This window comes from Amycolatopsis sp. NPDC051045 (assembly GCF_040682955.1).
Taxonomy (GTDB): domain Bacteria; phylum Actinomycetota; class Actinomycetes; order Mycobacteriales; family Pseudonocardiaceae; genus Amycolatopsis.
This window is the reverse complement of record NZ_JBFBCC010000008.1, coordinates 155,506-211,532: the sequence shown is the minus strand read 5'-3', so window position 1 is coordinate 211,532 and position 56,027 is coordinate 155,506. Positions and strand designations below refer to the sequence as shown.

General features: G+C 71.8%; 55 protein-coding genes (2 of these 55 only partly in view). 20 read left to right on the top strand and 35 right to left on the bottom strand.

The window, feature by feature from the left end:
• The 11 genes in view from AB0M80_RS21055 to AB0M80_RS21005 are tightly spaced (at most 15 nt apart) and all read right to left on the bottom strand, a layout consistent with a single transcriptional unit that may run on beyond the window.
• Positions 1-1,519, bottom strand: the 5' portion of a protein-coding gene (locus tag AB0M80_RS21055) for a putative baseplate assembly protein (RefSeq protein ID WP_364567193.1). 443 nt of this gene lie to the left of the window's left edge; only the first 1,519 of its 1,962 coding nucleotides appear in the window; its start codon is at positions 1,517-1,519; its stop codon lies beyond the left edge, outside the window.
• Complete coding sequence (locus tag AB0M80_RS21050; protein WP_364567190.1) at positions 1,519-1,944, bottom strand: GPW/gp25 family protein; 426 nt, start codon at positions 1,942-1,944, stop codon at positions 1,519-1,521. The genes AB0M80_RS21055 and AB0M80_RS21050 overlap by 1 nt, the downstream gene beginning before the upstream one ends.
• A gap of 1 nt (position 1,945) precedes the next feature.
• Positions 1,946-2,227, bottom strand: coding sequence for a PAAR domain-containing protein (locus AB0M80_RS21045; protein WP_364567187.1), 282 nt, complete (start codon positions 2,225-2,227; stop codon positions 1,946-1,948).
• A 12-nt stretch (positions 2,228-2,239) separates the two neighbouring features.
• Entirely contained in the window at positions 2,240-4,063 is a 1,824-nt protein-coding gene (locus tag AB0M80_RS21040) for a VgrG-related protein (protein WP_364567185.1), read from the bottom strand.
• Complete coding sequence (locus AB0M80_RS21035; protein WP_364567182.1) at positions 4,056-4,823, bottom strand: LysM peptidoglycan-binding domain-containing protein; 768 nt, start codon at positions 4,821-4,823, stop codon at positions 4,056-4,058. Before AB0M80_RS21035 ends, AB0M80_RS21040 begins: the two co-directional genes overlap by 8 nt.
• Before the next feature lie 2 nt (positions 4,824-4,825).
• Positions 4,826-5,272, bottom strand: a complete 447-nt coding sequence (locus AB0M80_RS21030; protein WP_364567179.1) for a phage tail protein — start codon at positions 5,270-5,272, stop codon at positions 4,826-4,828.
• Between the two features lie 11 nt (positions 5,273-5,283).
• Positions 5,284-7,740 (bottom strand): hypothetical protein, encoded by a 2,457-nt coding sequence (locus AB0M80_RS21025; RefSeq protein WP_364567176.1) that lies wholly within the window; start codon positions 7,738-7,740, stop codon positions 5,284-5,286.
• A 7-nt stretch (positions 7,741-7,747) separates the two neighbouring features.
• Positions 7,748-7,906 carry a DUF6760 family protein gene (locus AB0M80_RS21020; protein ID WP_003098516.1) on the bottom strand — a complete coding sequence of 53 codons (159 nt, stop codon included), beginning with the start codon at positions 7,904-7,906 and terminating at the stop codon, positions 7,748-7,750.
• Complete coding sequence (locus AB0M80_RS21015) at positions 7,903-8,355, bottom strand: hypothetical protein (protein ID WP_364567173.1); 453 nt, start codon at positions 8,353-8,355, stop codon at positions 7,903-7,905. The genes AB0M80_RS21020 and AB0M80_RS21015 overlap by 4 nt, the downstream gene beginning before the upstream one ends.
• A 4-nt stretch (positions 8,356-8,359) precedes the next feature.
• Positions 8,360-8,803 carry a phage tail protein gene (locus AB0M80_RS21010; protein WP_364567170.1) on the bottom strand — a complete coding sequence of 148 codons (444 nt, stop codon included), beginning with the start codon at positions 8,801-8,803 and terminating at the stop codon, positions 8,360-8,362.
• A gap of 15 nt (positions 8,804-8,818) precedes the next feature.
• Positions 8,819-10,363 (bottom strand): phage tail sheath subtilisin-like domain-containing protein, encoded by a 1,545-nt coding sequence (locus tag AB0M80_RS21005; protein ID WP_364567167.1) that lies wholly within the window; start codon positions 10,361-10,363, stop codon positions 8,819-8,821.
• A 283-nt stretch (positions 10,364-10,646) separates the two neighbouring features.
• Here AB0M80_RS21005 and AB0M80_RS21000 point away from each other — a divergent pair, with 283 nt between their 5' ends.
• Both AB0M80_RS21000 and AB0M80_RS20995 read left to right on the top strand, forming a co-directional pair.
• The gene (locus tag AB0M80_RS21000; RefSeq protein WP_364567164.1) at positions 10,647-14,117 is read left to right on the top strand and encodes a hypothetical protein; all 3,471 of its coding nucleotides are present in this window, start codon (positions 10,647-10,649) and stop codon (positions 14,115-14,117) included.
• A gap of 5 nt (positions 14,118-14,122) precedes the next feature.
• The gene (locus AB0M80_RS20995; RefSeq protein ID WP_364567161.1) at positions 14,123-14,404 is read left to right on the top strand and encodes a hypothetical protein; all 282 of its coding nucleotides are present in this window, start codon (positions 14,123-14,125) and stop codon (positions 14,402-14,404) included.
• 28 nt (positions 14,405-14,432) lie between these two features.
• Here the strand turns inward: AB0M80_RS20995 and AB0M80_RS20990 are convergent, their stop codons facing one another.
• From AB0M80_RS20990 to AB0M80_RS20960, 7 genes are all read right to left on the bottom strand, one after another.
• A complete protein-coding gene (locus tag AB0M80_RS20990; RefSeq protein ID WP_364567158.1) occupies positions 14,433-15,179 on the bottom strand; it encodes a DUF4157 domain-containing protein in 747 nt (248 codons plus the stop codon).
• A 103-nt stretch (positions 15,180-15,282) separates the two neighbouring features.
• On the bottom strand, positions 15,283-17,259 hold the full coding sequence (locus AB0M80_RS20985) for an ATP-binding protein (protein WP_364567155.1): 1,977 nt from the start codon (positions 17,257-17,259) through the stop codon (positions 15,283-15,285).
• Positions 17,256-17,915 (bottom strand): DUF4255 domain-containing protein, encoded by a 660-nt coding sequence (locus AB0M80_RS20980; RefSeq protein WP_364567152.1) that lies wholly within the window; start codon positions 17,913-17,915, stop codon positions 17,256-17,258. Before AB0M80_RS20980 ends, AB0M80_RS20985 begins: the two co-directional genes overlap by 4 nt.
• 111 nt (positions 17,916-18,026) lie before the next feature.
• Complete coding sequence (locus AB0M80_RS20975; protein WP_364567149.1) at positions 18,027-20,348, bottom strand: hypothetical protein; 2,322 nt, start codon at positions 20,346-20,348, stop codon at positions 18,027-18,029.
• A 102-nt stretch (positions 20,349-20,450) separates the two neighbouring features.
• Positions 20,451-21,575 (bottom strand): hypothetical protein, encoded by a 1,125-nt coding sequence (locus AB0M80_RS20970; RefSeq protein WP_364567146.1) that lies wholly within the window; start codon positions 21,573-21,575, stop codon positions 20,451-20,453.
• Positions 21,572-22,171, bottom strand: a complete 600-nt coding sequence (locus AB0M80_RS20965) for a hypothetical protein (protein WP_364567143.1) — start codon at positions 22,169-22,171, stop codon at positions 21,572-21,574. Before AB0M80_RS20965 ends, AB0M80_RS20970 begins: the two co-directional genes overlap by 4 nt.
• Before the next feature lie 137 nt (positions 22,172-22,308).
• A complete protein-coding gene (locus AB0M80_RS20960) occupies positions 22,309-23,799 on the bottom strand; it encodes a right-handed parallel beta-helix repeat-containing protein (RefSeq protein ID WP_364567140.1) in 1,491 nt (496 codons plus the stop codon).
• A 626-nt stretch (positions 23,800-24,425) separates the two neighbouring features.
• On the opposite strand from AB0M80_RS20960, the gene AB0M80_RS20955 reads away from it, so the two are divergent.
• Complete coding sequence (locus AB0M80_RS20955) at positions 24,426-25,226, top strand: hypothetical protein (RefSeq protein WP_364567137.1); 801 nt, start codon at positions 24,426-24,428, stop codon at positions 25,224-25,226.
• Between the two features lie 60 nt (positions 25,227-25,286).
• Here the strand turns inward: AB0M80_RS20955 and AB0M80_RS20950 are convergent, their stop codons facing one another.
• Together AB0M80_RS20950 and AB0M80_RS20945 are read right to left on the bottom strand one after the other, a co-directional pair.
• Positions 25,287-25,790, bottom strand: coding sequence for a hypothetical protein (locus tag AB0M80_RS20950; RefSeq protein WP_364567135.1), 504 nt, complete (start codon positions 25,788-25,790; stop codon positions 25,287-25,289).
• A 14-nt stretch (positions 25,791-25,804) separates the two neighbouring features.
• Complete coding sequence (locus AB0M80_RS20945) at positions 25,805-27,238, bottom strand: amidohydrolase family protein (protein WP_364567132.1); 1,434 nt, start codon at positions 27,236-27,238, stop codon at positions 25,805-25,807.
• 133 nt (positions 27,239-27,371) lie between these two features.
• Here AB0M80_RS20945 and AB0M80_RS20940 point away from each other — a divergent pair, with 133 nt between their 5' ends.
• The 5 genes from AB0M80_RS20940 to AB0M80_RS20920 all read left to right on the top strand — a co-directional run bounded on the left by AB0M80_RS20940 (position 27,372) and on the right by AB0M80_RS20920 (position 32,010).
• Positions 27,372-28,172, top strand: a complete 801-nt coding sequence (locus AB0M80_RS20940; protein WP_364567129.1) for an IclR family transcriptional regulator C-terminal domain-containing protein — start codon at positions 27,372-27,374, stop codon at positions 28,170-28,172.
• Between the two features lie 78 nt (positions 28,173-28,250).
• On the top strand, positions 28,251-29,408 hold the full coding sequence (locus tag AB0M80_RS20935; protein WP_364567126.1) for a CaiB/BaiF CoA-transferase family protein: 1,158 nt from the start codon (positions 28,251-28,253) through the stop codon (positions 29,406-29,408).
• Complete coding sequence (locus AB0M80_RS20930) at positions 29,401-30,195, top strand: citryl-CoA lyase (protein ID WP_364567123.1); 795 nt, start codon at positions 29,401-29,403, stop codon at positions 30,193-30,195. Before AB0M80_RS20935 ends, AB0M80_RS20930 begins: the two co-directional genes overlap by 8 nt.
• A gap of 12 nt (positions 30,196-30,207) precedes the next feature.
• Positions 30,208-31,068 (top strand): dioxygenase, encoded by an 861-nt coding sequence (locus AB0M80_RS20925; protein WP_364567122.1) that lies wholly within the window; start codon positions 30,208-30,210, stop codon positions 31,066-31,068.
• A gap of 6 nt (positions 31,069-31,074) precedes the next feature.
• Entirely contained in the window at positions 31,075-32,010 is a 936-nt protein-coding gene (locus AB0M80_RS20920) for a zinc-binding dehydrogenase (RefSeq protein WP_364567119.1), read from the top strand.
• Positions 32,011-32,029: 19 nt separating this feature from the next.
• Here the strand turns inward: AB0M80_RS20920 and AB0M80_RS20915 are convergent, their stop codons facing one another.
• Positions 32,030-32,197: a hypothetical protein gene (locus AB0M80_RS20915; RefSeq protein WP_364567118.1), complete on the bottom strand. Its 168-nt coding sequence runs from the start codon at positions 32,195-32,197 to the stop codon at positions 32,030-32,032.
• A gap of 172 nt (positions 32,198-32,369) precedes the next feature.
• On the opposite strand from AB0M80_RS20915, the gene AB0M80_RS20910 reads away from it, so the two are divergent.
• Genes AB0M80_RS20910 through AB0M80_RS20900 form a run of 3 tightly spaced genes read left to right on the top strand, consistent with a single transcriptional unit; the run spans position 32,370 to position 35,651 of the window.
• Positions 32,370-33,515 (top strand): hypothetical protein, encoded by a 1,146-nt coding sequence (locus tag AB0M80_RS20910; protein WP_364567115.1) that lies wholly within the window; start codon positions 32,370-32,372, stop codon positions 33,513-33,515.
• On the top strand, positions 33,512-34,942 hold the full coding sequence (locus AB0M80_RS20905; RefSeq protein ID WP_364567112.1) for a substrate-binding domain-containing protein: 1,431 nt from the start codon (positions 33,512-33,514) through the stop codon (positions 34,940-34,942). Before AB0M80_RS20910 ends, AB0M80_RS20905 begins: the two co-directional genes overlap by 4 nt.
• A 16-nt stretch (positions 34,943-34,958) precedes the next feature.
• Positions 34,959-35,651, top strand: coding sequence for a hypothetical protein (locus tag AB0M80_RS20900; protein ID WP_364567109.1), 693 nt, complete (start codon positions 34,959-34,961; stop codon positions 35,649-35,651).
• 9 nt (positions 35,652-35,660) lie between these two features.
• Here AB0M80_RS20900 and AB0M80_RS20895 read toward each other — a convergent pair whose 3' ends face one another.
• The gene (locus AB0M80_RS20895) at positions 35,661-36,194 is read right to left on the bottom strand and encodes a carboxymuconolactone decarboxylase family protein (protein ID WP_364567106.1); all 534 of its coding nucleotides are present in this window, start codon (positions 36,192-36,194) and stop codon (positions 35,661-35,663) included.
• A gap of 104 nt (positions 36,195-36,298) precedes the next feature.
• Entirely contained in the window at positions 36,299-38,014 is a 1,716-nt protein-coding gene (locus tag AB0M80_RS20890) for a glycosyl hydrolase family 18 protein (protein WP_364567103.1), read from the bottom strand.
• 286 nt (positions 38,015-38,300) lie between these two features.
• Here AB0M80_RS20890 and AB0M80_RS20885 point away from each other — a divergent pair, with 286 nt between their 5' ends.
• From AB0M80_RS20885 to AB0M80_RS20870, 4 genes are all read left to right on the top strand, one after another.
• Positions 38,301-40,883: an ABC transporter permease gene (locus AB0M80_RS20885; protein ID WP_364567100.1), complete on the top strand. Its 2,583-nt coding sequence runs from the start codon at positions 38,301-38,303 to the stop codon at positions 40,881-40,883.
• The gene (locus tag AB0M80_RS20880; protein ID WP_364567097.1) at positions 40,876-41,568 is read left to right on the top strand and encodes an ABC transporter ATP-binding protein; all 693 of its coding nucleotides are present in this window, start codon (positions 40,876-40,878) and stop codon (positions 41,566-41,568) included. Before AB0M80_RS20885 ends, AB0M80_RS20880 begins: the two co-directional genes overlap by 8 nt.
• On the top strand, positions 41,565-42,239 hold the full coding sequence (locus tag AB0M80_RS20875; protein WP_364567094.1) for an ATP-binding cassette domain-containing protein: 675 nt from the start codon (positions 41,565-41,567) through the stop codon (positions 42,237-42,239). The genes AB0M80_RS20880 and AB0M80_RS20875 overlap by 4 nt, the downstream gene beginning before the upstream one ends.
• Before the next feature lie 86 nt (positions 42,240-42,325).
• Positions 42,326-42,679 carry a VOC family protein gene (locus tag AB0M80_RS20870; RefSeq protein ID WP_364567091.1) on the top strand — a complete coding sequence of 118 codons (354 nt, stop codon included), beginning with the start codon at positions 42,326-42,328 and terminating at the stop codon, positions 42,677-42,679.
• A gap of 69 nt (positions 42,680-42,748) precedes the next feature.
• Here the strand turns inward: AB0M80_RS20870 and AB0M80_RS20865 are convergent, their stop codons facing one another.
• Positions 42,749-43,588, bottom strand: coding sequence for an oxidoreductase (locus tag AB0M80_RS20865; protein WP_364567088.1), 840 nt, complete (start codon positions 43,586-43,588; stop codon positions 42,749-42,751).
• Positions 43,589-43,685: 97 nt separating this feature from the next.
• Here AB0M80_RS20865 and AB0M80_RS20860 point away from each other — a divergent pair, with 97 nt between their 5' ends.
• Entirely contained in the window at positions 43,686-44,588 is a 903-nt protein-coding gene (locus AB0M80_RS20860) for a LysR family transcriptional regulator (protein WP_364567085.1), read from the top strand.
• On the opposite strand, the gene AB0M80_RS20855 is transcribed toward AB0M80_RS20860, so the two are convergent.
• Both AB0M80_RS20855 and AB0M80_RS20850 read right to left on the bottom strand, forming a co-directional pair.
• A complete protein-coding gene (locus AB0M80_RS20855) occupies positions 44,576-44,911 on the bottom strand; it encodes a rhodanese-like domain-containing protein (protein ID WP_364567082.1) in 336 nt (111 codons plus the stop codon). The two genes, AB0M80_RS20860 and AB0M80_RS20855, sit on opposite strands and share 13 nt — an antisense overlap.
• A 16-nt stretch (positions 44,912-44,927) precedes the next feature.
• On the bottom strand, positions 44,928-45,557 hold the full coding sequence (locus AB0M80_RS20850; protein ID WP_364567079.1) for an NAD(P)H-dependent oxidoreductase: 630 nt from the start codon (positions 45,555-45,557) through the stop codon (positions 44,928-44,930).
• A gap of 61 nt (positions 45,558-45,618) precedes the next feature.
• On the opposite strand from AB0M80_RS20850, the gene AB0M80_RS20845 reads away from it, so the two are divergent.
• Positions 45,619-46,254, top strand: coding sequence for a helix-turn-helix domain-containing protein (locus AB0M80_RS20845; protein ID WP_364567076.1), 636 nt, complete (start codon positions 45,619-45,621; stop codon positions 46,252-46,254).
• 60 nt (positions 46,255-46,314) lie between these two features.
• Positions 46,315-47,394: a GDSL-type esterase/lipase family protein gene (locus AB0M80_RS20840; RefSeq protein ID WP_364567073.1), complete on the top strand. Its 1,080-nt coding sequence runs from the start codon at positions 46,315-46,317 to the stop codon at positions 47,392-47,394.
• Between the two features lie 24 nt (positions 47,395-47,418).
• Here AB0M80_RS20840 and AB0M80_RS20835 read toward each other — a convergent pair whose 3' ends face one another.
• Complete coding sequence (locus AB0M80_RS20835; RefSeq protein ID WP_364567070.1) at positions 47,419-47,886, bottom strand: helix-turn-helix domain-containing protein; 468 nt, start codon at positions 47,884-47,886, stop codon at positions 47,419-47,421.
• A 47-nt stretch (positions 47,887-47,933) separates the two neighbouring features.
• Between AB0M80_RS20835 and AB0M80_RS20830 the strand changes: the two genes are divergently transcribed.
• Positions 47,934-49,172 carry an MFS transporter gene (locus tag AB0M80_RS20830; RefSeq protein WP_364567067.1) on the top strand — a complete coding sequence of 413 codons (1,239 nt, stop codon included), beginning with the start codon at positions 47,934-47,936 and terminating at the stop codon, positions 49,170-49,172.
• Here AB0M80_RS20830 and AB0M80_RS20825 read toward each other — a convergent pair.
• Genes AB0M80_RS20825 through AB0M80_RS20810 form a run of 4 tightly spaced genes read right to left on the bottom strand, consistent with a single transcriptional unit; the run spans position 49,063 to position 51,218 of the window.
• Positions 49,063-49,362, bottom strand: coding sequence for a hypothetical protein (locus tag AB0M80_RS20825; RefSeq protein ID WP_364567064.1), 300 nt, complete (start codon positions 49,360-49,362; stop codon positions 49,063-49,065). The genes AB0M80_RS20830 and AB0M80_RS20825 overlap by 110 nt on opposite strands.
• A complete protein-coding gene (locus AB0M80_RS20820) occupies positions 49,349-49,573 on the bottom strand; it encodes a hypothetical protein (RefSeq protein ID WP_013226702.1) in 225 nt (74 codons plus the stop codon). Before AB0M80_RS20820 ends, AB0M80_RS20825 begins: the two co-directional genes overlap by 14 nt.
• A 50-nt stretch (positions 49,574-49,623) precedes the next feature.
• Positions 49,624-50,079, bottom strand: a complete 456-nt coding sequence (locus AB0M80_RS20815; protein WP_364567061.1) for an Lrp/AsnC family transcriptional regulator — start codon at positions 50,077-50,079, stop codon at positions 49,624-49,626.
• Complete coding sequence (locus AB0M80_RS20810) at positions 50,076-51,218, bottom strand: Xaa-Pro peptidase family protein (protein WP_364567058.1); 1,143 nt, start codon at positions 51,216-51,218, stop codon at positions 50,076-50,078. The genes AB0M80_RS20815 and AB0M80_RS20810 overlap by 4 nt, the downstream gene beginning before the upstream one ends.
• A gap of 202 nt (positions 51,219-51,420) precedes the next feature.
• Here AB0M80_RS20810 and AB0M80_RS20805 point away from each other — a divergent pair, with 202 nt between their 5' ends.
• On the top strand, positions 51,421-52,365 hold the full coding sequence (locus AB0M80_RS20805; RefSeq protein WP_364567055.1) for a 5'-3' exonuclease H3TH domain-containing protein: 945 nt from the start codon (positions 51,421-51,423) through the stop codon (positions 52,363-52,365).
• On the opposite strand, the gene AB0M80_RS20800 is transcribed toward AB0M80_RS20805, so the two are convergent.
• From AB0M80_RS20800 to AB0M80_RS20785, 4 genes are all read right to left on the bottom strand, one after another.
• A complete protein-coding gene (locus AB0M80_RS20800; protein ID WP_364567052.1) occupies positions 52,362-53,579 on the bottom strand; it encodes a GNAT family N-acetyltransferase in 1,218 nt (405 codons plus the stop codon). The two genes, AB0M80_RS20805 and AB0M80_RS20800, sit on opposite strands and share 4 nt — an antisense overlap.
• A 53-nt stretch (positions 53,580-53,632) precedes the next feature.
• On the bottom strand, positions 53,633-54,835 hold the full coding sequence (locus AB0M80_RS20795) for a GNAT family N-acetyltransferase (RefSeq protein WP_364567049.1): 1,203 nt from the start codon (positions 54,833-54,835) through the stop codon (positions 53,633-53,635).
• A gap of 69 nt (positions 54,836-54,904) precedes the next feature.
• On the bottom strand, positions 54,905-55,681 hold the full coding sequence (locus AB0M80_RS20790) for a DUF4333 domain-containing protein (RefSeq protein WP_364567046.1): 777 nt from the start codon (positions 55,679-55,681) through the stop codon (positions 54,905-54,907).
• 157 nt (positions 55,682-55,838) lie between these two features.
• A protein-coding gene (locus tag AB0M80_RS20785; protein WP_364567044.1) for a DEAD/DEAH box helicase crosses the window boundary here: on the bottom strand, positions 55,839-56,027 show its 3' portion. 2,589 nt of this gene lie beyond the right edge of the window; the window shows 189 of its 2,778 coding nt (coding positions 2,590-2,778); the start codon falls outside the window, past its right edge — the gene reads right to left on this strand; the stop codon is at positions 55,839-55,841.

Sequence of the window (56,027 nt, the reverse complement as noted above, 5' to 3'; positions counted from 1 at the left end):
AGGCGAGCTCGCCGGTGTCGGGCACCGCGGGCACGACGAGCACCCGGATCGCGCCGGTCTCGCGGCCGTCGGCGCCGTGCGCCGGGATGCACCGCACGCGGGCCGCTTCGGGTGCCGCTTCGCGCGCGAGCTGCTCGTAGTCCTCGGCCGTGACCGCGCGGTCGCGGGTGCGCAGCAGCAGCGGACCACGGACCGCCGCGTCCCCCACCGACTCGCCGTCCACCCCGCCGATCGCGGGACGGCGGTTCACCACGCTGCTCACGAACGGGATCGGGTCCCGCTGCACCTCGAGGACCTCGCGGGCGACGTTGCCACGCCGGCCGCCCCCGGACCGGTATTCGGGCACGCGGATCGCGGCGGACTTGGCCGGGAACGCCCCGTAGTACCGGAGACCACCCTCGGGCTGGCGCACCGCGGGACCGAACGCGACCTGCCCGCCGACCCGGTCGAGCAGGACGTGCCGGTCGTCCGGGCCGGAGTCGGCGAACGACCGCACTTCCGTCCACTGCTGCCAGCCGTCCGGACCCGAGACCTCGACGACCAGTTCACCGTCCCCGGCGACCACCGGGACACGGCCGAGCGGGAACCGCTGGCCCGGCGTGCCGTCCGAGGTCCCGACGATCTCGTTGCGGACGATCTCGGCGTGCACGGCGCCGGCCGTGCCGCCGATGGTCGAGGCCTCGACCGCGTGCAGCCGCGGCGAGCGCTGGTAGAACGGCTGGTTCTGCTTGGCCTCGACCAGGCGGCACCGCAGCCAGCCGGCCCGGCGGCGCGCGAGCACCGACATCGTGTGCCCGTGCGGGACGTGCACGACGATGTCCCCCGCCCGGTTGAACGCGCCGGTGCTGTCCCGGTCGACCTCGCACGCCACCCAGCCGGTGCCGTCCCAGGCCTCCCACAGCCACGGCGGGTCGCGCGGGTCGACGCCCTGGCCCTCGACCTCGCAGTTCATCCGCAGCAGCACCGCGCAACCGGGGACGGCGTCCGACAGCCCGAAGCAGACCGCATCGCCGGGGGCCGGGGTCTCGGCGAACGCCGCGGGACCGCCGCCGACGAGCAGTTCGTCGGTGCGGTCGACCGGTGGCAAGCCGGTGTCGGACGTGGTGGTCGCCAGGTGCTCGAGCGAGCACGGCACGATGGTCAGCGTGCGCTCCACGGTGAACACGACGGGGTCCTCGACCTCGTTGCGCACGCTCGCGACCTGCTTGCCGGCCGCGACGACCACCGGGACGTCCCGGGCGGCCGAAAGCCAGAACGTCACGTCGGTCCGCGCCGCGGCGGGCGGGAACAGGCGGACCCCGATCAGGTCGAGGAAGCGCAGGTAGTGCAGGCCCGGCACCCGGTTGAGCCGGTAGAGCAGCTGGTCGACCATCTGCGCGAACGTCTCGATCAGCGTGACGCCGGGGTCGGAGACGTTGTGGTCGGTCCACTCCGGGCAGTTGCGCTGGACGTAGATCTTGGCTTCGTCGACCAGGTCCTGGAACCCCCGGTCGTCGAGGTTCGGCATGGGCAGCGTCATCACGCACCGTCCTCGACGGACTCGTGCGGCGGGATCACGTAGAAGGGGAAGACCAGGTTGCGCGGGTCGTTGGTGCCGCGCAGGCGGTAGCGGATGTCGATCAGCAGGGTCCCCCGGTCGGCCTCGGCGAAGCCGACGACGACGTCGTCGAGGGTGATCCGCGGTTCCCAGCGTTCCAGCGCGGTCCGGACCTCGTAGGCGATCTGCCCGGCGGTCGCCGCGTCGGCGGGCGCGAACACGAGGTCGTGCACCGCGCAGCCGAATTCGGGGCGCATCGGACGCTCGCCCGGCGAGGTCGCCAGGATCAGCCGGATGCTCTCGACGACCTCGCGCTCGCCGCCGACCAGCGCGATCGAGCCGGTCGCGTCGGTGTGCAGCGGGAACGCCAGTCCCCGGCCGAGGAAGTCTTTCCCGGTCGCAGTCACGTCAGCCTCCGATCAAGACGGTCGGGCAGCCCATGACGATCGGCGCGCCGCAGGTGGCCAGGTCGCCCATCCGGGCCGCCGGCAGGCCGCCGATCAGCACCGTCGGGCAACCCGGCGGCGCGATCGGCGTCGGCGGGTGCACCGCGGGCGGCGGGAACGAGCACGTGTGCAGGGTGCCGACGTTCGCGGCGGGCATCCCGCCGATCAGCACGGTCGGCACACCCGGCCCGGCGATGACGCCCGGGTGCCCGGTCGGGTCGCCGACCCTCGCGGCTGGTGGCATGGACACTCCCCGTCAGTTGATCTTGACCACGCTGCCGCGCACGGTGACGACACCGCTCGCGGTCAGCTCCGTCTGGCCCTGGCCGGCGACCGAAACGCTGGCGCCCTCGACCTTCACGCCCGAGGTGCCGTTCAGCTTCAGCTGGGTGGCCGCCTCGATGGTGGCGTCGGTCTGGGACTTCACCGACACCTTCTGGCCCTTGAGCTCCAGTGGCCCGCTCCCGGCGTCGATGCTCACGCCGTTGCGCGCCTTGACCGTGACGCTCTTGCCGCTGGTCACCTCGATGACCTGGTTCTTCTGGTCGATCTTGACCACGAACTTCGCGTCCCCGGAGGACAGGATGATCCCGTCGTCCTCGGCGAACTCCAGCTTGTGCCCCTTCCGCGAGACGAATCCGCGGAGGGCGGCTTCGCCGCTGTTGCCGTCGACGATCGCCTTGGTGAACTTCGACGGCACCGCGTCCTTGGCGTTGTACAGCCCGCCGAGCACGTAGGGCGCTTCGAAGTCGCCGTGTTCGAAGCCCACCAGAACCTCGTCGCCCACCTCGGGCAGCACCATCGCGCCCCGGTCCTTGCCCGCGCCGGCCTGGACGGTGCGCGCCCAGGTGCTGGAGAAGTCCTTGTCCAGCCAGGGAAACGTGAGCTTGACGCGACCGAGCTTGGCCGGGTCCTTGAGGTCGGTCACCTGCGCGGGCACGACACCCGGCCACGACGAGTGCTTCGCCCCGCCGGCGACCAGGCCGTAGAGCGAGCGTTCCTGGCGCCCGGACACGGTGAACTCGGTGGTGTAGCCGACTTCGGCGTTGAACGAGTGCCGCGTGCTGGTCAGCGTGTACTTGCCCGAGAAGGGTGCGCCGACACCGGTGAGCGTGACGGGGGTGCCCGCGCGCAGCTTCGGGTTGCCCTTCGCGACGCCGTCGAGTTCGGTACAGGCGCTGCCGAACCTGTCGGCCAGTGCCTTCGCGGTCGCGTCCGCCTCGCCCTGGGCGCGCCGGGGTGAGGCGGCGTCGAGGAAGGGCGGGCTCGCGAACTTCCCGGCCAGTGCCACCGGGTCCACCCCCGGCACGTCCGTGCCCGCGTTCTTCGGGGTCGCGGTGGCGGTGATCGCCTGCTTGTTCTCGTAGTCCCAGCCGTTGACCCGCACCTCGGGGACCTGCTCGGCCGCGGTGACACTGGCGCGCAGGCTGACCAGCGTCCCGTGGGCCTCGAGGACGAGCGGATCGGCGGTCGCCTTCGTGGTGGTCGAGGGCGCGCCGGAGGGCTTCTCCGGGAGTTCGAAGTTCAGCTTCCCGTCGCGGACGGCGATCTGCGCGCCCACCACGTCGGCCAGCCGCGACAGGAATTCCCAGTCGCTGACGTTGTCCTGGCTGAGCTGGGTGTGCGGGCGGCCGCCGAAGCCCTTGACGTTGTCGATCTTCCCGGCCGGGATGTTCGCGCGCTGGGCGATCTTGCGCACGACGTCCGCGATCGTCATGTCCGGGTACGCCGCGACCCGGCGGCCGCGGAACAGCCGGTGCGCGTGGTCGTACCCGCGGACCTCGGTGAAGGTGCCGTGCGAGTCCAGGTCGATCGCGACCGCGGTGACCTCGCCCGACAGCAGGTCCTGCGGGCCTTCGGGGTCGGACGTCTGGACCTTCAGCTTGATCTTCGCCCCGACCTCGAACTTGCCCTTGTCCAGCACGACGTACCCGGCGTCGCGGAAGCGCAGCACGAAGGTGTCCGGCAGGTTCCGGCTGTCGTCGACGTAGGCGTAGCTGAGCATCACTTTGACGTCGTCGGGCAGCGGAGTGCCTTCGACCTCGACGACGAGGGTGTTCGTGAAGGTCTCGTTAGCCATTGAGCTCCTCCAGCGCGGGCACGAAGAGCCGGGTGCCGGGCCGCAGCCGCATCGGGTCGTCGATGTCGTTGGCGGCGGCGATCTCGCGCCACTTGCCGGCATCGCCGTAGGCGCGGAACGCCACCGACGCCAGCGAATCCCCGGCGACGAACAAGTGCGTGTCCCGCGCGGCGAGCGCCCCGGACGTCGGGTTCTGGCCGCCCAGCTCCCCCGAGATCTCCTCCAGGTTCACCGTGCAGACCGCGCGCACCGGCGTGCCCGACGGCGTGAAGAGGGTGTACTTGGCGGTGACGCTGGCGACGTAGGCGGGGAAGCCGGTCATCCCGCCCCACTTGAAGATCACCCACGGCGGCGAGGGTTTGCGGTGCTGGCGGCTGTCCTCGGTGGCCACGCAGCAAGTGAACAGCTGCTCGACCTTCTTGACGACGGCGTCGTCCATCTTGTCGGTGGCGTCGAGGAACATCTCCAGCGCGAGCTTGGCCGGGTCGGAGCCCTTGAACTGCGGCGGCGCGCTCTTCTTGGCGTTGGGCTGGGCGTCGCGGCCCCACTTCGCGTTCTTGCTGAGCGAGAGTTCCTTGGGGTTGAACTGGAACTTGATGTCGAACAGCTTCTCGCCGGGCGGCTGGCCGGTCCCGCCGGACTGCGGCGGCTTCCGGACTTCCAGCAGCGCGCGCTGCAGGTTGTTCGGCGCCGGTTCCCCGGAGCCGTAGGCGGCCGGTGGCTGGGAGCCGGCCGAGGTGAAGGTGACGGGAGAGGACACGGCTAACCCCGCTTCGCCGGGCTGAGGAAGCCGTGGTGGGCCAGTTCGAGGGTCTCGGTGGCGACCTTGGGCGAGTCGGGCGAGAGCTGCGGTCCGCTCCAGCGCACCGGGACGACGCCTTCCAGGGCCCAGCTGGCGATCACGGTGCCTTCGAGGGTGCGGGCCTCGATCGTGGCGGTCTTGCGCTCGACCCCGCCGGCCAGGCTGGCGAACCACTTCGTGATCTGCGAGCTGGCCGCGGTGACCGGGCGGGAGAGCTTGATGTTCGAGTACTTGATCCGGGTCGGCAGCTGCCAGACCATGCCGTTGTTGCCGCCCTCTTCCCGCTGTTCCATCACGAACTCGCAGCCGAGCCCGTCGCAGCTGGAGAACGCGCCGAGGTTCCCGAGGTTCTTGTCGTCGAGCTTGACGACGTAGCACACGGCGACGGCCTCTTCGGTGTCCGGCATCGGCATCTCCTTCAGTGCGGGCGGTCGGTGAGCGCGCCCCGGCGCTCACGGTCGAGACGGAGTTCGGTCTTCAGCCGCCGCAGCAGCGGATCGAACAGTTTCTTGACGAGCTCCTCGGTTTCCGTCGGCGCCGCGGCGGCCGGCGGAGCGGCAGCGGGCGTGGGCGCGGGTTCGGGCGCCGCCTCCGGCTCGCGCTGGATGATCGGGGGGACGCTCGGCGCGGGGGTGCCGCCGTGGGGGAAGTCCGTTGTGGATGGCCGGCTGTGTTCGGCGATCCTCGCGACCGGCAATGGCAGCGGGGCTTCTGGCGCCTCCACCGTCCGGAACAACGCCAGGGTCGGTGGCGCGTTTTCGCCGGAGCGCACCGGGCTTTCCGGCCATGGGACCGGGGTATCGAGGGTTCGCGCCACCGGAAGCGGCATCTCGGCGGCGCGCGCGACCGGGGCCACTGCGCCTTCGACGGTCCGAGCCACCGGAGGTGCCGGGGTTTCGGTCGCTCGTGCTGCCGACAGCGGTGAGGGTCTCAAGCCTTCCACGGCTCGTGCCACGGGGAGTGCTGAGGTTTCGATCGCCCGCGTCACCGGAAGGGGTGGCGTCGCCGGGCCGGTCAAGCCTTCGATCGCTCGTGCGACCGGGAGTGGAGCACCCTGCGCCGCCGCTCCTGCCGCCGGGGCAGGCGAATCCTCGACCGCCCGGGCGACCGGCAGCAGCGAACCTTCGCCCGCCCGCACGACCGGAGCCGCCGAGTCGATGGTCCGTGTCACCGGGAGCGGTGGCTTGTCCAACGCTCGGAATACCGGAAGCGCCGCAGCCTCGGCCGATCGCGTCACGGCGAGCGTGGGGAGTTCGGTCGCCCGAGCCATCGGGAGAGCCGGGGTCTCGGCCGCCCGCAGCACCGGGAGCCGTGGCTCCTGCGCCACTCCCGTCACGGGGAGAGCCGGGGTATCGGCCGCCCGGATCACCGGAAGGGGCGGTTCCTGGGCTGCTCCCGCTACCGGAGGCGGTGTGTCCTCGATCACCCGGGCCACCAGTAGCGCCGGTGTCTCGACCGCTCGTAGCACCGGAAGCAGCGGCTCCGACGCTGCCGTCACCGGAAGTGCCGGAGCGTCGGCCCCCTGAGTCACCGGAAGCGGTCGTTCCGCGGCCGCCGGGGTCACCGGGAGTGCCGGATTTTCGACCGCCCGTAGCACCGGAAGTGGCGGCGCTTGCACGGCTGCCGGAGTCTCGATCGGTCGCGTCGCCGGAAGCGGTGTTGCCTGCGCTGCTGCTCGCGTCCCCGGACCGGCCGGAGTCTCGATCGCCCGTGCCACCGGGAGAAGAGCACCCTCTCCCGATCCCGCCACCGAGGCAGGCGAGTCCGCGACCGCCCGCACGACCGGAGCCGTCGAGTCCCCGATGGCCGGTGCCAGCGGAGGTGCCGGCGTCTCGACGGCTCGTGCCACCGGCAAGGAGGGTGCCGGTGGCGGGGAAACGCTCGTCGAGCCGCCCGGTGTCCCGGGCGGCTCCGTGGTCCCGGACCGGATCTCCGGGGTGTCGAGCGGGCGGAAGGTGTTGACCGGCGACGACCGGCCCGGCGGAGCATCGAGAGTCCGCGAAACCGGCAACCCGGGGACCGGCGGCCGGGGTGGCGCCGCTGTGTCGCCAAGACGTTCCACCGAAGGGCTCGACAGCGGCGCGGATGGCGCCGGCACGCCGTCCGCGAGGCGCGACACCGGGAGTGGCGGTTCGGCAGCCCCCTCGGCCGGGAGCACCGGGGTCTCGATGTGCCCGGTTTTCAACGCCGCGGCCGGCGGCGGAACCGTCCCGGAGTCCGGCAGGAGCGGCGCTCCGAGTCCCAGCCGTCGTGGTGCCGCCTGCTCGGTCCGCTGGACGACCGGCAGCACGGGCCGCGCCGGTTCCGGCACCACCGGATCGGGCGCGGCGACCTCGGCCGCAGCATCCACAGAGGACGGTTCCGCGATCGCCTGGACGGTCCGCACCGGCGGGACGCCCGCGGCATCGGCGAACGTCAGCGGCCGCACGACCTCGGGCGACTCGACGACCGGCAGCACCAGCGGCGGGCCCGCCGGCTCCGCGGCCGGAACCGGTGCCTCCGGAACAGCGATCTCCGGCGAGATCTCGCGCTGCACCGGGGCTGCCCACAGCCGTGACAGCCCGCTTCGGTTGCGGGTCGCCCGCTGCACCACGGGCATCGCCGGCGCGGGCGTCTCGACGGTCCGGGGCTCGGCGAGGTCGCCGATGACGCCGGCGGGTTCCTCGGGCCCGACCCGGTGGCCGAGCGGCTCGAGGTAGCCCGGGCTCTGCCAGGACGTCAGCGAAGAGCCGAACCGCTGCACCGGGTTGACCAGCGGGTGCTCGGCGACGACACGCTGGATCGGCGGCACGCTCCGCCACTCCGCGCGCGTCACCGGCAGCGCGGCCGGTGCCGGCGCGGGCGGCGGGCCCGTCTCCTTCCTGCTCCACCACATTCCAGCGTCACCGTCCCTGGCTCATCCGGGTGTTGATCCGGGCGATCTCGGCGACGTAGGTCAACCGGTCGGGGTGTTCGAGGTCGAGGATGTCGTCGAGGGACCAGTGCAGGTGGTAGGCGACGTACGCGACTTCCTCGTGCAGCCGGTCGGCCGCGTACGTCACGATTCCCCCAGGCGGCCACCGGCGACGTCGACGACGAAGCCGTGGCCGCACTCGGGGCAGGAGACGCCCGCCCTCGTGTGGCCCTCGCTGTTGACCCGGCGGTACATGTCCTGCAGGAACGCCAGGTCGGAGGCGAACAGGTTCTCGATGACGCCGGCGTGCACGTCGGTGATGTCGCCGATCCGGGTGATCACCCGGGCCAGCAGCACCACCGTGAGGAACGCCGAGTTCTCGCGCACCCGGTCGTCCCGCAGCGGGATCAGCTCGTCCCGCGCGGTGGCCAGGCGCATCACCCCGGAGTGGTGCACCTGGCCCTCGTCGTCGACGTACCCGCGCGGGAGCTCGAACGCGAACTCCGTCCGCAGCTTCGGCCGTTCCGCCCGCGGCTCTCCCGCCACCACGGAGGCGGGGGTCTCCTCGACCGGCGCCGACGCCATCACCCTGCGCATCGGTTCACTCGACTTCCATCTGCTCGTAGGTGATCACGAGCTTCTCGGTGAGCACGCTCGTGTCGCCGGCCTTGAGCGAACCGATCTCCAGGCTCTTCGGCCAGGCGTTGGTGAGCTTGTAGCGCTTGAGCGCGGTGCCCTCGTAGTCGAAGACGATGATGGCGCCACCCTTGCGCGCCGTCGCCATCTTGCCGAAGTGCGCGTCCTTGACCCATTTCTCGAAGCTGTTGTCCTCGGTCAGGCCGCGGGTCAGCGTGACCTCGCCCGCTTTGGGCCGGCCGGGCAGCTTTTTGATGACGTACTTGCCGTCGGCGGTGTTCTGCTTGAGCTCGATGACGTCCTGCTCCATCTTGAGGCCGGAGACCTCGGAGATCTGCTTGATCTGGACGCCGTCGATCTCGAGCCCGAAGGAGTGGCCTACCGCCTTGTCAAGATCGGGAAGTGCCATTGCGAAGCCCTTTCATCACTCGTTGACGAGGCTGGTGCCGCCGGACATTTGGGCCAGCCGGAAGATCACGAACTCCGCCGGTTTCACCGGGGCGATGCCGACTTCGCAGATGACCTGACCGAGGTCGATCCCTTCGGCCGGGTTGGTCTCCCGGTCGCACTTGACGAAGAAGGCCTCGTCGGGGGTGAGTCCGAACAACGCGCCCTTGCGCCACTCCATCACCAGGAACGCGCTGATCGTGCGCCGGATCCGCGCCCACAGCGCGTCGTCGTTCGGCTCGAACACGACCCACTGCGTGCCGCCGAGGATCGACTCCTCGAGGTAGTTGAACAGCCGCCGGACGTTCAGGTAGCGCCACGCCGGGTCGCTCGAGAGCGTCCGCGCACCCCAGACCCGGATGCCCTTCCCGGAGAACGACCGGACGCAGTTGACGCCGATGGGGTTGAGCAGCTCCTGCTCCGCCTTGGTCAGGTGCGTCTCGAGCGCGAGCGCGCCGCGGACGACCTCGTTGGCCGGCGCCTTGTGGACGCCGCGGGTGGCGTCGGTGCGGGCCCACACGCCGGCCATGTAGCCGCTGGGCGGGAGGTACACGTTGGTTCCCGTGGCGGGGTCGAGCACCTGGACCCAGGGGTAGTAGAGCGCGGCGTACTTCGAGTCGTACCCGGCCGCGTCCATCCGCCAGCTGCGGACTTCCTGTGGGTTGAGCGCCGGTGGCGGGTCGATGATCGCCATCCGGTCGCCCATCAGCTCGCAGTGCGCGATCATCGCGAGTTGCACGGCCTTGACCGTGTCGAGGTCGACGAGGTCGCGCTGGTAGGCGGCCATCAGGTCCGGCGCCGCGACCATGGTGATCTCGTCGATCGCCTCCAGGCCGCCGAACCCGGTGCGGTCGGCGACGTCGCCGACGTAGTCGTCGGCCGCGACCCGGCGCGGGACCGGCGGTGCCTGCGGCGGCTCGGTGAGCACGGCGGCGCCCTTGTCCGGCTTGGTGACCGCGCCGCCGGTGGCGAGCTCTTCGATGGTGATGAAGCTGGACTTCTCCCGCACCGCCGTGACGACGTTCTCCTTGGTGCGCTTGGTGGTCACGTTGTGCGTCTCGACGACCTTGCCGTCCTGCTTGACGAGCAGGGTGAACCGGTCTTCGGCGGGGTTGTCGCCGCTCGGTTCGGCCACCTCGATGGTGATCTCCCCGGCCTGCTTGCCCTCCGGCAGCTCTTTCGCGACGAAGCGGTAGCCGCCGAGCACGGCCTGGCGGGCGGTGATCTGCTTCGGCGCGGCGCCGTTGTCCTGGGCGCGCGACCCGCCGATGCGGACGATGTAGCAGTTGCTGCCGCCGTTGAGGAAGAAGCCGTAGACCGACTGGGCCAGGTAGCAGTCCTCGAGGAAGTCGCCGAAGGTCTGGGTGAACTGGCCCCAGTTCGACACCAGCGTCGGGGTGTTGAAGGGACCGTCCGCGGCGAAGCCGACGAAGGCGGCGACGGCGGTACCCACGCCCTCGATCGGCCGTGCGCCCGCCTCGATCTCCTCGACGTACACCCCCGGCGTGAGATAGGTGGGCATGCGTGCCTCCCTTGTCGACGCACAAGTCTTGTCCCCGGCGATGCTGCTGCCGGCGGGTTCTGCGCGGAACGGCCGTGCGGCTAGGCCCGCGGGAACCGATCTCTGCCCTTAAAGGCAACTGCCCGTTCGGGCAGTCGTGCCCGCCCGTCCGGTCGTTGGCAACCGGCCCGGCGCGGCCCAAAGTGAAGCCATGCCAACGGGGCGGGACAAAGCGCCACGGGAACCGTCCGCGCAACCCGCGCGGCCGGCGCGACCCGCGCGCCGGCCGGCTCCGCCTGCGCTGTTGGGCCTGCAGGCCTCGGCGGGCAATGCGGCGGTGTCGGGACTGGTCGCGCTGCAGCGGCAGGGCTGTCCCGCTCCCCCGGTCGCGCCGCCCGGCGTGACTCCGGCGACCGACCCGAAGTTCCGGTCGCTGAAGCAGGACGTCGGCGCGCAGGCGAGGTCGGCGAAGGCGCATCCACCCGCCGGTGCGGAGGTCAAGAAGGCCCAGGACGCCGCGGTGGCGCCCGCCGACGACAAGGACGCCCAGGCCAAGGCCGCCCAGGCGGACAAGATGGCGGCGGCGAAACCGGCGGGCTTCGACAAGGCGGCCTTCATCGCCGCGGTGAACGCCGCGATCGCCAAGCAGGCTCCGAAGAACCTCGACGAGGCCGACAAGTTCGCCGGCTCGGGAAAAGCCGACCAGGTCAAGACCGAGGTGCTGGGCAAGGTCACCAGCGGCAAGGACGCCTCGGCCAAGGACGTCACCGACCGGACGAAGGAGCCACCGGACCCCAGCCGGGCGGTGGAGAAGCCGGTCACGCCGCTGCCGGAAGCCCCGGCCCCGCCCGCACTGGCTCCGCCGGACGCGCGCAAGGCCACGCCGGACAAGGCGCCGCCCGAGCAGACCGATCTGCGCGCCGACCAGTGCGAGACCCAGGGGGCGATGGCCGCGGCCGGCGTCACCGACCAGCAGCTGGCCGGGTCCAACGAGCCGGAGTTCACCGGCGCGCTGGCCGCGAAGCAGGAAGGCGAGCAGCACACGGCTTCGGCACCGGCTGCGGTCCGCGAGTCCGAAGCGGGGCAGCTGGCCGCCGTCACCGGCGCGGCGCAGGCGTCCGGGCAGGCCGCGATGGCGGGCATGACGGGGGCGCGTTCGTCCTCGGGTCGGAAGGGCCAGGCGGCGAAGTCGGCCACGAAGACCAAGGACGAGCAGGACCGCGCGCGGATCACCGGCGAGATCAAGGCGATCTTCGACGAAACCAAGACGAAGGTCGAGGGCGTGCTGGGCGCGCTCGACGACCAGGTGGCCAAGAAGTTCGAGGCCGGCGAGGCTGCGGCGAAGGCGGCGTTCACCGCCGATCACCAGGCCCGGATGAAGCGCTACAAGGACGAGCGCTACGACGGGATCACCGGCGCGGCGCGCTGGGCGTACGACCTCTTCGCCGACTTGCCCGCCGAAGCGAACAACCTCTTCCTCGAGGCCAAGAAGGTCTACGAGGCGAAGATGCAGGGCGTCATCGGCGACATCGCGGATTTCGTCGGCCAGAAGCTGGGTGAGGCGAAGCAGCTGATCACCGACGGCCGCGCCCGGGTCAAGCAGAAGGTCGATTCGCAGTCGCCGGCCCTGCGCAAGATCGCGGGCGAGGCGGCGAAGGAGTTCGGCAGCCAGTTCGACGACCTCGAGAAGTCCGTCGACGAGAAGCAGGATGCGCTGGTCGAGGACCTGGCCCAGAAGTACAGCGAGGCCCGCAACGCCGTCGACGAGGAGATCAAGGCCCTGCAGGCGGAGAACAAGGGCCTGTGGAGCAAGGCGAAGGAAGCCGTCGGCGGCGCGATCGAGACGATCCTGAAGCTGAAGGACATGCTGCTCGGCGTGCTTTCGCGGGCCGCGAACGCGGTCGGGTTGATCATCGCTAAGCCGATCGAGTTCCTCGGCAACCTGGTCAACGCCGTCAAGACCGGCGTGATGAACTTCGGCGCCAACATCGTCGAGCACCTCAAGAACGGCCTGAAGGGGTGGCTGCTGGGCAACCTGGCCAGCGCGGGCATCGAGATCCCGGAGTCGCTGGATGCGAAGGGCATCTTGAAGATGGTCATGTCGCTGCTGGGCCTGACCTGGGCGAGCGTGCGCGCGCGGATCCTGCGGTTCATCCCTGAGCCGGTGCTGGCCAAGCTGGAGCAGACCCTTGACGTGGTCAAGGTCCTGATCACCGAGGGCGTGCCGGGACTCTGGCGCTGGGTGGTCTCGAAATTGGGTGATCTGAAGGAGATGGTGCTCGGCCGGATCAAGGAATTCGTGATCGAGAAGATCGTCAAGGCGGGCATCACCTGGATCATTTCGATGCTCAACCCGGCGGCGGCGTTCATCAAGGCCTGCAAGGCGATCTACGACATCGTGATGTTCTTCGTGGACAAAGCAGCGCAGATCAAGGAGTTCGTGGACTCGGTTTTGGATTCGGTGGAGTCCATTGCCCGTGGTGGGGCCGGGGCGGTGGCCGGGTTGATCGAGCGGACGCTGGCAAAGGCGTTGCCGATGGTGTTGGGCTTCTTGGCGAGCTTGCTGGGGCTGGGTGGGATCTCGGAGAAGATCAAGTCGGTTTTGGAGAAGGTCCAGGCACCGGTGGGCAAGGTGATCGACTCGGTTGTGGGGACGATCGTCAAGGCGGGGAAGAAGATCTGGTCGAAGCTCAAGGGCGGCAAGAAGGACAAGGCCAAGGACGTCGACCCGAGTGACAAGGCCGGAGTCGCGCGGGCGGCGGCGCAGGATGCGCACAGCCGTCTCACTGCGGGCAACGTCGCTCCTTCCGCGGCGAAGGGTGTCCTCGGCTCGGTGCTCAACGTGTGGCGGCCGAAGGGGCTCCAGGAGCTCAAGCTGGTCCCGGACGGCGACCACCAGTTCAAGGTGCAGAGCAAGGTCAACCCGACCGACGAGCAGGGGCCGGTCGTCTTCCGGCCACCGCCGATCTCGGAGGTCTACCCCGGCGGCCCCACCGACGACCGGATGCTCACCGCCGACCAGGCGGCCGCGAAGCCTCCGCCCGAGGCTGACTACGGCCAGACCGTCGCGCGGGGCAGCTTCCTCTACGGCGGTCGTGGACACGTGGTCGGACCAGCGACCAGCGGCGCCGAACGCGGCACCCAGAAAGCCGCCGGTGTCAAGACCGGCGCGCACGCCGAGGAGATCGTCGTCGCGATGTTCAAGCAGATCTGGGTGGATGCCCTCAAGCGCCCCCGTGGTCTCGAAATCAAGATGGAAATCGACGTCAACCGCAGCAGCTGCCCGAATTGCGCCGCCTACATCGCGGGGTTCATCAAGGAGCTTCGGGACGCCGAATGCAAGGTCGAGGCGAAGATCTTCTTCTCCCGGATGTACAAGAGCACCAAGCCGCAGCGGATCCCGGCGACGACGGCGCTCACCCACGCCGACGTCATCGGCAAGTTCCTCAGTGCCGGCAAGCTCGTCAAGACCAAGGATGGCGGCCGCCACTGGGGCAGCAGCGTGCTCACCTCCGATCCCCGCAGGCGCGCCAACGGGTGGCACGAGATGCGGGGCGGTAAAGTCGACGGCGATCTTCAGAACGCCAAGGCCGCGATCGGTATCCTGCGCATGGCGGGCGTCAAGGTTTCGGCGCTGGGACTCGACAGAATGGATCCGAAGAGCGTCGAGGAGATGCGGCCGTCGGAGAAGGCCGACGCGGGGAAGAGTGCCCGTGAAGTGACCGAAGCGGTCGAGCAGGTCGACAAGGTGCTGGGGCTCGCGAAAACAGGATGAGGACCATGGGTGTGTTGGCGCGGTGGCTCACCGAGTACTGGGAGCGGGGACACGAAGAAGTCGCCCTTTCCCAATGGGCGGTCACCGCACGGTACGCGCCGGAAAAGGCCGATCGCTACCTCGTGGACTTGAAGGCCGTGCTCGCCGAGGCGGACCCCGGAAAGCTGACCGAGGTCCTGGCGGATTTCGGCATCGACCTCGACGAGACCGGAGACAAAAGCTATGCGGCATGGCTGACCAGGGTCCTCGAAGAGTTCACCCAGGTGCTCGCCGACCGTCGTCCGTGACCGGTCCTGCCCCGCAATCGCCGCGGGCTCAGGAAGCCTCTTCTTCAGCCTCTTCCTCACGCTGCACGTAGGTCTGTGCCATCTTCTCCTCTTCGCCTTCTTCAGCCTCGGGAGCTTCCTCGCGCTGAACAGCCGCAGAGTCCTCGGAAGAGGCCGCGTGGCCGCCATCCTCACAACGCTGAACGCCGGCGGTCGGAGCGGGCGCCGACATCAGCCGGTCCGCGTTCATCACGGCCTCGCGCTCGAAGCGGTCCGAAGGATCGGACACCTTCACCCCGCCCCCGGTGTCCGTGCCGTCCACCGGCCCACTGCGCTGCTGGACCACATGGGTCAGCTCATGCGCCAGCATGTGCTTCCCACCCTCGGAAGCCGGGTCGTACTTGTCGCGCTGGAAGACGATGTTCGAGCCCACCGTGTACGCCTGCGCGTTGACCGACTTCGCCGAGTCGTGCGCCGCCCCGTCCGTGTGGACCCGGACGTCGGAGAAATCCGCGCCGAAGCGGGTCTCCATGTCCGCGCGCGTCGAGGCCTCCAACGGCGCTCCCCCACCCGAACCGACGACGTCGTGGACCGGGGAGCGCTCCTCCTCGACCAGCGAAGATGTTCCCGCGTTGCCCACCGCGCGCTGCAGGCCCAGCAGGCCCGCCGGGCCGAGGACGTCGGTGCGGCCGGCCGCCGCGGCGCGGCCCAGCAGGTCGTGGTCGTCCCGCTCGAGCCGGTCGCCGCGTGGTCGCAGGGTCGGTTCGAGGTCGTTGTCGTGACTGTGCCCGCGCATGTTCGCTCCCTCCACCGCCCGTAAAGCTTGCCCCGCCGGGCGGGTAAGCGCCAGACTGCGCTGCCCGTCCGCGCGGGCAGCAAAAACCGCCCGTTCGGGCAGCTCAGCCGTCCGTCACCATCGCCAGGTACGGCCCGAACTCCCGGTCGAGGCACAGCCGGCCCAGCTTGCGGTACTCCCGCGCGACCGCGCCGACCAGATCGCTCATCGTCACCGGGCGGCCCGCCTCGGCGGCCAGGTACGCGCCGGTGACCGCGGCCGAGCGGATGTGGCCGCCCGCCAGCTCGAAGGCCTCGGCGAGGAACCCGAGATCCAGGTCCGCTCCGCGCGGCATCCGGGCGCCGAGGCAGCGGTCCCACAGCCGGCGCCGGAGTTCGACGTCCGGCAACGGGAAGTCCACGATGACGTCGAGCCGCCGGGTGAAGGCCTCGTCGAGGTTCGCCCGCAGGTTGGTCGCCAGCACCGCGATCCCGTCGAACGTCTCCATCCGCTGCAGCAGGTACGCGCTTTCGATGTTGGCGTACCGGTCGTGCGCATCGCGGACCTCGGACCGCTTGCCGAAGATCGCGTCCGCCTCGTCGAACAGCAGGACGCCGTTGACCCCGGACGCCTCGGTGAAGATCCGCTCCAGGTTCTTCTCCGTCTCGCCGACGTACTTGTCGACCACGGTCGCCAGGTTCACGGTGTACAGGTCCAGCCCGAGGGAGGAGGCGATGACCTCGGCGGACATCGTCTTCCCGGTCCCCGAGTCCCCCGCGAAGAGCCCGGTCACCCCCCGCCCGCGCCCGCCGCCCGGGCGCATCCGCCACTCGTCGAGCACCTGGTCGCGGTAGCGCGCCCGCGCCGCCAGTTCGTCCAAAAGGGACAGCACGCCCGCCGGGAGCACCAGGTCGGGCCAGCCGACGGCCGGTTCGATCCGCCGCGCGAGCCGCTGCAGGCCGGCGGCGTTCTGGCTCCGCGCACCCGCACGGACGTGGGACGTCCGGACCAGCCCGTCGTCGGCCAGCGCGGTCACCGACGCGGCCTTCGCCGCGCGGGCGATCTGTCCCGGCCCCAGCACGAAGTGCGCGGTCGCCTCGCCCGGGTCGACGCCGGGAGCGAGGCGGCCGTCGAGCCGGCTGCGCCAGAGTTCCGCGCGGCTCGCCGCGGACAGCGGCAACGCATCGAGCTGCAACGGCGGCGTCGCGCTCCACCGCGGGTCCCAGGCCGCGGTGCCGTGCACCACCAGCGGGATCGCCGGGTGCGCGAGCTGTTCCAGCCGTGGGTCGTCCACCGGACCCAGCACGATCCCGGCGCCGCGCAGCAACGCTTCCCGCCGCAGCGACGGGGTGAGCTCGGGCTCGGCCTGCCAGCGCCCCGCGTCCACCACCAGCGCGGGGAACCCGGCCGCGGCCAGCGCGCCGACGCCGAGTTCCTCGGCGCCACCACCGGGTAGTTCCTTCAGGTAGACCAGCCCGGCCCGGCCGCTGATCGCGCGCGCCAGCCGGTCCCGGCCCGGGACTTCGACGAGCTCGGTGCCCAGGTGCGCACAGCCGGCGAGCTCGGGCGCGAGCCGGTCGTCGCCGAGCAGGTGGTTCACCACCCGGTCGGGGACGCGCAGCGTGCGCGAGAGGAACGGCCGTTCGTCCTCCCCCACGGTGAGCAGGCCGCAGGTGATCAGCGGGGAGTCGGCGTCGAGCCGGGCGCGGCCGGCGGCCGAGGCCTCGGGGATGCCGCACAGGCGCAGCGCCAGCCCGGCGCTCGCACGGCGGCGGGTCACGTCGTCGTTGAGGTAGCCGTAGAACTGCTCGAACCGGCTGTCCAGATCGGGCGCCAGCGCGACCAGCAGCAGTTCGACGTCGACGCCGGTGAGGCCCGCGCGTTCGGCGAGCGGGCGCAGCCTGCCGTCCGGGACGGAGCCGGTGAACGGGGCGAACGGTTCGCGGTGGCCTTCGAGCAACGCGTCGATCGCCTCGTTGGACAGGTACAGACCGCGGAACGGGTCGTCGGGGTTCGGGTCGGCCGCGCGACGGCTGTCGACCGCGTCGCGGATGCGCTGTTCGAGCCGGGCCAGCCGCTCGAACAGGTACTCCAGGCTCACCGGGGTTTCCGGTGCGTGCGGGCCATCGCGACCCGGCGCTGCCCTTCGACGGCCCCGGACGCGGACACGTGGTGCCCGATGAGCTCGCCGTCGCCGGTGTCGAGCTTGAGGCCTTCCTTGGCGGGCGGCCCGGCCGGGTAAACGCGTCCACTGTGGATCGGTGCGGAGACGACGACGTCCAGCGACGGCTTGAGCTCGCCACCCAGCGCGGTCCACACGTCGGCGAACGCGCGGTCCTCCGGCGGCGGCAGCGCGACGGTCATCGGCACCGGCAACCCCATCTCGACCAGCGACCCGGTGAGCACCTCGGCCGGCACGGCCTCGTAGCGCAACAGGCCGAGCAGCAGGTCCGAGAGCACGCGGTGCTCGTCCTCCGGGCGCTGGGTCCACGCGGTGACCAGGTAGGACAGCTTGACGTGCTTGGGCGGCAGGTGCCGCGCCGCGACCTCGCCGCGCTGGTCGTACTCGTTGAGCAGCCCGCGCGACCGGCGTCGCATGTCCTCGCGCACGTCATAGAGGTAGATGTTGACGGTGGGAGCGTTGCGCCGGGCCGCCCAGTCCTTGGTGGGGGCGTCGAAGGCGACGTCGACCTCGCTGCCGCGCAGCGCCTCGTCCTTCACCAGCCGCCGCAGCGCCTCGTCGACCTCGTGGATCACCGGCGGACCTCCTCGCACTGGCGGTGCCTCCACGATGATCCCGACGGCCCGGCCCGGCCAGCCACGCAGCGGCGAACCTTCGGGTACGCCCGGCTGCCCGTAAGGGCAGGGTCAGCCGAGGCGGGTGAAGACGAAGGAGGCGGTGCGGCCGCCGCCGGTCCAGCCGCCCTTGTACTGCGGAGGTTGTCCCGGGCCCGAGATGAGCTCTCCCCGGTAGGTCTGCTCGCCGTGGGCGTCGGAGTCCGTGGCGAAGAAGCTCGTGGGAGACGCTGCCGCGACGAAGTTGCCGCTCGCTGCGGGGCCGTCGGGGCCCCATTGGCCGCCGTAGCAGGGCGCCTTTTCGCCGCACCGGTCGTCGTCGAGCCGGTGCAAGGTGATCGTGTACGTGTCCGGCGGGTTCATGTAGACACCGACCGAATACCTCCGGACCAAGACGAGCCGCCACTTCCCGGTCAGGTCGGGACCGGCGGTGTGGCGGCGGTCCGTGCTGGTGGTGCCGTCAGCGGCCGCGGCGGGGCCCTGGCCGGGCCGGGCTCCCGGCGGCCGCGAGGACGGGGCTGTCGCACCGGCCGTGGGGGCCGGGGTGGCGCCGGCCGGAGGCGGCGCCGGCGGGGGTGGCGCCACGCTCGGCGAGGCTCCGGCGGCCGGCGGTTCGCTCGGGCGCCGGGGAGCGATCGGTGCCCCGAGCCCGGACGACGAGCTCGGCGCACCGGTGGCCGAGGCCGGTGCGCCGGCGGAAGCGGGCAACCCGAACAGCGCCCCCGCCAGGAGCAGGACGCCGGCGACGGCCTTGCGGAGCACGGCCGGGTGTTCCCGCGCGAGCGTGAGTGCCGTGTCGGTCGCGCTGTTCAGGACCGGAACCCGCAGGATCAGCTGCGAGACGGCTTCCGCACCCCGGCCGGGCACCGGCTCCGGCGCCGCCACGCGGGCGGTGGGCAGCGTGTCGCGCAGCTCGCGGGCCCGGTCGGCGAGCCGGCGGGCGCCGTGTTCGCGTGCCGAGTCGATCAGCGCGACCAGGAGCTCGGCGGCTTCCTCGGCCCGGTCACCGTCGGCCCGGCGGGCGGCCAGCGCGTAGGTGAAGTAGGCGGTATCGGTGCGGGAGCCGGCCCGCCGGGCCGCGCGGAGCCCGAGCCCCAGTACCTCGTCGCCGCGGTTCCACCACGGGGTTGGCAGGAGCCTCACCGACACGACGCGCGCGAGTGCCACGGCGTCCCAGTGCCGGTCGTCGCCCAGCAGCCGGCGCAGCGTGCGTTCGATGACGCCGAGCTCCGCCGCGATGCGTTCGGCGTCGGTCTCCGCGTGGGCCCAGGAGGTGATGCGGTCGAACAGCTGCCACGGCGCCGGTGGGGGCACCACATCGGCGACGTCCGGGCCCACCCGGTACCGGCCCGATTCGCACTCGATCAACCGGGCGTCTTCGAGTTTGCGCAGATCGGCGGGGTTTCCGCGGCCGATCGTGGCCAGCAGTTCCTCGCCCCAGGACGCGTCGGGGAAGATCAGCAATTCCTTCAGCGCCGTCACGGCGGGCTCACCGATCTTCGAAAGCGCGCGGTCGACGACCATGGCGTAGACGTCCGGATCCGCCACCTCGGACGCGCTGCCCTGGACGCCGGCGGTTCGCAGCGCGGCGGCGAACCGCCCCAGTTTGCCGGGGTTGCCGCCACAGCTGTCGTGAACGCGCTCGGCCCGGCGTTTTTCCGCGTCCGATAGTGACGTTCCGAGCTCGTTTTCCCACAACCGAAGCCCGTCCGCGAAGCTCAGCCCGCCCAGCGGAAGCGATTTGACGGACGGGGAGGAATCGGTACGCCGGGCAGCGATGACGAACACGCTGCCCGGCATCGCGTCGAGTACCTGCTGAATTCCTTCGGCCGGCCACTCTACGCCGTCCAGGACCACCAGGGCGCAAATGCGGCTGAGCAGGCGCCGGGGAGACACCGGAGCCTGCGGCTCGACGTCGTAGCACTCCAGCGTCAGCTCGTGCAGCACGTCGTCAGGGGTCATGCCGGGGACGAGCAGCTGCCGCAAGACGCCTTCACAGCCGGGGACCGTGTCGGCGGACAGCACCCCGGCGCTGGTCGCGTGCTGCAGCAGCAGGGTCTTTCCGATCCCCGCCGGGCCGCCGATCAGCACGTGCCGCCCGGCGGACAGCTGCGTGCGCAGTTCCGCCAGTTCGCGGCTTCGCCCCAGGCACGCGGATCGCTGCACCCACGGCAACGACGGGGGCAGGGTTCGCCGCCGAACAGCTCCGGAAGTCCTCCGGCGCTCGTCGACGGCGTCGAGCAACCGCTCCAGTGCCGGCTCGTCCGGGCCGTTCACCAGCGAGTTGATGTAAACGTGGCCGGCCTGTACCGAGGTGCCGCGATTGACGCCGATGACGTTCACGATCTTTTCGCGATCGAATGCGGTCGAGTCGCCGGTCCCGGTGGACTCCACTTCGGACGCCCCTGTTCCTCTGTCAAAACGAGAGGAGCAGAGTAGCGCAATTCCCGAAAGGCTCGGCCGCGGCCCGGCATTGTCAATCTTTTGTCCAGCCGATCAGCAGAGCCGGGCGACGAGCGGACCCGGCAGGCCGGGTTCGGCGCCGTCCATCGCGCCGGCTGTCCACAAAGTCCCCGCCACCGCGGTGAGGCCATACAGCGTCGCGCCCGTCCCCTCGGGAACCGGCGCCCGGCGCCAGTCGCCGTCGGGGCCGCGGCGCAGCGCGTACGCGTGGGGCTTGGCCGCCTCGTCGTACTGGTAGCCCACCGCCCACGCCTCGCGGCCCACGGTCGTCACCGCGTTGAGCTGTCCCTGCTCGTCGGGGGTGCCTTCGAGAACCGCGCCGCGGGAGTCGACGCGGAACACCAGGGGTTTGCGGTTCATGGCGCCACCGACGGTCGACGAGCCCACCGCCCAGACCTGCCCGTGGGACACCGTCACGGCGTTGAGCCGGGCCAGTCCCCGGTCGGTGGTGGCGGGCAGGGCGACCCTCGACCAGGCGATCCCGTCCCAGCGCAGCAGCAGCGGTTCGGCGAGCCCGGAGTCACCGGCGGCGAACCCCACGGCCCACACGGCGCCCGGCCCGTCGGCGGCGACGGCGGACAGCGCGGCGTCGCCCAGGCCGGCCGGCAGCGGTACCCGGGTCCAGCGGACGCCGTCCCAGTGCTGGGCCACCGGGTCCGTGTGATCGGCGTAGGCGGCGGAGCCGACGGCCCACGCGTCGGTGGCGCTGACGGCCGTCACCCCGAACAGGGTCTGGTCGGCGTCGGCCACGTCGTCCGCGGGCACGCGGGACCAGGTGAGGCCGTTCCCCTGTTCGATCAGCGACCGATGACGGCCGCCGCGCTGTTCCCACGCGTCCCCCACCGCCCAGACCCGGCCCCCAGCGGCGGCGATCGCCTGGAACCGGCCGACGACGTCCGCGCCGAGCGGCGGGGTCGGTACCGCCGACCACTTCGTGCCGTTCCAGTGCTGCACCTGCGGTGCGAAGGTGATCGCGGGCCTGCCGTCGACGACCTCCTGCCGGATGCCGAATCCCGCGGCCCACACGTCGTGGGCGGACGGCGCGGTCATGGCCACCAGGTTGGCCGGGCCGGACTGCACCGGCACGGCTTCCCAGCCGGCCGGGCTCGTCGACACCACCGCCGCGGTCAGGGCCGCGGCCACGCTGCGGATGATCACTGCCGGTCCCCCGCTTTCCGGACGATCTTCTGGTCGGCCGTGGCGGCGTAGACGGCGGTGCCCGCGGGAACGCCGTCGACGGCGGCCACGGCCACGATGCGGAACCCGAGCATGCGCGAGCTGACCGGGTCGATGACGAGTTCGGTGCGCTTGCCGTCACCGGTGTGGGCGATCGCCACCCCGGTCCGGCCGGCGAGACCGACCTGACCCGGCACGCGCTCGACACCGGGGACCGTGGCGAGCACCTGGTACAACGCGGCTCGCAGCGGGGGCGGCAGCAGCGCGTCGGCCGTGGTGGCCAGTGCGGCCACCCGCTTGAAGATCAGCCTGCTCTCCCCGTTCGCCTCGGCCTGCAGCACCGCCTTCAACCGCTCCGGATCGGTCGGCAGCGAGGCCAGGTAGGCGGGCGTGGGATTGGCCAGACCGGGTTTCGCCGGTGTGTCGGGCGTGTTCTTGGGGTTGGTGCCCGGGGTGTCGGTGAACGTGGTGACCTTCGTGTAGTCGGTCTTCCCGCGGTGCGGCGAATCTATTCCACGGGCGATCCGGTAAGGGGGTCCGGTGCCGGGACGAAGGGCCGCCGGCCCCGGCGACTTCACCGAACCGCCGCCGACCAGCGGCCGGCCGCGGCAGGGCGAAACAGCTCAGGCACCGGCCTCCGCGGCGGGCGCCTGAGCCGGTCGAGGTGAAGTCCGAAAGCCCGCCGCGGCCCCGGACGCACCCTGCTCAGCGGTGGTCAGCAGTGCGGCATCACGTCGTCGAAGGAGGCGCAGTTGTCCTGGTACCAGGGGCTCGACTGCCACTGCTCGGCCGTCAGGACCCGGGAGGTGTCGCCCGCCACGAACTTCCAGGGCCCGTAGTAGGCGTTGCTGAACCAGTAGTTGCCCTGGTCGTGGGTGATGGCGTCCTGGACGAGCGTGGCCTTGTACGGGGACCAGGACGGGTACGTGCCGTAGTTGGACAGCACCGCCATCTTGCCGCAGAGGCCGCTCGTGCAGCCGATGCGGGCCGGGTCGAAGCGGAACGTGTTGTCGTGCACCTCGACCAGCTGGGTCTTCCAGCGGCAGTCGTCGTAGAGCGGCGGCGAGGTGATCCCCGGTGCCGAGCACTGCGTGCGGTCGGCGACGAGCTTGGTGCAGGTGTTGATCGAGGTGTTGGCCGGGCTGTTGCAGAACCGGTCGGCGTTCTCCCAGGCGGTGATGCCGGACCAGTTGTCCTCGAAGGTGTTGTCGTAGATGTCGATCAGGTGGGTCCGCGCCGGCACCCGCGGCTCGCCGCCCGACTCGGACAGGTACACGCTGGCCACCGGGAAGTTGTCGCCGCGGTCGGACCGGTACTTGCCGGCGACCAGGCTGTTGCGGCGCAGGACGTTGTCGCGGAAGACCAGGTTGTAGCTGATCTCGTAGAACAGCGCCTCGGCGTCGTTGTCCTCGATGAGGTTGTTCTCGATCAGGAAGTCGTTGTTGTCGGTGTCGGCCCAGAGCCCGGCGCCGTGGTTGTGGTGGATCCAGTTCCCGCGGACGTCGGCCTTGTCGACCACCCAGAACTTGACCCCGCCGCTGCACCCGCAGCCGGGGTTGCGCGTTTCCCAGTCGTCGGTGTTGTTGCCGGAAATTTCGTTGCCTTCGATGATCAGTGCCGTGATCGTGCCGTCGGACCGGTAGGCGTTCATGCCGTACTGCCCGTTGTTGCGCAGGCAGCTGTGCCGCACCTCCTGGCGGGCGCCGGCCATGATTCCCGCGCCTTTGTTGTTCTGCACGGTGGCGTTTTCGATGATCCAGTGCTCGCCGGAATCGTGGTTCACCACGCCCTGGTCCTGCGGGGCGGCGAAGTTCTGGATCGTCAGCCCGCGGATGACGACGTCCTTCGCCTGCTGGGTGAAGGCCGCCCGGTTGACGCCCTGCCCGTCGAGCACCGCACCGGGGGCGCCGAGGTAGACGTCGCCGTCCTTCGGGATCACCTGCCCGAAGGGATCCAGTGCCAGCGTGTGCGTGCCGGGTGGCAGCCAGAACGTCGTGTTTGGTGGCGATTCCTGCGACTTGTGGTAAAGGTCGCCGGGCACCGTGGCGTCGATCGTGACGGCGCCCGCGGGGGCGGTGGCGTTGGCGGCCGGCTGGTGATCGCACACCGGTCCGGGCGTCCCCGCGGCCGCGGCCACCGCCGGGCCGAGCGGCACCACGAACGCGGCCAGCAGAACGACGGCCATAATGGATCTCATCGGCGACATGCCGTGAACCTACGCAATTGAGCGCGAAACAGCTTGCTCCGAACGAGTCAATTCTCGTGGTTTTCGAGTCCACCAGGTAACGAAAAAAATAGTGATTACTCCACTACTGTGAATACCGTGGGAACGTTCTGTGGGCGGCCCTGTTATCGTGGTCCGGCGCAGGCGTGCGGCCGGAATACTCCGCCGATGCGCCGCTGCGTCGACCGGTCCGGCGTGACGCGGGTGCGCCGCCTGCCGCGTTCCGGTCAGCCGACCGGCCGATGGCGGCACCGGTCGACCGGCGGAGGGCGCCCTGCACCCGGCAGCGCCCGGCCAGGCGCCCCGTCGGCGGCCCGTCGTTCCGGACCACGTTTTTTCGGGTTAAACGAAGCACTACCTGAGCGAGTGATTTCGCGCCATTCATTCCGACCACTGCCGCGAAGGCTAAGTAGGCTGGTCCGACCCCATTCCGGATCTGTCCTCCACTCGGCGGTTCCCGCACACCGATCGGGTATTTACGCAGGTCAAAGCCGCATCAAGGGCGCACCGGGGCGGTAACGTTCCCAACCGGACAGAACTTCTGCCCCGACGTCCGGGCCCCGAATCAACCCCGGGTGTCGCACTCAGGAAGGGAACCCCGAAAAATCATGTCCACATTGCGACGACTGGCTGTCGCCGGCGCTTTCGCGCTGCCGCTTTCCCTCGTGACGGTCGGCCCGGCGACCGCTCATCCGATCGACTGGCCGCACGATTCCTGGAGCGCCGAAAGCTCCTCGAGCTGGGCCGGCATCGGTGGCGCGGGCACGACCGACACCGACGAAGGTTCGACCTGGTGGGGACACCACTGGTCCGAGCAGGACACCGCCGTGGCCGGCATCGGCGGCGCCTATGTGACGCACAGCGGGGAGTCCGGCAACGACGGCTGGAACCACGCGTGGCACCACACGGTGCACGACGGCGCGTACGACTCCGACGACGAAGACTGCGACGACTACGACTACGACGGGGACGACTACGACTACGACAGCCCCGCCGTGGAGCACCACCACGCCGTGAGCCACCCCGACCCGGTGAACCAGGACTACGTCCACCCGGGGTACGACGCCGATGATGATGATGATGACGACGCCGACGACGTCGGTTACTACGCCGAGTCGCACTCGGCCGGTGTGGACGGCGCGTCTTCGGCGCACGTCGTGAGCCACGCGGGTGAGCACCACGCCACCTACGAGGCGGAGAAGCTGACGGCCGGTCCGTACGGCGCATCGTCGGAGGGTGCGCACGCGGTGGCCGTGCCGGACTACGCCGGCTACCACTCCTGGTACACCGCGGCCGGCATGGACGGTGCCGCGGCGCACTCGGTCACCGCGGTGGCCGACGCCACGGACGACGACCACTGGGTCGTCGACCACGACGCGGACGACTACTTCGACTACGACCGGGGCTGACGTCCCCGATCCGAGCCGAGGCTGAGCGAGCCGGGTCCGCACCTTGCGGGCCCGGCTCGCTCAGTGCGCGGAAGCGGCGGAGAGCAGGCCCAGCACTGCGGCCGACTTCGCCTCGTCGAGGAACCGCAGGCCCATGAAGTTGTCACCCGGGGTGAAGCCGGGCAGCGCCCAGAGCTCCTCGTACGGCAGCTCGACGCGCCGGTAGCGCCGCAGGCTGTAGACGTTGCTGAACACGCACTTGCCCGGGTCCGGGCGCCAGAGGCGGCGCGCGAACGCCGGGTTCCGGAACCCGTGCCCCACCTCGGCCGTGGCCTGGACGTGCTTGCGGCCGGTGAAGAGCACGACGTCGCCGGTGGCCACGGTGTCCATCCGGCGGTCGTACTTGTCCTTGGCGCCCCAGAACCGGGCGCGGCCGCCCGGGTGCAGGGCGTTCAGGCGGGCGAGGTCGGCGGGGTCGAGGAGGTCGGCGAGCTCGTGGAAGGCCACGGTCCGCTCCAAGGATTCCGCTCCGTACCGGCGGGCGTCCGCGGTGCCGTAGGCGGGCTGGACGAAGACCTGGACCACGGCCTCACGGTAGCTCAGCCGCCGTGGGTGGTGTCGCTCTGGTAGTCGGTGTAGGTGTACGGGTTGTCCAGGATCTTGGCTTCCGGGACGTCCGGGTTCATCCCCTGCCGCCACGCTTCCTCGCCCAGCCGGGCGCGCAGGTGTGCCACCGTCTCCTCGACGCGCCGCCGGACCGCGGGCAGGTCGGCGCCCACGAGCCGGCCGTCGCGCTTGACGACCCGGCCGTTGACGAGCACGGTGTGGACGTCGCCGCGCTGGGCCTGGAACGCCACGTGGCCGTAGGGGTTCAGCAGCGGGAACGACACCGGGGAGTCGTCGTTCTTCAGCAGCACCACGTCGGCCTTCTTGCCCACTTCGAGGCGGCCCAGGTCCGAGCGGCCCAGTGCCGCGGCGCCGCCGCGGGTGGCCCACTCCACGACCTGTTCCGCCCGCAGCGCCGCGTGCGTCACCGTCTCGCCCTTGGCGTGTGCCTCGAGGTGCTCCCGGGACCGGTCGGCGCCGAGGGTGGCGCGCATCGCCGAGAACAGGTCGCCGCTCCACCACACCGAGGTGTCCATCGACAGCGACACCGGGATGCCGTGCTTGCGCAGCGCCCAGGTGGGCGGATAACCCTGGCCGGCGCTCTGCTCGCTCTCCGTCGAGACCGACACCGACCCGCCCGTGGCGGCGATGCGGTGGTAGGAGTCCGCCGACAGGGACGCGCCGTGGACGTAGATCGTCTCCGGGGTCATGAAGCCGTGGTCGTGCATCAGCCGGATGCTGTCGTCGCCGGTCGCGCCCCACACGCCGGCGTGCGTGGTCACCGGCACGCCGAGCTCGCGGGCGACCTCGAACGCGGGCTTCTCCGGGAACGCCGGGTCGCCGGTGACGTCGAAGGCGAGCTGGAAGCCGAGCAGGTCGTCCCCGGTGATGCGGCGGGAGACGAAGTCGCGGAACTCGGGGGTGCCGGTCCAGCTCGCCGGTGCGTCCTGGATGTTGCCGTAGGCCAGCACGAACCGGCCGGGCACCGCCTGCAGCGCGTCCACGGCGGCGTCGGCGTGCTGGGTCGTCTGCAGGCCGTGCGACCAGTCGACCGTCGTGGTGACCCCGGCGTCCAGGGCTTCCAGGGCGCCGAGCAGGTTGCCGGCGTAGATGTCTTCGGGGCGGAAGACCTTGCCCCACTCGAGGTAGTACCAGACGAAGTACTGGGTGAGCGTCCAGTCGGCGCCGTACCCGCGCATGGCGGTCTGCCACAGGTGGCGGTGGGTGTCGATCATGCCGGGCAGGACGATGCCGCCGGTGGCGTCGATCTCCGTGGTGCCGGGCGGGACGTCGAGCGCGGGCCCGATCGCGGTGATCCGGTCGCCTTCGACGAGGACGTCTTCGCCGGGCAGGACGCGGCGGGCGTCGTCGAGGGTCAGCACCGTGCCGCCGCGCAGGACGACCGGACCGTCGGTGGGCTGGGTCATCACGGCCTCCATTGCGTACACTCGTCCGCCCTGCGGACAATCAGGGGGCGCAGTCACCCTTGCCCAGTGCCGCGCCGGTGTCAATCCCCGCCGCTACGCTGCCGTGGAGGACCGTCGGAGAGGGAGGTGGCGCATGCCACGAGAGGGAACTGGTCCCGATTTCATCGAAGCGCTGGCGCGCGGGCTCGAGGTGATCACGGCGTTCGGGCCGCACCGGCCGGAAATGACGCTCGCCGAAGTGGCCACCGCCACCGGCCTGGCCCGCCCGACCGCCCGCCGGATCCTGCTCACCCTCGAAGAGCTCGGCTACGTCCGCACCGACGGGCGGGGCTACGCCCTGACCCCGCGCGTGCTCGACCTCGGCGTGGCCTACGTGCGCTCGATGGGCCTGTGGGACGTCGCCCGGCCACATCTGGAACGGCTGGTCGCCCGCACGAACGAGTCGTGCTCGATCGCCCAGCTCGACGGCTCGGACATCGTCTACGTCGCCCGGGTCGCGGTGCCGAAGATCGTCGGATTGAGCGTGCAGATCGGCACCCGGTTCCCCGCTCTGCCGACGTCGCTGGGCAAGGTCCAGCTGGCCGCGCTGCCGCCGGACGAGCTGGAGGCGGTGCTGGCGGAGCCGACCCGGTCGGGGCTGGTGCCGCGCTGGCAGCCGGACCGCGCCGAGCGCGACGCCGAACTGCGCGAGGTCCGCGCCCGCGGCTGGGCGCTCACCGACGAGCAGCTCGCCCTGGGCATCCGGTCGGTGGCGGCCCCGCTGCGCGACGGGTCCGGGCGCGTGGTCGCCGGCGTCAACGTCAATTGCCACGCCGCCGAGACACCGGTCGAGAAGCTGCTCGACCACCACCTGCCGCTGCTGCTGCAGACCGCCGGGGAGATCAGCGCGGACTTCGCGCGGCTGGACGCCGTCCCCCACGTGACCGTTCCCTGACTCCTTGACCGCGGCCCGGCCGCTGTCGCAGACTGGCGGACAACGGTCCGTCTGACGGACAGAAGGCGAGGAGCTGGTTTGGAACCACCCACCGGCCCGCTGTCCGGGCTGCTGGTCGCGGACTTCTCCCGGGTACTGGCCGGCCCGTACGCCACGATGCTGCTCGCCGATCTGGGGGCCGACGTCGTCAAGGTCGAGGGCCCGCAGGGCGACGAGACCCGCACGTGGATGCCGCCGGTGCGCGGGGACGTCTCGACGTACTACCTCGGTGTCAACCGCGGAAAGCGGTCGATCGCCCTTGACCTGCGCGAAGAGGCCGACGCCGCCGTCGCTCGCGAGCTGGCTGCCCGCGCGGACGTGCTGATCGAGAACTTCAAGCCGGGCGGGCTGGCCAAGTACGGCCTGGACTACGCCGCGGTCAGCAGGGCCCATCCCGGCACGGTCTACGCCTCGATCAGCGGGTTCGGCGCGGGCGCCGGCGCGCACGTGCCCGGCTACGACCTCATGGTGCAGGCGATCTCGGGCCTGATGAGCTTGACCGGCGATCCGGACGGCCCGCCGTACCGGGCCGGGATCTCGGTGTTCGACGTGATGGCGGGCAACCACGCGGTGATCGGCATCCTGGCCGCGCTGCGCCACCGCGACGCGACCGGCGAAGGCCAGCACGTCGAGGTCAACCTGCTGTCTTCAGCGCTGACCGGGCTGGTCAATCACAGCTCGGCCTACGCCGCCGGTGGCGTGGTGCCGTACCGGATGGGCAACGCCCACCCCAGCGTCTTCCCCTACGAGCCGCTGCCGACGGCCGATCACGACCTGATCGTCGCCGCGGCCAACGACGGGCAGTTCCGCCGGCTGTGCGAGGTCCTGGACCTGCCCGAGGTGCCGGCCGACCCACGGTTCGCCCGCAACGCCGATCGCACGAAGAACCGCGAAGAGCTCCGGCCGATCCTGGTCGAGCGGCTGGCGAAACGCGGCGCGGTGGACTGGTTCGACGCGCTGACCGAAGTCGGTGTCCCGTGTGGACCGATCAACACCATCGACGGCGGGTTCGCGATGGCCGAACGCTTCGGGCTGGACCCGATCGTCGAGGTGGGTGCCGGGGACCGCGCGGTACCGACGACCCGCCACCCCATCCGGTTTTCCGCGACCCCCGCCGGCTACCGGCTGCCGCCGCCGGAGCTCGACGAACACGGCGCCGAGCTGCGGGCGTGGCTGACGGAGGCCGCGGATGACTGACCCGGTCTACGAAACCGCCCTCGGTGCGTCCACAAAGGACAAGATCACGTTGCTCGGCCGGGACCTGGCCGAGGACGTGATGGGCACGGTCGGGTTCGGTGAGCTCGCCTTCTGGCTGGCGACGCAACGGCGTCCGTCGCACGGGGAGATCCGGGTTTTCGAGGCGGTGCTGGCCGCGCTGGCCGACCACGGCTTCACCCCGACCGCGATCGTCACGCGGCTGACCTACCTGTCCGCGCCCGACTCGGTCCAGGGCGCCTTGACCGCCGGCCTGCTGGGCGGCGGGTCACGCTTCCTCGGCGTCACCGAGGACTGCGGCCGGTTCCTGCACGAGGTCCTCGCCGAAGCCGGCGAGCTGCCGTCGGACGAGGCCGGCTGGGACACCCTGGCGCTGCGGACGGTGGAAGCCCGCCGCGCGGAACGGAAGTTCGTCCCCGGGCTCGGGCACCACGTGCACAAGGACGGCGACCCGCGCACGCGGCGGCTGTTCGAAATCGCCGGCGAAGAAGGCGTGCGCGGCCCGCACCTGGAGCTGTTCGCCGCGATCGGCCGGGTGCACCCGCGGGTGCTGGGCAAGACGCTGCCGCTGAACGGGGCCGGCGTCTGCGGGGCCGCGCTCGCCGACCTCGGGCTGCCGCTGGCGCTGCTGCGCGGCTTCGCGCTGCTCGCCCGGACCGCCGGGCTCATCGGCCAGCTCGCCGAGGAGCTGCGCCACCCCGTCGCGAACGACATCTTCCTGTCGGTCGACCTGAACAACCGCTCGGTCCCGCCGGATCCGGAAACCTGAGAGGACGCGCCGATGCAGCTCGTCACCGAGGACAACATCACCGAGCTCGCCGCGCAGCGCTGGGCGAGCGCCCACGACCCGCGGACGGCGGAGGTGATGACCGCCCTCGTGCGTCACCTGCACGCCTTCGCCCGAGAAGTGCGGCTGAGCGAGGCCGAGTGGATGGCCGCGATGCGGTGGCTCACCGAGGCCGGCCGGATCAGCGACGACAAGCGCGAGGAGTTCATCCTCGCCTCCGACGTCCTCGGCCTGAGCATGCTGGTCGTCCAGATGAACCACGCTTTCGACGCCGAGGCGACCCCGGCCACCGTGCTCGGCCCGTTCCACATCGACGGCTCGCCCGAGAAGGGGTTCGGCGGCGACATGTCCGACGGCCTGCCCGGCACGCCGCTCTACCTCACCGGATCGGTGCGCGATCTCGACGGCTCCCCCATCACCGGCGCGATCCTCGACGTCTGGCAGGCCGACGAAGAAGGCGCGTACGAGGCGCAGATCCCGGACCTCGACGAGGCTCGGTTGCGGGCGAAGTACACCACACGCGCCGACGGGTCCTACTGCGTGCGCACCATCGCGCCGAAGGGGTATTCGATCCCGATGGACGGCCCGGTCGGCGAGCTGATCGGCGCCACCGACATCAGTCACTTCCGGCCCGCCCACGTGCACTTCCTGATCAACGCCGCCGGCTACGAGCCGCTGATCACACACCTGTTCCAGGAGGGCGCGCCGTACCTCGACAGCGACGTCGTGTTCGGCACCAAGCAGGAACTGGTGGTCGCCTTCGAGCCCCGTGACCCCGGGCCGACGCCGGACGGCGGCGAATCGGGCCGGCCGTGGCTCGAGGCGCGGTACGACTTCGTCCTGCAGCCCGTGTGACCGCCGGTGCGCGCCGCGGAGATCCGGACGGCCGGGCAGCCCCCGGTGGTGGCCGAGCGGGCGGAGCCCGAGCCGGGGCCCGGTGAGGTCGCCGTGCGCGTGGCGGCGGCGCCGATCACTCCGCTCGACCTGCTCTGCGCGTCGGGCACGTCCTACTTCGGCGCCCCCGCCACGCCGTACGTGCCGGGGGTGCAGGGAGTGGGGTTGCTGGCGGGCAAGCCGGTCTGGTTCGCCACGGCGGCGGGCATGCGTCCCGGGGACGGCAGCATGGCCGAGTGCGTTGTGGCCGCGTCCGCCGATGTGGTCGCCCTGCCGGACGGGGCCGATCACGCGCTCGTCGCGGCGCTCGGGCTCTCGGCGGTCGCGGCGTGGATGTGCTTGACGGGCAAGGGGGCCCTCGCCGCGGGTGAGACCGTGCTGGTGCTCGGCGCGGGCGGGGTGGTCGGGCAGTCGGCCGTCCAGCTGGCGCGGGTGGCCGGGGCCGGGCGGGTCGTGGCGTGCGCGCGGTCGGACGGGGCGCTGGAGCGGGCCCGGCGGCTGGGTGCGGACGGCACGGTCCGGCTCGAGGACGACGAAGACGTCGAAGGGCTGGCGCAGCGGCTCGGTGCGGTGTCCGGGCCGGTTGACCTGGTGCTGGACCCGGTGTGCGGGATCCCGGCGGCGGCGGCGCTGCGCACCCTGCGGCCGGGTGGACGGCTGGTCAACCTCGGCAGCGCGGCCGGCGAAGTCTGCCCGGTCCCCTCGGCCGTGTTGCGCAGCCGGTCGCTGCACATCCGCGGCTACACGAACAACGAGCTCACCGCCGACGAGCGCCGGGAAGCACTGCTGACGGTGGTGGCGCAGGCGATGGCGGGTGCGCTGACCGTCGGCTACGAGCGCGTCCCGCTGCAGGACGCGGCCCGGGCGTGGAGCCGCCCGGGCCGCGTCGTGCTGGTGCCCTAGCGGGCTCGTCTCGCTCCGGTCACCGGCCGCCCGGACCGGGTTTCGGCACATCGCCGATGTAGGGGCCGCTGCCCACCCCGCCGACCGGTGACGGGTCGGTCGGGGGACCGCTCGTGGCGGACGCCACGGGGGCGAGCAGGGCGAATGCGGCCGCGGTGAGCAAAGCGGCTGCCAAGGCACGTTTCATCGTTCGGCTCCTTCAGGTTCCCCCGTATTGTGCGGGATCCGGCTTCCAAACCACTTCCACCCTCACCGAACGCCACCACCGATCGTCCGTTCGGTCCAACTTCGGCGCAGGTCGTGGTCGCTGTCACCGCCGTCTCGTTGAATACCGGAGGACGAGGCCGGAGGGGGCTGGGGTGGAGGAACCGAAGTTCCGGGTCGTCGACCGGCGACGGCGTTTCCTGTCCTGGTTCGGGCCACCGGCCGGGGTCTTCGTGCTCGGGTTCGTCGCGTTGCTCCTGGCCGGGCACGTCCGCGGGCCGCTCGAGCCCATCACCGTGGTGCGGGCGATGCTCGCGTCCAAACGGGACTTCTTCGAAGACGAGCAGGTCAAGCGGCTGCTGATGAGCCACGGCTACCAGGTGCGGATCACCCCGGTCGGCTCGTTCGAACTGGCCGAGACCGCCGACCTGGACAGCTACCAGTTCGTGTTCCCCTCCGGGCAGGCCGCGGCCGACCGGGTCTACGAGCGCCGCCAGGGCAAGCACGCCATCGGCTACAAGCCGTTCTTCACCCCGCTCGTGCTGGGCACCTTCCGCGACTACGCGCAGGCGCTGGTCACGGCCGGAGTGGCCCGTCCCCAGTACGCCGGGGACAAGCCGCTGTACTACAGCGTCGAAATGGGCAAGCTGATGGCGCTGGTCGCCGCCAAGGTCCACTGGACGGACTACAACGCCGAGCTGAGCGCGAACCGGCTGCTCACCCAGTCGCCCGACCCGTGCCTGAGCTACTCGGGCGCGGCATACGTCGGGCTGGTCGCTTACGCGCGCTACTCGCATCCGGCGGCGACGGAAGCCGAAGCCGTCGAGCAGGCCCGCGGGATCAAGCCGATGCTGGACGCCGAAGGCCAGCACAGCGACGACATGGCGCCGAAGTACTTCGTCCCGGAGGGACGCAGCTTCGCGACCGTCGCGGTCATCTACGAGCACCAGTACCTCGCCTACCAGAACCGGCGGCTCGACAACGACCTCGCGCTGGACACCGATCGGGTGCTGATGTACCCCAGCGCCCAGCACGAGACGGCGCCCGACCTGATCTCGTTCAGCCCCGAGGGCGACGCCATCGGGTCCCTGCTGGTGTCCGATCCCGGGTTGCGCCGGCGGGCCGTCGAGCTGGGCTTCCACGTGTACTCGGCCGACACCGCCCAGTTCGACTTCGCCGGGTACCTGGCGCAGCGCCGCATCCCGGAGCCGAAGACCGCCACCGCCGACAGCGAGACCTGGCTGCCCAAGAACGCGCAGTTCCGGCGGATGGTCGACGAGATCGGGGAGTGCCGGTGGTGAGGGCTGCCCTTGTCCTGCTGTTCGTGCTCACCGCGTGCAGTCCCGGTGGGCCCGCCGACACGAAGCTCACCGTGCTGGCCACCGGCGAGCTCGCCGATCTGGGCCCGGTGCTGGCGGATCTGCGCCGTGACACCGGTGTCGAACTGGTCATGGACTACCGCGGCACGATGGAGGCGACCGCCGAACTGGACCGCGGGTTCGACGTCGCCTGGCCGGCCACCGGCCGGTTCCTGCGGCTGCGCGGCGCCGAACCGAAGCTGACGACGTCGATCATGCTCTCGCCGCTGGTCTTCGGTGTGAAAGCGAGCCAGGCGGCGAAGCTCGGCGCGCGGCCGACGTGGGCGGACATCGCCGATCGCGCCGCCGGCGGCGAGCTGACGTACGGCATGGCGGATCCGCACGTCTCCGGTAGCGGGATGGCCGCCCTGATCGGCGTCGCCACCGCGGCGGCCGGGACCGGCGCGGCGCTGCGCCCGGAGGACGTCCGGTGCGACCGGATCCAGGGTTTCCTCGCGGGCCGGGCGTTCGGCACGCCCGACGTCACCGCGGAGTACGTGCGCCGCCAGGACGAGGTCGGCGGCGTCGTCGCGCCGGAATCGACGATCCTGGCGCTCAACGCGTCGGGACGGCTGCGCGAGCCGCTCGAGGTCGTCTACCCGCGCGACGGGATCGTGCTCGCGGACTACCCGCTGATGCTGCGGAACCCGGACAAGCGCGCCGCCTACGACAAGGTCGTGCAGTGGCTGCGCACGCCGGCGGCGCAGCAGGCGATCATGGACCGGACGTTCCGGCGCCCGGCCGATCCGGCGTTGCCGCGCACGGGAAAACTGGCCACGCCGATCGGGAATCCGCTGTACTTCCCGGACCGCCAGGAGGTCGTCGACCGGCTGCTGCAGGCCTACGACCGCGCGGGCACCGGAGCTCGGGTGATCTTCGTGCTGGACTACTCGCTGTCCATGGCCGGGCCGCGGGTGGCGGCGCTGCGCCGGGCGTTCGCCGCGCTGAACGGGTTCGACCGGTTCTACGTCGGCGAGCAGGTGACGATCATCCGGTTCGCCGGCGACGTGCTGGAGGAGCGCGCGATCACGGTGTCGCGCAAGGAGGACGTCGACGCGCTGCAGGCGGTCGTGGCGTCGGCGGACCTGCGGCCGTACACGGCGATCTGGTCGGCGCTCGAGCACGCCTACCGGATCGCGAAGCCGGGCACGTCGATCGTGCTGATGACCGACGGCGAGAACAACGCCGGCCTGGGCCTGGCCGCGTTCCTGGGCGGCAGGCACGACGCCGGGCCGACGTACGCGATCCGTTTCGGCGAGGCGAACCCGGCCGAGCTCGGCCGGGTCACCGCCGCGACCGGCGGGCGCGTCGTCGACGGCAACGCGGAATCGTTGACGGAGGCGGTGAAAGAGCTTCGTGGATGTCGATAGGGCAATGCTGTGGTCGGTGCTGGACGGGTGGGTCTGGGTCTGGGGCGCGACCGTGCTGGCCGCGGTGGTGACGCTGGTCGTGCTGGTGTTGGGGGTGCTGCGGCGCAGCCGTCCGGTGCTGCTGCCCGGCCTGCCGTTCTACCTGGACGAGCCCCGCGTGATCGAGATCTGCCAGCAGGGCGGTTACGGCGACATCGCGAAGCGGACCATCACGGAGTTCGTCCGGCGGCACACCGACGGCTCGTTCGGGTTCACCAGCCAGTGGTTCAAGTTCGGCCGTGGCGGCAACCGCGGGCACGAGACGGAGACGAGCTACGACGTGCACGTCACCGCGAACACCCTGCTGGGCCTGGCGCTGCAGTCGCTGGAGGCCCAGCACGGCGTCGTGCACGCGAACCTGACGACCAGCCTCGTGCAGGGCGACCGGGCGTGGCGCCGGACGCGCTCGCCGCTGCTGTCGGAAGTCCACGACGGCTACGTGGTGCTGCAGGGCAAGTTCACCGTCGCCGAGGAATCCGACGACGAGGTCGTGCTGCACGCGCGGATCGGCGGCCACGACGCGTGGGTGCGGGTGGCCTGCCACGACGACCACCTGCGCCGCAAGGAGGTGCCGAAAGGTCAGTTCAACGCGCGGTGCCTGGGCAAGAGCCAGACGTGGCGGCCGGACAGCGGTGAGCTGGTCGTCCTGCCGATCGCGGTGCTGCAGTAGGCGGCGCTTTCAGCGGAGGTACCCGCCGGTGGCCAGGCGCTTGCCGATCTGGTCGTAGACGGCCTGGTCGTCCGGGGCGACCGTGGCCAAGCCGTCGACGTACCGGTTGAACAGGCAGAACGACGCCGCGATCAGCACGGTGTCGTGGATTTCGACGTCGGTGGCGTCCTCGGCGCGGGCCGCGGCGATCAGCTCGCCGGTGACCGCCCGGCCGGACTCGCGGACGGCGAGGGCGACCCGCAGCAGCGCCTTGACCTTCGCGGACACGGGGGCGTCGTCGATGCCGCCGCACGCGGCGTCGACCACCGCGCGGCCGCCGTCGAGGGTTTCGGCGGCCACGGCGGCGTGGCTGCCGGTGCAGAAGCGGCACTCGTTGCCGTGCGACACGACGGTCGCGATCAGCTCGCGTTCCCCGACCGTGAGGGTGCTGGGGCCGCGCAGGAGGACCTCGGCCAGTTGCCCGAGCGGGGCGGCGGTCTCCGGCCGGTAGGCGAAGAGCGCGGAGATGCCCGGCAGGTCCGGGTCGAGCGGGATGTGCGGCATCGGTTCCTCCTCGGCGGGACGGAAGATCGTCCCCCGGGGAGTCTTTCGGCTCGCGGCGGCCCGGCCAACCTCCGTGTTGCCCAACCGGGCCGCCGCCGAACGCCTCAGCCGATGGCGAAGTCGTCGGCGTAGACGGCGCTTTGGCCGTACCAGCCGTGGACGTACACCGTCACCGCACCCGACGCGCCGGTCGTGAACGGCACCGACAGCCGGGTCCAGCCGCCACCGGAGGTCCACGTGCTCGCGTTCGCTCCGCCCCGGACGCCGACGTAGGCGTAGCTGCCCTGCACCCACGCCGTGAGCGTGTAGGCGTGGTTCGGCGCGAGCGTGACGTTCTGCGCCGCCTCGCCGGTGGCCGACGCCGAGGGCACCACCTGCAGCGCGTGGGTGCCCGAGTGCGCCGGCGAAGCGACGATCGCGTCGCCGGGGGCGCTCCACGGGCTCGTCGCGCCGGTTTCGAAGCCGCCGTTGACGATGCCGCCCGCGGGCGGGGTGCCGTTGACGGTGAGGGTGAAGGTGGCGCGGTGGCTGCCGGAGGCCGCGGCGCCGGTCACGGTGAGCGGGTAGCTGCCGGGGACGGCCGCTGCGGTGGTGCTCACCGAGAGCGTCGCGCTGCCGCCCGCGGTCACCGAGCCCGGGCTGACGGACGCGGTGACGCCGGCGGGCGCGCCGGTGACCGACAGCGTCACCGGCTGGGCGGAGCCGGCTGTCACGGCGGTGCTCACGGTCGCCGACGCCGAGCCGCCGGGGTCCACGGCGGCCGAGGCCGGGTTCGTGGCGAGGGAGAAGTCGTTGCCGGGTACGGAGGTGCCGCCGGTGAACGGCTCGAAGGCGTGGCTGAAGAACCACGTGTCCTGGGCGATGCCGGAGCAGTTGTCGGCGGCCGCGCCGCCGGGGCAGCTGCCGTTGTCGCGCTGCAGCGCCCAGAAGGACAGGGTGTTGATGCCCTTGGAGACGGCCCAGTTGTAGACGGTGGCGGCGTCGGCGGTGGTGAACGTCTCGGCCGGCCCGAAGTCGTCGACGCCGATCATCTCGGTGATCCCGACCATCGCCCACAGCCGGTCCTGCGTCCGGCCCGGGTACAGCGCCCCGAGCTGGCTCACCAGGCCGTTCGCCGAGGTCTGGGTGTCGGTGGCCATCTCGTGCGCGGCGTTGTCGTAGTAGTCGAAGGTCATCATGTTCACGACGTCGACGCGGGTGCCGTTGGTGACGGCGTTGCGCAGCACGTTCAGCCCGCTGTCGGCGAGGCCGCGGGTGGTCGTGGGCAGGGTGTAGGAGATCTGCAGGGAGCGCCCGGAGGCCGCGGCCCAGTCCTGGACCTTCTTGATGGCCTTGTTGCGGCGGTCGATACCCGCGGAATCGGTGAGGGAGTTGTCTTCGATGTCCATGTCGAGCCGGGGGACGTCGTAGGTGGTGATGACCGACTCGTAGGCCGCGACGATCGAGTCGACGCTGGTGCAGCTGTCGGCGATCTCGGTGCCGGTGTTGTCGGCGGTGTAGCCGCCGAAGGACGGGATGACGTCGCCGCCGCGTGCCCGGATGGTGGCGATGTCGGAGCCGAAGGTGGCGCCGGAGACCGGCATGCCGGTGTCGCCGTTCCAGTACACCGTGCAGGAGCCCTTACTGGCGGCCTGCAGGAACGCCATGGTCAGGTGCTTGGCCCCGGACTGCTGCGCCAGCGCGGCGGGGCTCTCGCCGGTCCAGGCCTCGAAGTACGGCGCGAAGACGTGCGCGGGCAGCGGGGTGGCCGCTTGGGCGGTCCCGGCCGCGGCGACCAGGCCACCCGCCGAGAACGCCGCCAGGGCCAGGGAAACGGACAATCGGGAGAAAGGTCTGCGTCGACGCATCTGCGCTCCAGTGCCGGCGGGAAGCCGTGCGGCGGCGGTGCACGGCGGGACCGCTTCAGGATTGGATCAGACCAATCAGCCCGTCAAGGTCCAGACCACTAAACCGGCCGGATGGCGGCCGTGGTTGCTCGGCGACGCAACTCCGGGACGAACACAGGGCGTGAGCAACGATCGTGCCAAAAACGTTCCAACTGCGCGGGGTTGGCCGGTAGCGTGCGCGTCCATGCGGGTGTTACGGGGGAAGAATGGACAACGCAGAGTGACCAAGCCGTGGCGGGCGGCCCCGAAGGCTGCCCTCTCCAGCCCGCTGACGCTGATCGTGGCGGCCGTGACGTCGTTGCTGGCCTGCTTCCTCGGCACGGCCGCGGTGCTGCAAGCCTCCGCGGCCGGCGGCGCGGCGGTGCAGTACCAGACGGGAATCACCTGCCCGGACAGCTACGGCCCGATGTTCGGCAAGGGCAACATGCCGGTGCAGGACATCCCCGCGGTGACCGGCGCGATCCAGCGGCACGCCGCCGCCCACGGTTTCGGCGCGCCCGTCGTCGGCCAGTTCACCAACGTGCTCCGCGGCACCCGGTTCAACGGCGACCCGCACTACAAGATCCGCCTCGGCTACCGCGACCAGGTCGGGCTGGACAACCTGACGCTGCAGCAGGGCACGCGCGCGCCGGGGCTGTGGCTGGGCAACGTGGTGGCCGACGCCGAGCACATCGGCGTCGGCGCGAAACCGGGCATCCAGGGCGTCGCACTGCCGCCGGTCACCGGCATCTACCGCGACCTGCTCGACCCACCGCCGCGGTGGTGGTGCTCGCAGCAGTCCGGGGCCGTCATCGACCGGCTGGTCGACGACCCGATCGACTCCATCGTCTTCGCCACCGACCGCAAGACCTTCGACGACACGATCAAGGCGATCGGCCTGCCGACGATGCAGTACTTCCACGTCTCCTTCTACGAGCCGGCGCCGGCCACCCTGAGCGCGGCGGAGGACCTGCTGCAACGCTCGCGCGACCTGATCGCCGACGTCCGCGCCGACCTGACCGCCCAGGGCCTCGGTGCGCTGATCGCCGCCGACGTCCCGACGTTCCAGCGTTCGGTGCAGATCTCCCGCCAGGCCCAGGACAACGTGTTCGTCTCGATCCTGCCGCTCGCCCTGATCAGCGTCCTGGTCGGCTGCGCCGGCCTCGGCACGGTCGCCCTGCAGTGGTACCAGCGGCGGCACGCCCAGCTGCGGCTGCTTTCCGCGCGCGGCAGCGGCCCGGCGGCACTGGGCGGGCTCGCCGTCGCCGAACTGGGCCTGCCCATCCTGCTCGGCGGCGCCGCCGGCGCGGTCGCCGCACGGGTGCTGCTCGGCGTGTACGGCCCACCCGGCGCGCCGGATCCGGCGGCCGAGCTGCGCGCCGCCGGAGTCGCGGCGGGCACGCTGGCGGTGTCGCTGGTGCTGCTGGCCCTCGTCGTCGCCGTGCGGGTGCACCGGGAATTCGAACTCGGCCGGGTGCGCCGCACCGGCAACCGGGTGCGGCTGCTGGCGTACTTCCCGTGGGAGCTCGCGACGGCGGGCATGGCGTGGCTGGGCTGGACCCGCCTGGCGCACTACGGCACCACGTCGCGGCTGGGCAATCCCCTGCCGCAGATCGATCCGCTGGCGCTGACCTACCCGGTGTTCGTGGTGCTGACCGTGGGCCTGCTGACCGCGCGGCTGGCGTGGCTGGCGCTGCACGCCTCGCACCGGGCCCGGTTCTGGTCGCACCCGGCGCTGCAGCTGGCGATCCGGCGGCTGGCCGGCGCCCGCGCCCCGGTGACCGGGGTGCTCGTCATCGGCACCCTCGCCATCGGCACGCTGGCCACCGGCCTCGGCATCGCCCGCGGCCAGGAGGAGGCCCTGGACACCAAGTCGGCGATCTTCGTCGGCAGCAACGCCCGCCTCGACACCGACAGCCCGATCGGCATGGGTACCGTCGCGATGCCCGCGTCCATGGCCGGGACCAGCACGGTGGTCGGCGAGCTGACCGGCACCGGCAGCGTGGTGCTCGTGGTCGACCCCGCGACGTTCGCCCGCGGCGCCGCGGTGGACCACGTCCCGGCCGGTGACCTCGACGGCCTGCTGCGGAAGATTTCGCAGCCGGACCCGCGCGGCACGCCGGTGATCCGCGTCGGGCACACGGCCAAGCAGGACGGCAAGCTGCCCGACGGGCTGCCCGACGCGGTCGTCGCCGGCGACCTGCCGGTGTTCCCGATGATCGGCACCTCCCCCGGCTACGTCGTCTCCCGCACGGTGCTCAGCCACGCGCAGCTGGACGGCATTCCGAAGTGGAGCGTGCTGACGACGTCGCCGATGGCGGAGGCGACCACCGCGCTGCGCGCCGCGGGGGTGTTCATCCCGAACCGCATCAGCCGCGAGTCCGCTTTGGACGGTCTGCCGTTCTTCGTGGTGTCGTGGACGTTCTCGTTCGTCGCGCTGCTCGGCGCGGTGCTCGGGGTGGTCGCGATCCTGGCGCTGCTGGTGGCGGTCGAGGTACGGCGGCGGCAGAACGCCCTGGCCGGGGCGCTGGTGCTGCGGATGGGCATGCGGCCGCGGACGCTGCTGGCCAGTCACCTCATGGAACTGGGCGCGATCAGCGGGCTGGCGATCGTCGTCGGGGTCGCGTGCGGGATCTCGGTGGCGGGCCTGTCGGTACCCCGGTTCGACCCGGCCACGTTCCTCGCGCCCCGCTCGGAACTGCCGAACCCGCTGCCGTTCGTGCTGACCGTCGTCCTGATCGGCGCGGCGGTCGTCGCGCTGGCCGGCTGGATCGCGGTGCGCTCGGTGCGCACCGCCCGGACCGCGGAGCTGATCCGTGCCTGACAAACCCATCTTCTCCCTCCGCGGCATCGGCGTCGACTACCCGACGCCCGCCGGGATCGTCACCGGCGTCGACGACGTCAGCATCGACGTGCCCGCCCGCGGCATGACCGTGCTCGCCGGGCCGTCCGGCTCGGGGAAGTCGACGCTGCTGCGGGTGCTGGGACTGTTCGAGCAGCCCGCCCGCGGCACGCTGACCTTCCAAGGCGCCGACGTCCGCAAGCTCAAGCACCGGGAACGGCGGACGCTGCGCCGCCACCACCTGGGGCTGGTGTTCCAGAACCCGTCCGACAACCTGCTGGGCTACCTGAACGTGGCCGACAACCTGCGCGCCGCGGCCGAGGCCGCCGGGACCGACTGCAATCCCGACGACATCCTCGGGCAGCTGGGCCTGCACGGCACCGGCGGCTGGAAGATCGCCGCACTGTCGGGCGGGCAGCAGCAGCGGCTGGCGTTCGGGTGCGTGCTGGCCGCGCAGCCGACGGTGATCCTCGCCGACGAGCCGACCTCACAGCTGGACGAAGCCTCGGCCGACCTGGTGCTGGACACCCTGCGGTACCTGGTGGACCAGGATTTCGCCGTGCTGGTCGCCTCACACGACGAACGCCTCATCGACCTCGGCGCGCGGGTGGCCCGGCTGCACAAGGGCGCGCTCGAAGGCATCGAAGAACGGGAGCCGCTGCCATGACCGAATCCCTCGTGGAAGCCGTCGGCCTGCGCCGCAGTTTCGCCCACCCCAGCGGGGACGTCGAGGTGCTGCGCGGGCTGGAGCTGCGCGTCGGCGCCGGTGAACTGGTGACCGTGTCGGGCCGGTCCGGGTCCGGCAAGAGCGCGCTGCTGGCACTGCTGTGCGGCTTCGACTCCCCCGACTCCGGCTGCGTGCTGCTCGACGGGGTCCCGATCAGCGGCGCGCCGCCGTGGCACACCTGCGCGGTGCTGCCGCAGGCGCTCGGGCTGGCCAACGAGCTGACGATCGCGGAGAACGTCGCGCTGCCGCTACGGCTGCGCTCCGACGTCCCCCGCCCGTCCCCCGCGGCGATCACCGGCCGGGTCACCGAGCTGCTGGCCGAGCTGGGCATCGGCGAACTCGGCGACCGCTACCCCCTGGAGGTCTCGTTCGGGCAGCAGCAGCGGGTCGCGCTGGCCCGCGCAGTCGCCGGCCGGCCACGGGTCCTGCTCACCGACGAACCGACCGCGCACCTGGACGCGGGCAGCACGCCACGGGTGCTGCGGCTGCTGCGCCGCTGCGCCGACGAGGGAGCGGCCGTGATCGTCGCGACCCACGACGAAGAGGTCCACCGCATCGCCGACCGCCGCGTCCGCCTGCTCGACGGGGTGCTCACCGCACTGCTCGGCTGACCGATCAGGAATCGAGAAGCGCAGGTCACCGGGCTGCGAATAGCGTCATCGCCGTACCGCAGACCACGACTTCAGGAGCACCGACGATGAGCACCCAGGGGATCAAAACCGTCCTGCACCCCGTCACCGACCTGGCCGCGGCCAAGGCCGTCTACACCGCCCTGCTGGGCACCGAGCCGCAGGCCGACGCGCCCTACTACGTCGGCTACGACACCGAGGGCCAGCACATCGGCCTGGTGCCGAACGGCGCGCAGCAGGGCATGACCGGGCCGGTGACGTACTGGCACGTCACCGACATCAAGGCCAAACTCGCCGAAGTGACCGCGGCGGGCGCGACGGTCAAGGACGAGCCGAAGGACGTCGGCACCGGACGCCTGGTGGCGACCTTCACCGACGCCGACGGCAACGTCCTCGGACTGCTGCAGGACCCCCAGTCCTGACGGCACAGTCCTGACGGCACAGTCCCAACGGCACAGTCCCAACCGGCACTGGTCCTCATCGGCACAGTCCTACCCGAACGCGGTGGCCCGGCTGACCTCTTCCCAGGCGGCCAGGTCCGCCGCGACGGCCTCGTGGTGGGCGCGGATCGCATCGACGGCGTCCGCGCCCAGCGCGAGCCGCAGCGGTGCGTCGTCGCTGTCCACCGCGCGGATGATCGCCGCGGCGGCCTTGGCCGGGTCACCGGGCTGGGTGCCGTCCATGTTCTCGACCGCTTCACGCGTTCCGGCGGTCGAAACGGCGTAGGCGTCGATCGTGCGGGACCGGTGCATCCGGCCGCCACCGAACTCGGTGCGGAACGCGCCCGGCTCGACGATCAGCACCTTCACCCCGAACGGCGCGACCTCCGCGGCCAGTGCCTCCGAGATGCCCTCCAAGGCGAACTTCGTGGCGCAGTAGGCGCCGTAGCCGGGCGGGGACAGCTGCCCGCCCATCGAGCTGATCTGCACGATCGTGCCGCTGCCCTGCGCACGCAGGTGCGGCAGCACCGCCTTGGTGACCGCGGCCGCGCCGAAGAACATGACCTCCATCAGCGCGCGCAGTTCGTCCATGGTGAGTTCTTCGACCGCGCCGACCGAGCCGCTGCCCGCGTTGTTGACCACGACGTCGATCCGGCCGAACTGCTCGAGCGCGGTCTTCACCGCAGCCTCGATCTGCCCGGCGTCGGTGACGTCCAGTGCCGCGGTCCGGACCCGGTCAGCGCCGCGCTCCTGCAGTTCCGCCAGGGTGTCCGGCCGCCGGGCGGTGGCCAGCACGCGGTCACCCGCGGCCAGCGCGGCGAGCGCGATTTCCCGGCCGAAGCCGGCGGAGCAGCCGGTGATCAGCCAGACGCGGCCGTCGGTGTTCGTCATCTTCGTGTCCTCCCAGTGCTTTCCTCCCTTCCATCCTGGAGACGATCAAGGCCGCGCCGCCAACACCGATGTCCTGCCGCGGCTACAGTCTGAGCCTGTGACCCCCGAGTTGCGGCAGCTTCGCTACTTCGTCGCCGTCGCCGACGCCACCAGCTTCACCCGCGCCGCCGCCGGGCTGCACATCGCGCAGCAGTCGCTGTCCCAGCAGATCACCGCGCTGGAACGCACCCTCGGCGCGCGGCTGTTCGACCGGGACGCGCGCGGAGCCCGCCTCACCGCCGTGGGCCGGCTGTTCCTCCCGGAGGCCCGCGCGGTGCTGGCCCGCGCCGAAGAAGCCGTCGCGACGCTCGGGCGGGCGGTGCGCGGCGAGATCGGCGACGTCCGGCTCGTCTTCCTCGCCACGACGGCGAACTACCTGCTGCCACCGGTGGTCCGCGCGGCGCGGGAGCGGTTCCCCGAGCTCGCGGTGACCACCGCCGAGGCGTCGATCGCCGAACTCGTGGACGGCCTGCGCGAGGGCCGGTTCGACCTGGCGTTCACCCGGCCGCCGCTGGTCGGGGGCCTGACGTCCCGGACCCTGCTCACCGAAGAGGTGTGCGCCGTGCTGCCCGCGGAACACCCCCTGGCCGGGCGCGCCTCGCTGAAGCTGGCCGACCTGGCGGACGAACCCTGGGTACTGACCCCGCGCGCCGCCTGGGAACCCTGGCACCGCAGCTACGACGACGACTTCGCCGCCGCCGGCTTCACCCCGCGGGTGGTGCAGCGCGCCGCCACCGTGCAGGGACTGCTGGGGCTGGTCGCCGCCGGCGTCGGGGTCACCCGGCTGGCCCGTTCGTCGCACAGCCTCCGCCGCACCGGCGTGGCGTTCGTGCCCCTGGACGGCGACTTCGCCCGCACGGAGCTGGTGTGGGTGCCGGGCAACGACAACCCGGCAGTGCGCACGATCACCGACGTCGCGGTCGAGCTGGCGGCGGCCACGGACCTGACTCAGGCGGGCTGATCGCTTTCGGTCGGCAGGCCGGCGCGCACCCAGTCCTCGATGCCCGCGGCGTACTTGCGGACGTCGGTGTAGCCCAGCCGTTCCAGCTGCGCGGCGACCTGGCCGCTGTTGGCGCAGGCGGGGTTGGAGCAGTAGGTGACGATCGGGGTGGCCTTGTCCGGCAGCAGTTCCGGCGCCTTCGCCGCGACGTCACCGGCGACGAGGTTGACCGCCCCCGGCAGGTGCCGGGTCGCGTAGTAGGACGCGGGGAGCGCGTCGACGAGGACGATGCCGCCGGACGCGAGCCCGGCCCGGAGTGCGTCGCGGTCGATGGTCTCGGTCATGGTCTTCCTTTCGGGGTCAGAACGTCTTGGCGGTGTCGCGAGCGGCTTCGGCGGCGATCCGCCCGAGGTCGTCGGCATCGCCGGTGAGGGTGGGGTGGAACCGGATCTCGGTGACGTCGTCGATGCCGGTCCAGTTCAGCCACCCGGTGAAGAACGGCGACTGGAAGTCCGCGCCGAACTCACGACCGAGGCCGGGCGCCCACACCGCGCTCGTGTAGATGACCGCCGCCCGCTTGCCGCGGTCTTCGAGGAGGTGCCGGTAGCCGGCGACGGGGTCGACGCCGAAGATCCAGCCGGGCTGGGAGACGACGTCGACGAACTGCTTGAGCACGTACGGCACGCCGGAGTTCCACATCGGCACGCTGAACAGGAGCCGGTCGGCCGCGTCGAAGCGGGCGAACGCCGCCTTCGCCGCCGCCCAGGCTTCGGCTTCCTCGCCCTGCGGGGTACCGCCCCCGAAGACGGTCATCTTGGCCCGGGCCGCGGCCGGACCGAACGCGGGCAGGGAGCCGTCCCAGAGGTCCCACTCGTCGATGTCGGCGTCAGGGTGGAGGCTGCGGTAGGTGTCCAGGAAAGTAGCTGCCAGACGCAGCGACTGCGAGTCTTCGCCACGAGGGGACGCGGAAATGTGCAGCAAATCGGGCATGGCGGTGCTCCTCGGAGGGACCCGGCTTCCGCCGGACGAAGAATCGGACTAGAGTCCGCTTATGTCCTCCCACCGTAGCGGACCGCAGTCCGCTTCGTCAACGCCGGCCGAACTGCCGGTCCTCGGCGCCCCCGTCCGCGAGCGGGCGGACGCCGCCCGCAACCGGATCCGGGTCCTCGAAGCCGCGGAAACCCTCTTCGCCGAGCGCGGCGTCGACGCCGTCACCATGGACGACGTCGCAGGCGCCGCCGGCGTCGGCAAAGGCACCCTCTACCGCCGCTTCGGCGACAAGGCCGGCCTCGCCATGGCCCTGCTCGACCAGCGGGAACGCGAACTGCAGGAGCAGATCCTCACCGGCACCCCACCCCTGGGCCCCGGCGCCCGGCCCGCCGACCGCCTCGGCGCGTTCGTCGAGGCCTACCTGGAGTTCCTCGACCGACAACTGGACCTCGTCCTGCTCTCGGAAACCGCCACGACCGGCGCGCGGTTCCGGACCGGCGCCCACACCCTGTGGCGGCAGCACTGCCGCCACCTGCTCGAAGCCGGCGGCGCGGCCGCCCCCGAGATCGCCGCGGACGTCCTGCTCGCGGCCCTGGCGGCCGACCAGGTCCGGCACTGGCGACGGGACCGGGAAATCGACTCGGCAACCCTCACCCAGTCGCTCGTCCGGCTGGTGCGGACCTGGCTGCCGGGCTGAAACGGTGACGCACGGTGGCCGAAGCCGGAGTCGATCACCCGGTCCGTAGAATCGACGGCAATGCGACGTCTTCGGTGGTACTGGGGAGCCCTCGTCCTCGTGTGCGTGGCCCTGCTGGCCGGGTTCTTCGTCTTCTTCGGCTCCGAAAGCAAGCCAGGGCAACCACAACCACGACAAGGCCCACCGGGCACCGGCCCGCTCACCGTCGTCGCCATGGGTGACAGCACCGTCTCCGGAGAAGGCGCCGGCCGGTACACCGCCACCACCAACGGCCAGGGCGGCAACTGGTGCCACCGCTCCCCCGACGCCTTCGTGGAGAAGATCGCCGCCCCCGGCGTCACCGCGCACGTCAACCTCGGCTGTTCCGGCGCACCCGCCGAGCAGGTCGCCCTCGGCGACGTCAAGCAGTGGACCGAGGGATCGCAGGCGCAGCAACTGGCCGCACTGGTGAAGGACCACCGGGTCGCCGCGGTGGTGATCGCGGTCGGCGCGAACGACGAGCCGAAGTTCTCCAACCAGGTCAACGAGTGCTTCAAAGCCTGGTTCGACGCCGGCGGCCCCGCGTGCAGCACCGCACTGAAGCAAACCTGGCAGTCCAAAGTGGACGCGATGGTGCCGAAGGTGACAACCGCCGTCTCGGACGTGAAGACGGTCCTCGCCCAGGCCGGCTACGTGCCCGCGGACTACCAGCTGATCCTGCAGTCCTACGCCGCACCCATCGGCCCGGACCTGCCGGAAGACCTGCGCACCCTCAACGGCTGCCCGTTCCGCACCGAGGACCTGCGCTGGATCGCCCAAACCGGCATCGGCGTCCTCTCCTCCGGCCTCAAAGCAGCCGCCCAGCAGACCGGCGCCCGGTTCCTGGACCTGGCCAAGGCGGGCGTCAAGCACGAGGCCTGCAGTGGCGGCGCGAACCCGGCAACGGAATGGTTCACCCGGCTGACCCTGCAGCTGGCCGACCTCGGCCACGCCGAGCGCGCCGGGCACGCGCTGCAGGAGTCGTTCCACCCCAACGCCGCCGGCCACACGGCGATCGCCGGCTGCCTGACGGAGTTCATCGCGACCAAGGAAGGCAACGCGTCGTGCCTCGCGGGCGCGGACGGGAAACTCCACGCGATCCCGGAGGTCGTGGCCCGCTGACCCCGAGGGTCGGTCCGGGGTACGTCAGGGCACCTTGCGGACGGTGGTCGTGTCCGCGTCGGCGGGGGTGCCGTCCGCAGTCGCCGGCCGCAGCGGCGGGAGCGGGACGCCGTGGTCGTCCACGAGGACCGAATGGGTTTCGCCGGGAGCGAAGGCGTGCCGTTCGCCCCACTGACGCAGAGCGACGACGACCGTGAACAGGTCGCGTCCGGCCGGGGTGAGGGTATAGACCGGCCGCCGGCCTGAAGGTGCGGCCTGCCGGTCGAGGACGCCGCGGTCGACCAGGCGGCGGAGCCGGTCGGTGAGGATGTTGCGGGCGATCCCGGTGCGCTGCCGGAAGTCGGTGAACGACCGCGCGCCGTCCATGGCGTCGCGGACGACGAGCAGGCTCCAGCGGTCCCCCACGAGGTCGAGCGTGCGCGCCACCGGGCAGTTCGGGTCGGTCCAGCTTTCGGTCACCACACCTCCGGATGAGTTGCTGTTTGAAACCATTCTGTCGTACGGTGCCATCAGTTGCAAACTGCTACCGATGGGCTGGAATGGGACGGAACACGCTGCTGGCCGCGGTCTGCGCGGTCGCGGTCGCGAGCATCTACGTCGCGCAGCCGGTGCTCGCCGGCATCGGCGCGGACCTAGGGCTGCCGGCGGCCGGCCTGGGGTGGATCGTCGCGGCCGGCCAGCTCGGCTACCTGGCGGGGCTGGCGTTGCTCGTCCCGCTGGGCGACCTGCTGGACCGGCGCACGCTCATTGCGGGCCACCTGGTACTGACGGCGGCGGGCACGGTGCTCGCCGCGGCCGCGACCCGGCTCTGGGTGTTGCTGGCCGGGCTGGCCGTCGCCGGGCTGTTCGCGGTCGTCGTCCAGACGACGGTCGCCTACGCCGCGGCCCGGTCCACGCCCGGTGAGCGCGGCCGCACCCTCGGCGCGGTGACCTCCGGGGTCGTCCTCGGCATTCTCGGCGCCCGCGTCGCGGCCGGCGCCCTGGCCACCGCGTGGGGGTGGCGCAGCGTGTACGTCGTGCTCGCTGTGCTCCTGGTGACGCTGGCCGGTCTCGTGCTGAGGACGCTGCCGGCCGACCCACGCGGTGATCGCTCCTCCTACCGGGACGCGCTGACCTCGCTGGGCGGGCTGTTCCACGAGCGGCTGTTCGTCTCGCGCGGGTTGATCGCGTTCTTCCTGTTCGCCTCGTTCGGCACGTTGTGGAGCGGGCTGGCGCTGCCGCTCGCGGCCGCGCCGTGGCGGCTGAGCGCGGCGCAGATCGGGCTGTTCGGGCTGGCCGGCCTCGTCGGCGCGCTGGGGGCCGCCCGGGCGGGACGCTGGGCCGACGCGGGGTTCGCGCGCGCTGTCACCGGCAGCGCGCTCGCCCTGCTCGCTGTGTCCTGGGCGGCGATCGGACAGGCGTCGTGGTCCCTGGGGTTCGTCGTCGCCGGTGTGGTCGTGCTCGACTTCGCCGTGCAGGCCGTGCACGTGAGCAACCAGCACCTGCTGGCCACAGCGCATCCGGATCGCACCAGCAGCGCCATCGGCGGCTACATGCTTTTCTACTCGCTCGGCTCGGCCCTCGGCGCGACCGCGACGACGACCGTGTTCGCCGGCACGGGTTGGCCGGGTTCCAGCGTCCTCGGCGCCGGGTTCGCCGTCTGCGCCTTCACGGTCTGGGCGAGCGGCTTCAGAGGTCGAGGGCGGCGCGCAGGGCGATGTCGATGCGTTCCTGGACGTCCTGGTCGATCTCGGCGACGCGTTCGTCGAACCAGGGGCGGTAGAGCCGGGTCAGGTTGAGCGTCGACACCCAGTAGCGGGCGTCGACCGCCACGCCGAGGATGTCCATCGGGTCGCGGTCGAGCAGTTCGGTGCCGAGCAGCCAGGGCCGCTCGGACTCGTTCACCCCGTCCGAGGACAGCAGCACCACCGTGCGCTGCCGGGCCGGTTCGGTCGGGGGGTGGTACGTCCAGACTTCACCCCTGCGCACGCAGATCCTTTTCCGCCGCGTTGCGCTCGGCCTCGTCCGATTCCGCGACGGCCGGTTCCGGCCTCTGCGGGGTGTAACCCGTGCGCACCGCCTCGCGCCTGGCCGCCTTCGACAGCCAGGACGAGACCGAGATTCCGTGGGCTTTCGCGGCTCGTTCGGCGAATTCCAGTGCGCCGCTGTCCAGCGAAAGAGTGACCTTACGTGTTGCCATACCTTTTACCGTACCAGCGCCGATGTTCTGACACCAGCGGGGCGCCGGCGTCAGAACGTCGGCGAACGTCCCTCGAACGGCGTAGAGAGCACCACCGTCGTCCGGGTCGACACCTTCGCGGCCTCCCGGATCCGGCGCAGCAGGTCCTCCAGCGCCAGCGGCGACTGGACGCGCACCAGCAGGATGTAGGACTCGTCGCCGGCGACCGAGTAGCACGACTCGATCTCCTTGATGTGCTGGATCCGCTGCGGGTAGTCGTCCGGCGCGCCCGGGTCGTTGGGCGTCAGCGAGATCAGCGCCGTCAGCGGCAGCCCGATCTGCCCGCCGTCGAGCCGCGCGGTGTAGCCGAGGATGACCCCGCGCTGTTCGAGGCGGCGCACCCGCTGGTGCACCGCCGACACCGACAGCCCGACCCGCTCGGCGAGATCGGTGAAGCTGCGCCGCCCGTCCGCCGCGAGCTCCTGGACGATCGACTGGTCCAGCGGCTCCAGGCCGCCGGTCGTCATGCGTCCAGCACGACGAGCTCGTGCGGCTGGTTGTTGACGGACTCGACGCCGCCGGCGGTCACGATCACGATGTCCTCGATCCGGGCACCCCACCGGCCCGGCTGGTAGATGCCCGGCTCGACGCTGAAGGCCATGCCCGGCTCCAGCGGCAGCGCGTTGCCGGCGATGATGTACGGCTCCTCGTGCACGTCCAGGCCGATGCCGTGGCCGGTGCGGTGGATGAAGTACTCCCCGAAGCCCGCCTCGGTGATGACGTCCCGCGCGGCGGCGTCCACCTGCTCGGCGGTGACGCCCGGCCGCACCGCGGCGACCGCGGCGGCCTGGGCGCGCTGCAGCACGGCGTAGGTCTCGGCCACGTCGGCGTCGCGCGGCTCGCCGACGGCGTAGGTGCGGGTGGAGTCGGAGTTGTAGCCGGCCGGCAGCGGCCCGCCGATGTCGACGACCACGACGTCACCCTTCTCGATGACGCGGTCGGAGACGTCGTGGTGCGGGCTGGCGCCGTTCGGGCCGGAGCCGACGATCACGAAGTCGGCCCGGAGGTGGCCCTCCTCGACGATGGCCGCGGCGATGTCGGCGCCGACCTCGGCCTCGGTGCGGCCGGGCCGCAGCCACTCGTGCACGCGGGCGTGCACCCGGTCGATCGCCGCACCGGCCTCCCGCAGCGACGCGATCTCGGCGGCGTCCTTGCGCATCCGCAGCTCCCGCACGACCGGCCCGGCCAGGGTCTGCTCGGCCTCGCCGAGCGCGGCCCGCAGCGCCAGCACGTGCAGGGCCGGGGTGAAGTCGCTGACCGCGACCCGGCCGGGCTTGCCGAGCCGGTCCGCGACGAGCTTGTAGGGGTCGTCGCCGTCGACCCAGGTGAGCAGCTCGACACCGAGCTCGTCGGTGGGGACGTCGGCGTACCCGGGCGCCTCCAGCTTCGGGACGACCAGCGCCGGGGTGCCGTCGGCCGGGACGACGAGGGTGGTGAGCCGCTCGAACGAGCCACCGGCCTGGCCGAGCAGGTAGCGCAGATCGGAGCCGGGCGCGATCAGCAGGGCGTCGGTGCCCGCGGCAGCCGCGGCGGCACGGGCACGGTCCAGCCGGGCACGAAGGGCGGCGGCGTCGGGGGCGGGCGTGTGGAGGGAACGGCGCGACATGAGGCCGAGCCTAGTGGGGCGCCCCGGCTCCCCGGCCCGCCCGGGCCTGCGACATGCCGGGCCGGGTGACGTGGCTCCCCCAAGCCGTGAATGCCACCTTGGGAGACTTTACGTCCCTCAAGGTGGCATTCACGGCCTTGCTCGCGGGATGCCCGGCCGGCACCTCCCCCGGTATTCACCCGGCTCGTGGCAGGCTGTGCGGGTGACCGGACCCCTTGCCCTGCTCGACTCCGCGAGCCTGTACTTCCGTTCGTTCTTCGCCCTGCCCGACTCGATGCGCGCCGCGGACGGGACGCAGGTGAACGCCGTGCGCGGGTTCGCCGACACGATCGCGCGGATCCTCACCGACCGGCGCCCCGCGCGGCTGGTGTGCTGCCTGGACGCGGACTGGCGGCCGAAGTTCCGCACCGATCTGCTGCCCAGCTACAAGGCGCACCGGGTGGCCGAGGAGACCGGCAGCGGCCCGGACGTCGAAGTGGTGCCCGACACGCTCACCCCGCAGGTGCCGATCATCCTCGACCTGCTCGAAGCCTTCGGGTTCGCCACCGCCGAAGCCGCCGGCTACGAAGCCGACGACGTCATCGGCGCCCTGGCGACCCGCGAGCGGACCGACCCGGTCGAGGTGATCACCGGCGACCGCGACCTGTTCCAGCTGGTGCGCACCGAGCCGTCGCCCGCGTCGGTGATCTACGTCGGCAAGGGCTGGGCCAAGGCCGAGGTGCTGGGACCGGCCGAGATCGCCGAGCGCTACAGCCTCCCCCGCGAGACGGCCGGGCCGGCGTACGCGGACATGTCGGTGATGCGCGGCGACCCGTCCGACGGGCTGCCCGGCGTCGCGGGCATCGGCGAGAAGACCGCGGCGAAGCTGATCACGCAGTTCGGCTCGCTCGACGCCCTGCTGGCGGCGGCCACGGCCGGGGACTCCCGCGTCCCGCTCAAGACCCGGCTGCGCCTGAAGGACGCGGCGGACTACCTGGCCGTCGCACCGACCGTGGTGCGGGTGGCGGTCGACGCGCCGGTGGAGCAGTCCCGCCCCGACACCGTCCCGGCGACGCCGGCCGACCCGGAGCGGGTCGCCGAGCTGGCCGAGCGGTGGAACCTCGGCAACTCGGTCGAGCGGCTGCTCAAAGCCCTGCCGGGCGTCTAGAAGTGCGTGCCGCACCACGGCGCGCTGACCGTGGTGAACAGCTCGTCGGCCCGGGCGGGCGCAGCCGCGTCGCGGACGTCGATGCGGCCCGCTTCCGCCAGCGCCGTCGCGCTCCACTGACCCAGGTACAGCATCCCGAGGGTGTCGACGTCGAGCGCCAGGTCCGCGGCCGCGTCGGTGCGCCGGGCGCCGTCCGGGCCGATCTCGTAGTGCCCGGTGTTGGCCGGCAGCAGCCGGTCGGTCACCGCGAGCACCACGGGGCCGGCCGCGCGGTAGGTGCGGGCGGCGAGCGCCGCCGCGACGTCGACCGGCCGCAGCCACAGGTCGTCCTCGACGGCGAGGGTGGCCGCGTGCCGGTGGTCGGTCAGCAGCAGGGCCAAGGGCTCGTCGACCGGGCGGTGGCGGGCGTGCACCCCGGAGACCAGGTCGACCGACAGCAGGTACCGCCACAGCGCGGCCCGGGCGGCCGGGCCGGCGGCGTGCAGGTCGTGGACGTCCAGCACGGCGCCCTGGTCCGGCGCCTCGAAGGACCGCCGGTTGATCGTGGCGTACACGACGAAACCGTCGTCCCCGTCCGGTCCACTGTGGACAGCGACGAGGTGGCTGCCGTCCGGGCCCACGTGCCCGTCGTGCGAGATCGGCCACCACAGCTCCGGCCGCGCGATCATGCCCGGCCGGTGCAGCCCGATCCGCCGGTACAGCGCCGGAAGCTCCTTCACGGCATCCTCGGGCGTGAGCAGCCGGACGTCGCCGCCGGCCGGGACGCGCTCGTGCAGCCGGGCCGCGGGCCGCGCCACCCGCAGGGTCTTGCCGAGCGCGGCCGAGCCGTAGCCGAACCGGCCGTAGATCGTGGGTTCGCTGGCGTGCAGGACGGCCAGCGGCAGCCCCCGCGCGGCGATGTCCGCCAGCTGCGTCGCCATCATCGCGCTGAGCACCCCGCGGCGGGTCCGGTCGGCGCGGACGCCGACCCCCTCGACCGCGGCGGCCGGCACCGACCGACCGCCCGGGACGGCGATCTCGGTGTCGAAGGAGCTGACGATCCCGATCGGGGCCCCGCCCTCGAACGCGCCGAACTTGCGCGCCGCGGGCCAGGAATTCCCGACGCGGGTCCAGACGTCGTCGGTGACGCGCTGGGTGTGCAGCGCGCGGCGCAGGACGTCGAACGTGCTGCGCCGCTCTTCCTCGGTGATCGGGCGGACGTCGAAGGCGGTCATCCTCCCGATCCTGCCGTCCGGTGCCGGGCCCGGCACCCGGTTTTCGCACCCGCTCAGAAGTGGCTGCCGCTCCAGGACGCCACGCGGGTGCCGAAGAGCAGGTCCGCGGCCGCGGGGGCGGCCGGGTCACGGACTTCGATGCGGCCCGCGCCGGCCAACGCCGAAGGCCGCCAGGTGCCGAGGTAGACCATGGCCAGGGTGGTGACGTCCAGGCGGAGCCCGGCCTGCCGGTCCGTGCGCTCCGCGCCCTCCGGAGTGATGCGGTAGGTGCCGCTGTTGCCCGGCAGCAGCGGGTCGGTCACCTCCAGGACCACCGGGGTGGCGGGCCCGTACTCCCGGGCCGCCAGCGCCTGCGGGACGTCGACGAGCCGGATCCAGTGCTCGTCCCCGATCCGGTCGACGTTACCGTGGCGGTGGTCGGCCAGCAGCAGCTCGATCGGATCGTCGAGCGGGCGCGAGTCGGCGACGATCCGGTCCACCAGGTCGATCCCGAGCAGGAACCGCCACAGCCCGGCGTAGGCGGCCGCGGAGCCGGCGAACAGGTCCATCACCTCCAGGATCTTGGTCCACGGATGGGCCGGCACGCCGTCGACGAAATAGGTGGCGAACCCGTCCGGCCCGCCGGGACCGTGGTGCACGACCGCCTTCACCGGCGACGTGTGCCGGCGCGCCTGGTTTTCGTAGAGCCGCCACAGCACCTCGGGCCGGGTCATCATCCCCGGCCGGTGCTCGAGGCGGTCGTACACGCCGGGACAGGCTTCGAGCGCCCGGTCGAGGTCCAGCAGTTCCAGCTCGCCGCCCACCGGGGCGTCCGGACGCAGCCGCGCCCGGTGCCGGTCGATGCTGTAACCGCGGTACCGCGTGGCCAGCCCGTAGCCGAAGCGGCCGTAGATCAGGGCTTCGGACGCGAGCAGGTTCGCGAACACCACTCCGCGCGCGGCGAACTCCTCCAGCTGCGCCGTCATCAGCGCGCGCAGCACACCACGGCGGGTGCGGTCCGCGCGGACGCCGACGGAGGTGACCCCCACCATCGGCAGCCGGGCCCCGCCCGGCACGGTCAGCTCGGCGTCGAAGGACCGCGCGGTGCCGATGAGCTCCGGATCGAACGCCCCGATCGTGCCTCCGGGCTGGTAGTACCGGGCCGCATACCGCCATTCGGTGTCGTCGGCGGGCGGGAAGTGCACGGTCGCCCGGAACAGGTCGCTCGCCGCCCGGTGCTCCCCGGCGTCCATCGTCCGGATCTCGAAGTCGCTCATGCCCGGATCATCTCCGGAAACGACGAAGCCCGGCCACCGGAAACACCGGCGGCCGGGCCTGAAGCCGTGCTACTTCGAGACGGGCGGGGACACCTCGTAATTGCCGCCGTCGCCCTTCACCGTGATCGGCACCTGCTGCGGCTTGCCGGCGATCGTGGCGGTGCACGCGAACTTCGCGCCGTCCTCCACCTTCTGCTCGGCGGGACAGGTGACACCGGTGACGCCGTCGATCTTGTAGGTCTCGGTCAGCAGCTTCTGCACGTCGGTCTGCATCTGGGTGTTGTTGAAGACCTGCGTCTTCAGGAACCCGGGCGCGACGAAGCCGAGGATGAGGAAGACGGCGACCGCCACGACCGCCGCGATGGCGCCGATCAGCAGGCCCTTCTTCGACTTCGCCGGCTTCTCCCCCTCCGGAGCGGCTCCAGCGGGGAACTGCTGGCCGTAGTCGTACTGGCCGGGCGGCTGCTGCCCGTACTGCGGCTGCGCCTGGGGCCCGCTCTGCGGGTACGCACCGCCCGGCTGCTGCCCGCCGTACTGCGGCTGGGCCTGCGGGCCGCTCTGCGGGTACCCACCGCCGGGCTGCTGCCCGTACGGCGGCGGCTGCTGACCCCACTGCGGCTGCTGCGGCGGGGTGTACCCGCCCGGCTGCTGCCCCCACTGCTGGGGTTGCTGGGGTTGCTGGGGTTGCTGCGGCTGGCCCCACTGCTGCTGGTTCGGGTCGGGCGGAGGCTGTTGCGGCTGCCCCCACTGCGGCTGCTCCTGGGAGCCGCTCGGCGGGTATGCGCCGCCGGGCTGCTGCCCGTATTGGGGCTGCTGTGGGTCGTTGCCGCCATACGGCGTGCTCATCGTCTGCCTCCGCCTGCTTCGCTCATCTCGCTGTCCACCCCGAACCACCGGCAAGCCGCGCGCACGGTGTCGCAGGCGATCCAACCACAGGTCGGAGCCGAGCACACGTGGCCACGCGCACCACCCACGCTACCGGGGAACAGGCCTTACACCGAGTTCACGCCGCGCCCGCGGCCACGACCCCGCGGCGCAGTGCCTTCACCGCGTCCGCCGCCGCCGCACCGACCGGATCGGCCTTGCCGAGCACGTCGCGGATCTGGTCGAGCAGGTCGATCACCTGACGCGACCAGCGCACGAAGTCACCCGCCGACAGCTCCTGGCCGTTGGCCTCCGCCGCGGTCAGCAC

Coding starts and splice junctions, on each gene's coding strand:
- AB0M80_RS21045 (WP_364567187.1), bottom strand. CDS start 2,227: ATGCCACCAGCCGCGAGGGTCGGCGACCCGACCGGGCACCCGGGCGTC.
- AB0M80_RS21040 (WP_364567185.1), bottom strand. CDS start 4,063: ATGGCTAACGAGACCTTCACGAACACCCTCGTCGTCGAGGTCGAAGGC.
- AB0M80_RS21030 (WP_364567179.1), bottom strand. CDS start 5,272: ATGCCGGACACCGAAGAGGCCGTCGCCGTGTGCTACGTCGTCAAGCTC.
- AB0M80_RS21025 (WP_364567176.1), bottom strand. CDS start 7,740: ATGTGGTGGAGCAGGAAGGAGACGGGCCCGCCGCCCGCGCCGGCACCG.
- AB0M80_RS21015 (WP_364567173.1), bottom strand. CDS start 8,355: ATGCGCAGGGTGATGGCGTCGGCGCCGGTCGAGGAGACCCCCGCCTCC.
- AB0M80_RS21010 (WP_364567170.1), bottom strand. CDS start 8,803: ATGGCACTTCCCGATCTTGACAAGGCGGTAGGCCACTCCTTCGGGCTC.
- AB0M80_RS21005 (WP_364567167.1), bottom strand. CDS start 10,363: ATGCCCACCTATCTCACGCCGGGGGTGTACGTCGAGGAGATCGAGGCG.
- AB0M80_RS20995 (WP_364567161.1), top strand. CDS start 14,123: ATGGGTGTGTTGGCGCGGTGGCTCACCGAGTACTGGGAGCGGGGACAC.
- AB0M80_RS20990 (WP_364567158.1), bottom strand. CDS start 15,179: ATGCGCGGGCACAGTCACGACAACGACCTCGAACCGACCCTGCGACCA.
- AB0M80_RS20960 (WP_364567140.1), bottom strand. CDS start 23,799: ATGTCGCCGATGAGATCCATTATGGCCGTCGTTCTGCTGGCCGCGTTC.
- AB0M80_RS20955 (WP_364567137.1), top strand. CDS start 24,426: ATGTCCACATTGCGACGACTGGCTGTCGCCGGCGCTTTCGCGCTGCCG.
- AB0M80_RS20945 (WP_364567132.1), bottom strand. CDS start 27,238: ATGACCCAGCCCACCGACGGTCCGGTCGTCCTGCGCGGCGGCACGGTG.
- AB0M80_RS20940 (WP_364567129.1), top strand. CDS start 27,372: ATGCCACGAGAGGGAACTGGTCCCGATTTCATCGAAGCGCTGGCGCGC.
- AB0M80_RS20930 (WP_364567123.1), top strand. CDS start 29,401: ATGACTGACCCGGTCTACGAAACCGCCCTCGGTGCGTCCACAAAGGAC.
- AB0M80_RS20925 (WP_364567122.1), top strand. CDS start 30,208: ATGCAGCTCGTCACCGAGGACAACATCACCGAGCTCGCCGCGCAGCGC.
- AB0M80_RS20915 (WP_364567118.1), bottom strand. CDS start 32,197: ATGAAACGTGCCTTGGCAGCCGCTTTGCTCACCGCGGCCGCATTCGCC.
- AB0M80_RS20895 (WP_364567106.1), bottom strand. CDS start 36,194: ATGCCGCACATCCCGCTCGACCCGGACCTGCCGGGCATCTCCGCGCTC.
- AB0M80_RS20875 (WP_364567094.1), top strand. CDS start 41,565: ATGACCGAATCCCTCGTGGAAGCCGTCGGCCTGCGCCGCAGTTTCGCC.
- AB0M80_RS20870 (WP_364567091.1), top strand. CDS start 42,326: ATGAGCACCCAGGGGATCAAAACCGTCCTGCACCCCGTCACCGACCTG.
- AB0M80_RS20865 (WP_364567088.1), bottom strand. CDS start 43,588: ATGACGAACACCGACGGCCGCGTCTGGCTGATCACCGGCTGCTCCGCC.
- AB0M80_RS20855 (WP_364567082.1), bottom strand. CDS start 44,911: ATGACCGAGACCATCGACCGCGACGCACTCCGGGCCGGGCTCGCGTCC.
- AB0M80_RS20850 (WP_364567079.1), bottom strand. CDS start 45,557: ATGCCCGATTTGCTGCACATTTCCGCGTCCCCTCGTGGCGAAGACTCG.
- AB0M80_RS20845 (WP_364567076.1), top strand. CDS start 45,619: ATGTCCTCCCACCGTAGCGGACCGCAGTCCGCTTCGTCAACGCCGGCC.
- AB0M80_RS20840 (WP_364567073.1), top strand. CDS start 46,315: ATGCGACGTCTTCGGTGGTACTGGGGAGCCCTCGTCCTCGTGTGCGTG.
- AB0M80_RS20835 (WP_364567070.1), bottom strand. CDS start 47,886: ATGGTTTCAAACAGCAACTCATCCGGAGGTGTGGTGACCGAAAGCTGG.
- AB0M80_RS20830 (WP_364567067.1), top strand. CDS start 47,934: ATGGGACGGAACACGCTGCTGGCCGCGGTCTGCGCGGTCGCGGTCGCG.
- AB0M80_RS20820 (WP_013226702.1), bottom strand. CDS start 49,573: ATGGCAACACGTAAGGTCACTCTTTCGCTGGACAGCGGCGCACTGGAA.
- AB0M80_RS20815 (WP_364567061.1), bottom strand. CDS start 50,079: ATGACGACCGGCGGCCTGGAGCCGCTGGACCAGTCGATCGTCCAGGAG.
- AB0M80_RS20810 (WP_364567058.1), bottom strand. CDS start 51,218: ATGTCGCGCCGTTCCCTCCACACGCCCGCCCCCGACGCCGCCGCCCTT.
- AB0M80_RS20800 (WP_364567052.1), bottom strand. CDS start 53,579: ATGACCGCCTTCGACGTCCGCCCGATCACCGAGGAAGAGCGGCGCAGC.
- AB0M80_RS20795 (WP_364567049.1), bottom strand. CDS start 54,835: ATGAGCGACTTCGAGATCCGGACGATGGACGCCGGGGAGCACCGGGCG.
- AB0M80_RS20790 (WP_364567046.1), bottom strand. CDS start 55,681: ATGAGCACGCCGTATGGCGGCAACGACCCACAGCAGCCCCAATACGGG.